The sequence below is a fragment of the Acinetobacter pragensis genome (genome assembly GCF_001605895.1).
In the GTDB taxonomy this organism is placed as follows: Bacteria; Pseudomonadota; Gammaproteobacteria; order Pseudomonadales; family Moraxellaceae; genus Acinetobacter; species Acinetobacter pragensis.
Window position 1 is genome coordinate 1 of record NZ_LUAW01000019.1, and the last position, 57,671, is coordinate 57,671.

At 46.5% G+C, this 57,671-nt stretch carries 45 protein-coding genes and 1 rRNA gene (1 of these 46 running past the window's edge); 24 read left to right on the forward strand and 22 right to left on the reverse strand.

Going from position 1 to position 57,671, the window contains the following annotated elements; genetic code table 11:
• Positions 1–21 precede the first annotated feature (21 nt).
• Positions 22–136 (forward strand): 5S ribosomal RNA (gene rrf / locus AZH43_RS08220).
• 591 nt (positions 137–727) lie between these two features.
• Entirely contained in the window at positions 728–2,095 is a 1,368-nt protein-coding gene (locus AZH43_RS08225; RefSeq protein WP_067668581.1) for an MFS transporter, read from the forward strand.
• Positions 2,096–2,406: 311 nt separating this feature from the next.
• On the opposite strand, the gene AZH43_RS08230 is transcribed toward AZH43_RS08225, so the two are convergent.
• Positions 2,407–3,099, reverse strand: coding sequence for a TIGR04219 family outer membrane beta-barrel protein (locus AZH43_RS08230; RefSeq protein ID WP_067668583.1), 693 nt, complete (start codon positions 3,097–3,099; stop codon positions 2,407–2,409).
• 696 nt (positions 3,100–3,795) lie between these two features.
• Between AZH43_RS08230 and AZH43_RS08235 the strand changes: the two genes are divergently transcribed.
• Positions 3,796–5,283 (forward strand): sodium-dependent transporter, encoded by a 1,488-nt coding sequence (locus tag AZH43_RS08235; RefSeq protein ID WP_067668585.1) that lies wholly within the window; start codon positions 3,796–3,798, stop codon positions 5,281–5,283.
• Position 5,284: 1 nt separating this feature from the next.
• The gene (locus tag AZH43_RS08240) at positions 5,285–5,428 is read left to right on the forward strand and encodes a methionine/alanine import family NSS transporter small subunit (protein WP_067668587.1); all 144 of its coding nucleotides are present in this window, start codon (positions 5,285–5,287) and stop codon (positions 5,426–5,428) included.
• 44 nt (positions 5,429–5,472) lie between these two features.
• Here the strand turns inward: AZH43_RS08240 and rsmB are convergent, their stop codons facing one another.
• Both rsmB and fmt read right to left on the reverse strand, forming a co-directional pair.
• Positions 5,473–6,780 (reverse strand): 16S rRNA (cytosine(967)-C(5))-methyltransferase RsmB, encoded by a 1,308-nt coding sequence (rsmB, locus tag AZH43_RS08245; RefSeq protein ID WP_067668590.1) that lies wholly within the window; start codon positions 6,778–6,780, stop codon positions 5,473–5,475.
• Positions 6,780–7,739 (reverse strand): methionyl-tRNA formyltransferase, encoded by a 960-nt coding sequence (gene fmt / locus AZH43_RS08250; RefSeq protein WP_067668591.1) that lies wholly within the window; start codon positions 7,737–7,739, stop codon positions 6,780–6,782. Before fmt ends, rsmB begins: the two co-directional genes overlap by 1 nt.
• Before the next feature lie 466 nt (positions 7,740–8,205).
• On the opposite strand from fmt, the gene AZH43_RS08260 reads away from it, so the two are divergent.
• The 7 genes from AZH43_RS08260 to AZH43_RS08290 all read left to right on the forward strand — a co-directional run bounded on the left by AZH43_RS08260 (position 8,206) and on the right by AZH43_RS08290 (position 21,337).
• Positions 8,206–14,187, forward strand: coding sequence for an ESPR-type extended signal peptide-containing protein (locus AZH43_RS08260; RefSeq protein WP_067668594.1), 5,982 nt, complete (start codon positions 8,206–8,208; stop codon positions 14,185–14,187).
• An 86-nt stretch (positions 14,188–14,273) separates the two neighbouring features.
• Positions 14,274–15,086, forward strand: a complete 813-nt coding sequence (gene tpgA, locus AZH43_RS08265) for a trimeric autotransporter adhesin/peptidogylcan-associated protein TpgA (protein ID WP_406564615.1) — start codon at positions 14,274–14,276, stop codon at positions 15,084–15,086.
• 78 nt (positions 15,087–15,164) lie between these two features.
• Entirely contained in the window at positions 15,165–15,590 is a 426-nt protein-coding gene (locus tag AZH43_RS08270; protein ID WP_067668599.1) for a hypothetical protein, read from the forward strand.
• A gap of 352 nt (positions 15,591–15,942) precedes the next feature.
• Positions 15,943–17,772 (forward strand): dihydroxy-acid dehydratase, encoded by a 1,830-nt coding sequence (gene ilvD, locus AZH43_RS08275; RefSeq protein ID WP_081406793.1) that lies wholly within the window; start codon positions 15,943–15,945, stop codon positions 17,770–17,772.
• A 219-nt stretch (positions 17,773–17,991) separates the two neighbouring features.
• Positions 17,992–19,677, forward strand: a complete 1,686-nt coding sequence (ilvD, locus tag AZH43_RS08280) for a dihydroxy-acid dehydratase (RefSeq protein ID WP_067668606.1) — start codon at positions 17,992–17,994, stop codon at positions 19,675–19,677.
• 69 nt (positions 19,678–19,746) lie between these two features.
• Complete coding sequence (locus AZH43_RS08285) at positions 19,747–21,063, forward strand: hypothetical protein (RefSeq protein WP_067668608.1); 1,317 nt, start codon at positions 19,747–19,749, stop codon at positions 21,061–21,063.
• Positions 21,050–21,337, forward strand: coding sequence for a chorismate mutase (locus tag AZH43_RS08290; protein ID WP_067668610.1), 288 nt, complete (start codon positions 21,050–21,052; stop codon positions 21,335–21,337). The genes AZH43_RS08285 and AZH43_RS08290 overlap by 14 nt, the downstream gene beginning before the upstream one ends.
• A gap of 67 nt (positions 21,338–21,404) precedes the next feature.
• Here AZH43_RS08290 and AZH43_RS08295 read toward each other — a convergent pair whose 3' ends face one another.
• Positions 21,405–22,298, reverse strand: a complete 894-nt coding sequence (locus AZH43_RS08295) for a DUF4198 domain-containing protein (protein WP_067668611.1) — start codon at positions 22,296–22,298, stop codon at positions 21,405–21,407.
• Between the two features lie 101 nt (positions 22,299–22,399).
• Here AZH43_RS08295 and AZH43_RS08300 point away from each other — a divergent pair, with 101 nt between their 5' ends.
• The 4 genes from AZH43_RS08300 (at position 22,400) to AZH43_RS08315 (ending at position 26,962) form a co-directional block, all read left to right on the forward strand.
• Positions 22,400–23,959: a DUF2271 domain-containing protein gene (locus AZH43_RS08300; RefSeq protein ID WP_067668612.1), complete on the forward strand. Its 1,560-nt coding sequence runs from the start codon at positions 22,400–22,402 to the stop codon at positions 23,957–23,959.
• A gap of 30 nt (positions 23,960–23,989) precedes the next feature.
• Positions 23,990–24,580, forward strand: coding sequence for a PepSY-associated TM helix domain-containing protein (locus tag AZH43_RS08305; protein ID WP_067668614.1), 591 nt, complete (start codon positions 23,990–23,992; stop codon positions 24,578–24,580).
• Between the two features lie 9 nt (positions 24,581–24,589).
• Positions 24,590–26,071, forward strand: a complete 1,482-nt coding sequence (locus AZH43_RS08310) for a sulfite reductase subunit alpha (protein WP_067668618.1) — start codon at positions 24,590–24,592, stop codon at positions 26,069–26,071.
• A 153-nt stretch (positions 26,072–26,224) separates the two neighbouring features.
• Positions 26,225–26,962: a sulfite exporter TauE/SafE family protein gene (locus tag AZH43_RS08315; protein WP_067668620.1), complete on the forward strand. Its 738-nt coding sequence runs from the start codon at positions 26,225–26,227 to the stop codon at positions 26,960–26,962.
• On the opposite strand, the gene AZH43_RS08320 is transcribed toward AZH43_RS08315, so the two are convergent.
• The 4 genes from AZH43_RS08320 to AZH43_RS08335 form a co-directional block, all read right to left on the reverse strand.
• Positions 26,959–27,864 carry a LysR family transcriptional regulator gene (locus tag AZH43_RS08320; protein ID WP_067668621.1) on the reverse strand — a complete coding sequence of 302 codons (906 nt, stop codon included), beginning with the start codon at positions 27,862–27,864 and terminating at the stop codon, positions 26,959–26,961. The genes AZH43_RS08315 and AZH43_RS08320 overlap by 4 nt on opposite strands.
• A 158-nt stretch (positions 27,865–28,022) precedes the next feature.
• Positions 28,023–29,327, reverse strand: a complete 1,305-nt coding sequence (locus AZH43_RS08325) for a solute carrier family 23 protein (protein WP_067668623.1) — start codon at positions 29,325–29,327, stop codon at positions 28,023–28,025.
• Positions 29,328–29,626: 299 nt separating this feature from the next.
• A complete protein-coding gene (gene ppc, locus AZH43_RS08330) occupies positions 29,627–32,311 on the reverse strand; it encodes a phosphoenolpyruvate carboxylase (protein ID WP_067668681.1) in 2,685 nt (894 codons plus the stop codon).
• Positions 32,312–32,450: 139 nt separating this feature from the next.
• Positions 32,451–33,074: a TetR/AcrR family transcriptional regulator gene (locus tag AZH43_RS08335; protein WP_067668629.1), complete on the reverse strand. Its 624-nt coding sequence runs from the start codon at positions 33,072–33,074 to the stop codon at positions 32,451–32,453.
• Positions 33,075–33,224: 150 nt separating this feature from the next.
• Here AZH43_RS08335 and AZH43_RS08340 point away from each other — a divergent pair, with 150 nt between their 5' ends.
• From AZH43_RS08340 to dnaJ, 4 genes are all read left to right on the forward strand, one after another.
• On the forward strand, positions 33,225–34,328 hold the full coding sequence (locus AZH43_RS08340; RefSeq protein WP_067668630.1) for an efflux RND transporter periplasmic adaptor subunit: 1,104 nt from the start codon (positions 33,225–33,227) through the stop codon (positions 34,326–34,328).
• A 2-nt stretch (positions 34,329–34,330) separates the two neighbouring features.
• A complete protein-coding gene (locus tag AZH43_RS08345) occupies positions 34,331–37,468 on the forward strand; it encodes an efflux RND transporter permease subunit (protein ID WP_067668631.1) in 3,138 nt (1,045 codons plus the stop codon).
• Between the two features lie 133 nt (positions 37,469–37,601).
• Positions 37,602–37,979 (forward strand): hypothetical protein, encoded by a 378-nt coding sequence (locus AZH43_RS08350; protein ID WP_067668633.1) that lies wholly within the window; start codon positions 37,602–37,604, stop codon positions 37,977–37,979.
• Between the two features lie 103 nt (positions 37,980–38,082).
• Positions 38,083–39,201 carry a molecular chaperone DnaJ gene (gene dnaJ / locus AZH43_RS08355; RefSeq protein ID WP_067668635.1) on the forward strand — a complete coding sequence of 373 codons (1,119 nt, stop codon included), beginning with the start codon at positions 38,083–38,085 and terminating at the stop codon, positions 39,199–39,201.
• Positions 39,202–39,270: 69 nt separating this feature from the next.
• Here dnaJ and AZH43_RS08360 read toward each other — a convergent pair whose 3' ends face one another.
• Complete coding sequence (locus tag AZH43_RS08360; RefSeq protein ID WP_067668637.1) at positions 39,271–40,911, reverse strand: PglL family O-oligosaccharyltransferase; 1,641 nt, start codon at positions 40,909–40,911, stop codon at positions 39,271–39,273.
• Between the two features lie 210 nt (positions 40,912–41,121).
• On the opposite strand from AZH43_RS08360, the gene dapB reads away from it, so the two are divergent.
• Positions 41,122–41,943, forward strand: a complete 822-nt coding sequence (dapB, locus tag AZH43_RS08365) for a 4-hydroxy-tetrahydrodipicolinate reductase (RefSeq protein WP_067668638.1) — start codon at positions 41,122–41,124, stop codon at positions 41,941–41,943.
• A 59-nt stretch (positions 41,944–42,002) separates the two neighbouring features.
• The gene (locus AZH43_RS08370) at positions 42,003–42,647 is read left to right on the forward strand and encodes an START domain-containing protein (protein WP_067668639.1); all 645 of its coding nucleotides are present in this window, start codon (positions 42,003–42,005) and stop codon (positions 42,645–42,647) included.
• 2 nt (positions 42,648–42,649) lie between these two features.
• On the opposite strand, the gene AZH43_RS08375 is transcribed toward AZH43_RS08370, so the two are convergent.
• Complete coding sequence (locus AZH43_RS08375; RefSeq protein ID WP_067668640.1) at positions 42,650–43,087, reverse strand: hypothetical protein; 438 nt, start codon at positions 43,085–43,087, stop codon at positions 42,650–42,652.
• A 99-nt stretch (positions 43,088–43,186) separates the two neighbouring features.
• Between AZH43_RS08375 and AZH43_RS08380 the strand changes: the two genes are divergently transcribed.
• Positions 43,187–44,629, forward strand: a complete 1,443-nt coding sequence (locus AZH43_RS08380) for an aminotransferase-like domain-containing protein (protein WP_067668641.1) — start codon at positions 43,187–43,189, stop codon at positions 44,627–44,629.
• Between the two features lie 88 nt (positions 44,630–44,717).
• Here AZH43_RS08380 and ahr read toward each other — a convergent pair whose 3' ends face one another.
• The 12 genes from ahr to AZH43_RS08440 form a co-directional block, all read right to left on the reverse strand.
• The gene (gene ahr / locus AZH43_RS08385) at positions 44,718–45,740 is read right to left on the reverse strand and encodes an NADPH-dependent aldehyde reductase Ahr (protein WP_067668646.1); all 1,023 of its coding nucleotides are present in this window, start codon (positions 45,738–45,740) and stop codon (positions 44,718–44,720) included.
• Between the two features lie 31 nt (positions 45,741–45,771).
• The gene (locus AZH43_RS08390) at positions 45,772–46,338 is read right to left on the reverse strand and encodes a DNA-3-methyladenine glycosylase I (protein ID WP_067668648.1); all 567 of its coding nucleotides are present in this window, start codon (positions 46,336–46,338) and stop codon (positions 45,772–45,774) included.
• 43 nt (positions 46,339–46,381) lie between these two features.
• Positions 46,382–46,627, reverse strand: coding sequence for a hypothetical protein (locus AZH43_RS08395; RefSeq protein WP_067668649.1), 246 nt, complete (start codon positions 46,625–46,627; stop codon positions 46,382–46,384).
• Between the two features lie 16 nt (positions 46,628–46,643).
• A complete protein-coding gene (locus AZH43_RS08400; RefSeq protein WP_067668653.1) occupies positions 46,644–47,204 on the reverse strand; it encodes a M23 family metallopeptidase in 561 nt (186 codons plus the stop codon).
• A gap of 36 nt (positions 47,205–47,240) precedes the next feature.
• Positions 47,241–48,269: an A/G-specific adenine glycosylase gene (gene mutY / locus AZH43_RS08405; RefSeq protein WP_067668655.1), complete on the reverse strand. Its 1,029-nt coding sequence runs from the start codon at positions 48,267–48,269 to the stop codon at positions 47,241–47,243.
• A 140-nt stretch (positions 48,270–48,409) separates the two neighbouring features.
• Positions 48,410–48,769 carry an HIT family protein gene (locus tag AZH43_RS08410; RefSeq protein WP_067668657.1) on the reverse strand — a complete coding sequence of 120 codons (360 nt, stop codon included), beginning with the start codon at positions 48,767–48,769 and terminating at the stop codon, positions 48,410–48,412.
• A 60-nt stretch (positions 48,770–48,829) separates the two neighbouring features.
• The gene (locus tag AZH43_RS08415) at positions 48,830–49,570 is read right to left on the reverse strand and encodes a dienelactone hydrolase family protein (protein ID WP_067668659.1); all 741 of its coding nucleotides are present in this window, start codon (positions 49,568–49,570) and stop codon (positions 48,830–48,832) included.
• Between the two features lie 203 nt (positions 49,571–49,773).
• Positions 49,774–50,466 (reverse strand): FKBP-type peptidyl-prolyl cis-trans isomerase, encoded by a 693-nt coding sequence (locus tag AZH43_RS08420; RefSeq protein WP_067668661.1) that lies wholly within the window; start codon positions 50,464–50,466, stop codon positions 49,774–49,776.
• A gap of 58 nt (positions 50,467–50,524) precedes the next feature.
• Positions 50,525–51,238, reverse strand: a complete 714-nt coding sequence (locus AZH43_RS08425; RefSeq protein WP_067668663.1) for an FKBP-type peptidyl-prolyl cis-trans isomerase — start codon at positions 51,236–51,238, stop codon at positions 50,525–50,527.
• 247 nt (positions 51,239–51,485) lie between these two features.
• Entirely contained in the window at positions 51,486–53,663 is a 2,178-nt protein-coding gene (locus tag AZH43_RS08430; RefSeq protein ID WP_067668665.1) for a polysaccharide biosynthesis tyrosine autokinase, read from the reverse strand.
• 19 nt (positions 53,664–53,682) lie between these two features.
• On the reverse strand, positions 53,683–54,111 hold the full coding sequence (locus tag AZH43_RS08435; protein ID WP_067668667.1) for a low molecular weight protein-tyrosine-phosphatase: 429 nt from the start codon (positions 54,109–54,111) through the stop codon (positions 53,683–53,685).
• Entirely contained in the window at positions 54,111–55,187 is a 1,077-nt protein-coding gene (locus tag AZH43_RS08440) for a polysaccharide biosynthesis/export family protein (RefSeq protein WP_406564616.1), read from the reverse strand. Before AZH43_RS08440 ends, AZH43_RS08435 begins: the two co-directional genes overlap by 1 nt.
• A 381-nt stretch (positions 55,188–55,568) precedes the next feature.
• Between AZH43_RS08440 and tviB the strand changes: the two genes are divergently transcribed.
• Both tviB and AZH43_RS08450 read left to right on the forward strand, forming a co-directional pair.
• Complete coding sequence (tviB, locus tag AZH43_RS08445; protein ID WP_067668683.1) at positions 55,569–56,864, forward strand: Vi polysaccharide biosynthesis UDP-N-acetylglucosamine C-6 dehydrogenase TviB; 1,296 nt, start codon at positions 55,569–55,571, stop codon at positions 56,862–56,864.
• Positions 56,865–56,888: 24 nt separating this feature from the next.
• Positions 56,889–57,671, forward strand: the 5' portion of a protein-coding gene (locus AZH43_RS08450) for a Gfo/Idh/MocA family protein (RefSeq protein WP_067668672.1). 162 nt of this gene lie beyond the right edge of the window; 783 of the gene's 945 nt are visible here — the first part of the coding sequence; its start codon is at positions 56,889–56,891; its stop codon lies off the right edge, out of view.

Sequence of the window (57,671 nt, forward strand, 5' to 3'; positions counted from 1 at the left end):
GAACAAGTCCATAACAGTTGTGCTGGCGACAATAGCAAGAGTGAACCACCTGATCCCTTCCCGAACTCAGAAGTGAAACCTCTTAGCGCTGATGGTAGTGTGGGGTTACCCATGTGAGAGTAAGTCATCGCCAGCTCATTATTCGAAACACCCCCTGATAACCCAGGGGGTGTTTTTTTATGTGCAGGAAAAGGGAAAATAAAAGAAGGAATACTCCCAATCACGAAGGAAATAGAAACAAATAAAGGCTTAATTCAATGCTTAGATGGAATTCAGCTGTCTGCGAGATTGGCAGATTCTATAAAAACATTAGATTAAATATAAGTGCAATAATTTCTCTGTAGATAGCGCTTCGAATCTTGAAGATTTAGTCGCATAAGAAGTGAGTCTAGAATTATTATTACAGTTAAAGATGCATATCATGGTGATTTTTAAGCAAATTCAGGGTTAAAACTGACAATTTTTATCACAAATCATCTATTGTCTGATTGTGAGTGTCTGATATGCAATTTATTGATATTTATAAAAAATAAAACTGTACGCACCATTCATTATTCAAAGTTTAAGCAGATATTTCTGTTTTCTATAGCTTTTTCTGACATTTTCTTACCAATTGCCACTTGGATATTTCAAAGGTATGGCTTGATACCTTTGAAATTTTGGACAAAAACCATTCAAACCAGCATTGTAAACCGAAAATCAATCTCACAATTGGAGGTGAGGTCTTATGTCGGCAAACACAATGAATGTGAATCATGTCGTAGATAATGCAAAATTCACAAAATCACATTTAAGCATCATGCTCTGGTGCCTTATTTTAATTCTATTTGACGGTTATGATTTGGCCATTAATGGCGTTGCATTGCCGCTTTTAATGAAAGATTGGGGGCTGACAACCGTTCAAGCGGGCATGCTGGCCAGTACCGCATTGGCTGGCATGATGTTCGGCGCGATGTTTTTTGGCACTTTGGCAGATAAAATCGGCCGTAAAAAAGTCATTATGATCTGCGTATTCATCTTTAGCGGATTTACCTTTGCAGGCGGTTTTGCGTCAAATCCGACGGAATTTGGCGCGCTGCGCTTTTTGGCAGGTTTAGGTATTGGCGGGGTGTTGCCAAACCTCGTGGCCTTGACGTCTGAATATGCGCCTAAAAAATTGCGCAGTACGCTGGTGACGACAATGTTCAGCGGCTACGCTATGGGCGGCATTATGGCGGCACTGTTCGGCTCTTGGTTTACACCAGATCACGGCTGGCAAATCATGTTTTTTATCGCAGGTGTTCCTTTGCTGTTATTGCCATTGGTTTGGAAATTTTTGCCGGAGTCCTTAACTTTTTTAGTCAAGGCCAACCGGCATGATGAAGCGCGTCGAATGCTGCAGAAAATTTCTCCAGAACAGAAATTAAATGCCAATACGCCGCTAGAATTGTCTGAAGCAGCGGTTCCAGGCGGCACAACAGTGAAAGCGCTGTATCAGCAAGGGCGCGGCTTAGGCACAGCGCTGTTTTGGCTCTGTTTCTTTATGTGCCTGCTCACCTTATATGCATTGGGCAGCTGGCTGCCGAAGTTGATGATGGCTGCAGGCTATTCTCTGGGCAGCAGTTTGATGTTCTTGCTGGCAATGAATATCGGTGCAGTTATTGGTACAGTGGGCGGCGGTATATTGGCAGATAAGTTCCATTTAAAACCGGTAATTATTACCCTGTGTTTAGCTGGTGCAGTTGCATTGTCTTTACTGGGGTTCAAATCACCGCAGCCAGTGATCTATTTATTGGTTGCTGTTGCCGGTGCATCTGCAATAGGGTCGCAAATTTTGCTGTACAGCTATGTGGCGCAATATTATCCGCTCTCTGTACGTTCGACAGGTATTGGCTGGGCATCTGCGGTAGGCCGTACCGGCGCAATTGTCGGGCCAATTTTGATTGGCATGCTGCTGGCGAAAGAATTGCCGCATCAAATTAATTTTATGGCCGTGGGTATTCCTGTCATTATTGCTGCTATTGCGGTCTTCTTTATCCGTAAGAGTGAAACTGAGGATGTTCAAGATGCTATTTCTACTGAAAAACCTTTGAAGGCGCAGCGCTCATACAGCTGAACATAGCGCTCTGGACAAAAGGCTCATTTTGGATGGGCCTTTTTCTTTTATAGAGATTTTCAGCAGAATTCAAGGTGAATGCTGGGCATAGAAAAAAGCCCCCGGCATCCTGCTGAGGGCTTTTTCATATCAGTTTCAGACTGAACTCCTGTTCGGTCTCAGCATCCTGCCGGATTTCATTTTATTGTTTTTATTTTGTTGTTATGAGACTTCCTGTCTCTGTATAGCTTAAATATAAAAGCTTTCCAGATGTTTGAAAAGTCCTGCTTGACGTCACATCGTGTAAGCTATGGCGTACAGGTTGACGTATTTTAAAAATGCGCTTCTACACCAATATACGGACCTTTGAATTTCAGTTTGGTTTCGGCATCTGAATCTTTTTCCAGCTGAATATCTAAGATGCGGTAACCTGCTTTAGCGCCGACATCAACGAGAATCGAATCAATGAAATTGTATTTTAATTCTGCTTGGGCATCGGTAACACGTTGATCATTCAGACCTGCAATGCTGACTTCCGCATTTGCACTGAGACCTGTAAACGGCAATTTTAGGCCTGCTTGTGCATATACCATAGGCAAGGTTTCGCTAATGTTTTGCATTGACGTGTAATTATGGTGCAGATCACCTTCCAAGCTTTTTACACCGGCGCCAATATCTGCATTGACAATATTGTCTAAGATTTCGTAATACAGAATAAAATCTGAATAATCTAAATCGACCTGATTACGCTGTGTGCCGGAAAAACTTTCGTCACTTTCGGCTTTTAAATTTACATGCTTGATTTTTGCATTGGGTAGAAAAGGAATAGGATGTTCGACGCTAACAGAAAATGATAGTCCATAGTCATCTGCCAGCTGAGCATTGGATGGATTGTATTGAGGATGGTCTAGATCTGTGCTGTACTGCCAGTAGTCAATGTTGCCTTTGACGCCAATTACATCTGCTTGAGCATTGCTGATTGCAGTCATGCCTAAAAAGGCACAAAGCAGGTAAGAGTTTTTCATATCGCGTTCCATCGATGAAGAATAATATAAGTGTTTCAATTCATGCAAAAGGGGATGCATCGCGGCGCATCATAGCTTGAAAGGTCCGTTGCGCAAAGACTTCAAGCTTAAGTTTTTGCAAGATGGGATAGCCGGTGAATTGATGCTGCAGCATAGCAAGAAATAGAAATGGTTTTGGCTGATAGCTGGCTTCAAACAGGATTCTGCAGAAGATTTTATACAGTACTCAAACCGTTAAATGTTGAATACTTTGCTTGAGGAGGGTGTATGCCGGCCTGAATAAAATCCTTCATTTTTTTAATGGGGCCATATCGGCTTTTTTTTGCAGTAGATGAAGCGATTTGATGCATAAAAATATATTCCAAAAAGTTTGATTATTCATAAAATATTTTGTATAAAAAATAAGCTGATAATTTGTGCGTTTGAATAGAAATATATTATGAATCGTGAATATTTGAAGCATAAATTACAGAAAATTGAATTAAAAGGCGGTATTGTTAAGCTCATATAAAGGGCAATATCTGTAAAAAACTTTAAGCAAGATTGAGCAGTATTTTCCTGTTTGTCATTGGCGGATGTTACTCACAAGGTGTAAGGCCAGCGTCAGGCGCACAGAATTATTTTTTGAATGGAACTTTTTTGCTTGCGAATAATCGATAAAAAAGCGGCATTGAAAGTTCCTAAGGTTGATATTTTATGACAGATACTCGTGAAAACTGGACGTCACGATCGGGCTTTATTATTGCAGCGGTTGGTTCTGCAGTAGGGCTTGGCAATATTTGGCGCTTCCCGTATGTGGCCTATGAAAATGGCGGCGGCGCATTTTTAATTCCATATTTAATTGCCTTGATTACAGCGGGTTTGCCGCTTTTATTCTTGGACTATGCCGTTGGGCATAAAGGCCGCAGTTCGCCGCCAAAAGCGTACCGCAAGCTATTCCGCGGCGGTGAAACCCTAGGCTGGTGGCAGGTTTGTGTCTGCATTATTATTGGCTTGTACTATGCCAGTGTGCTGACGTGGGCAGGCAGCTATGTCTATTTTTCGATTGGGCAAATGTGGGGCAGTGACCCGGAAGGCTTTTTCTTTAAGACCTATTTGCAAACCAGTGATGCTGCGGGTTTTGACCCTAAGTTTGTTTCCCATATCTTTTGGCCGCTGGCCGGCATTTGGGTGCTGACCTTAGCCATTCTGTATGGCGGCGTGAAAAAAGGGGTTGAGCTTTCAAATAAAATTTTCATGCCTTTGCTGTTTGTGCTGTTCACCCTTCTGGTGATTCAGGCTTTGCGCCTGCCTGGCGCTGCTGACGGTTTAAATGCTTTTTTCACCCCGAACTGGGCGGCCATGATGGACTATAAAGTCTGGCTAGCAGCTTATGGCCATACCTTCTTCTCACTCTCTGTCGGTTTCGGGATTATGGTGACCTATGCATCTTATTTGAAACCAAAAACCAATTTGACTGGCTCGGGGCTAATCGTCGGCTTTGCCAATGCTTCGACTGAAATTTTAGCCGGCATCGGTATTTTTGCAGCGCTGGGCTTCATGGCCAATGCGGCAAATTCAAATGTGCAGGATGTAGTCAGCGGCGGTATCGGCTTAGCCTTTATTGCATTCCCGAAAATCATTTCCAGCTTGGGTTCTGGCGCAGACCTGTTCGGCATTTTGTTCTTTACATCGCTTTTTGTGGCGGGTATTTCATCAATGGTCAGTATTTTGGAAGTTCCGATTGCGGCCATGATGGATAAGCTGAAGTGGGGCCGTAAAAAAGCTGTAACGATTGTTGGCGGCGGAAGCGCAGTGGTTTCAATTGCACTGTTCTCCAGCGTGAACTCGATTAAACTGGTTGACATCATTGACCATTTTATTAATAACATCGGCATTATTGGCGGCGCTCTACTGTCAATTATGTGTATTGCATGGTTCAAGCGTTCCGCGCTGCTGGATATTAAAAATCATGTGAATGCTATTTCAACCATCAAGTTAGGCAAAGGCTGGGACTTTACTCTAACCGTCATCACCTCATTGATTTTACTGGTGACGCTGGCCATGACCGTTTACCATTTGCTGATTAAGGGCTATGGCGATTACAGCGCCAGCCTGCAGTGGATTTTTGGATGGGGCTGTGTGATGTTCTGTGCCGTGGTTGCTGTGGTTTTGGCGCAGATAAAAGACCGCGAGGAGCGTTAAGATGAATACTTCCGCAATTGTGATGATGATTATTTCGATGCTGTTTTTATGGGGCGGATTGGCTTTGTCAATTTTGCATCTTATGAAAAATCCGGAAGAGCTGGATGACGTATTGGAAGATGTGAAAGATCAGCATACGCTTTGATTTAATGCTGATTTAAAAAAGCAGGCCTTAGGCCTGCTTTTTTTTTAAGCTGTTTTGGTAATGCGGCAATAATAGAAGCCATCGCCCTGACCTTGGCGCGGCAACAGCTGTCGGCCATGGAGCTGTTCAATTCCCCAATCCGCCTCAATTTTCACTTCTTGGGCATCGGAATGATTGGCAAAAAAATCAACCATCTGCTGTTCATTTTCAGCTTTCAAAATAGAGCAGGTAATGTAAAGCAGGGTGCCGCCAACTTTCAGCTGCGACCACATATTTTCTAAAATCTGCTTTTGCAGAATAACCGTTTTTGCAATATCGCCCGACTGGCGGAGCAAGCGAATATCTGGATGGCGGCGGATAACGCCGACTGCAGAACAGGGCGCATCCAAGACAATACAGTCAGCAGGTTCAGGCGCTGTCCATTTCACAGCATCTGCGGTGATAATGTCAATGTGCTTGCCGTCCAAGAGCAAGCGTTCCAAGTTGTCAGAAACACGCTTTAAGCGCTTTTCATCTTGGTCGAGCGCGATCAGTTTTTTCGGCTGATACATCTCTAAAATATGCGCTGTTTTGCCGCCGGGCGCCGCGCAGGCATCAATCACGAACTTGCCGTCTAAATTAGGCAATAGCGTGGCGCAAAGCTGGGCATGCTCATCCTGAACGGAAAAACCGCCGGCTTCAAAGCCGGGCAGGCTTGGAATATGCAGGCTTTCATCCATCACAATGCCGACATCCGAAATTTCACAGCGGTGCGCATCAATGCCTTCATCTTCCAGAATATCTAAATATTCATCACGGCTGACTTGGCGTGTATTGACCCGTAGCGTGAGCGGCGCAACCTGTTTCAGTTCATAGCTGAGTTCTGTGAACTGGTCTCCCCAGTCTTTCTTTAAGCGTTTGGCTAACCAGCTTGGCAGATTCGATGCATTTTCCAAGACATCATAAAACTGCTCAGATTCACGGGTTGCACGGCGTAAAATGGCATTGACCACGCCGCTTAAACTTTCCATGCCTAATTGCTTGCAGGCTTCTACGGTTTCAGAAATAGCCGCATGGGCAGCAACCCGGGTGCAGAGCAATTGGTATAAGCCCAGATACAAGCAGGTTTCAACAGTTTCATTATCCAGCGGTTTAGACAATAACGGCAGCGTAACTTGTTTCAGAGCATGCCATTGGCGCAAGCAGCCCAGCACCAGCTCATGATACAGCGCGCGGTCTTTATCTGACACGATATTGATATGCTGATTTAAAACCGATGCCAAGGATTGACCATTTTGGACAGCCAATAACGTTTTCACAACCTGAGCACGTAAATTTAAGTTTTTACCTGAGGCGTGGGGAGATTGCTTCATTATAGAGTTTGTCCAACAGTAAGTTTTTGAGTTTGATTAATTTGTACAGGGTTCAAAGGCTTGCCGCCCGGCCATTGCAGGCTGGTCAGGCAAATAGCGCGCTGATCGCCGCAGGCTACGTGCACGCCTTGCTTATTCAATGAAAGGATTGTGCCCGGAAGCTGGCCAGATGCATCTTCATCCGACAGCAGTGAACCCCAGACCCGCAGATTATTTTTTTCATCGAGTGGAATAAAAGCCACAGGCCACGGATTGAACGCGCGGATATTCCGGTCAATTTGCACGGCATTCTGCGACCAGTCAATTTGCGCTTCCGCTTTAGACAGCTTATGCGCATATACGGTCTGCGCCTCATCCTGCACTTCGCGGGTCTGCAAATAATGCAGCAGCTTTTCTTCAGATTCGAGTACAGCGACAATGGCTTCAGCACCTTGCGCTGCGAGCTTGTCATGCAGGCTTGCAGACGTGTCATGCGCTTCAATTGGGCAAAGGGTTTTATACATCATATCGCCGGTGTCCAATCCAGCCGCCATTTTCATAATGGTCACGCCAGTTGCTGCATCGCCTGTAGCAATGGCGCGCTGAATCGGCGCAGCACCGCGCCAGCGCGGCAATAATGAGCCATGAATATTGAGGCAGGCGTATTTTGGGGTATCTAAAACGGCTTGCGGTAAAATTAAACCATACGCGGCAACCACCATCACATCGGCATTTAATGCGGCAAGTTCAGCTTGCGCTGCGAGGCCTTCTTCTGTGGAAGACTTGAAGTGCAGCGGCTGATATACCGGAATGTTATGTTCAAGCGCTAATTGTTTTACAGCAGAAGCTGTCAGTTTTTGCCCGCGTCCAGCTTTGCGGTCAGGCTGAGTATAGGCCGCTACGATGTCATGCTGAGTGTTAAGCAGCGCGGCTAATGCCGTTGCGGCAAATTCTGGTGTACCGGCAAAGATGATTTTCAAATGAGGGACTCATGTCATATTCGTTCATGCCTTAATTATAGCAAAATCATTAATACGACATTAGATAATAAAAAATGTTTAATATTTCTTAAATAAGTATGTAGGTAAAGTGTAAAATCAGGAAAGGATATGTTTTTTTAATAATATCTTTTTTTTTGTTAAAATTGAAAAAAACGGAATTTTTCTTGTGTGATTTTTTGAATAAAAATATGGTAATTAAATTGAAAAATAAATTTAATTTATTGATTTTAAATAATGTTCTATTAATTTTTTTATATTTATTTTGTGTAAAATGAAGATTTAAAATAAATTCCATTAATTTTAAAAGTGAACTGCATCACAATTGTTTTGTTGCTTAATGTGTATTTAAATAGTTAAATGTATAAGATTGGATTTTTTTTCAATCATATTTGTATGTGAAATTTTCCCCCTCTCAAATTCAGTCATTCGTGCCAGGATACATGTTATGAATAAAATTTATAAAGTTATTTGGAATGCAACCTTAGGTCAATGGGTGGCCGTTTCTGAGTTAGCAAAAGGAAAAACAAAAACAAAAACGGTGAAAGTTGCGGTGGGAGCAGCTATAGCTATCGCGTCAGGCGTGGCGATGCCGACTTATGCTGATGTTACAGAAGGAAATAATATTACCATTACAACTAATGGGACTGATGTTGTAGTGGCCACAAAAGATGAAGTAAGTTTTAATAAGGTTACAGTAGGTACAAATACGACTTTAAGTGATGCGGGGTTAAGTACAGACGGTGCAGTAAACACAGATACTTTATCTACAATAGGCTCAGCAACGATCGGTAACGGTTTAACAGTTAGTGCTGGCAATACCTTATTAAAAGATACCACTGTAGGTGGAAATTTAAATGTTTCAGGCACAACTACGGCAACAGATATTACAGCAAGCGGTGCAGTCAAAGGCGCTACTTTAGAATCTACTGGAAATACTAAAGTCGGTGGAAATTTAAATGTTGCAGGCACAACTACGGTAACAGATATTACAGCAAGCGGTACAGTCAAAGGCGCTACTTTAGAATCTACTGGAAATACTAAAGTCGGTGGAAATTTAAATGTTGCAGGCACAACCACAGCAGATGGCTTAATTACAGCAAAAAATGGCTTAACAGTAAGTAGTGGTGAAACATCTTTAAAAAATACTACTGTAAATGGTACTTTAAATGTTTCAGGCACAACTACGGTAACAGGTATTACAGCAAGCGGTGCAGTCAAAGGCGCTACTTTAGAATCTACTGGAGATACTAAAGTCGGTGGAAATTTAAATGTTTCAGGCACAACTACGGTAACAGGTATTACAGCAAGCGGTGCAGTCAAAGGTGCTACTTTAGAATCTACTGGAGATACTAAAGTCGGTGGAAATTTAAATGTTTATGGGACAGCTAATCTTAACAATAATAAAATTACTGGTTTAGCTGCTGGTGATATTAGTAAAGCAAGTAGTACAGATGCTGTTAATGGCGGGCAGCTTTATACAGTTAACAACAATATTGCTACTGCCTTGGGTACAACACTGGATTCCAATGGTGCGTTAGTTGCCCCGACCTATACGGTCAATAACGGTCAAGGCAGCACGACTGAATTTACTAATGTAAAAGATGCACTTGCTTATATTACCGGTGTCGATGTGGGGTCTGGTAGCGGTGCAGGCGTAGGGATTAAATATTTCCATACCAACTCGACAAAAGATGACTCGCGGGCACAAGGCACGGACTCTATCGCTGTCGGGCCGGAAGCAATTGCAAGTGGTGCAAGCTCTATTGCCATGGGCGATAAAGCACAGGCTTACCAAAAAAATAATGTTGCTATTGGTACAGAGTCGGCTGCTATTGGTTTAAATAGTACGGCAATTGGTTCAACAACAGGCACAGCACGAGCACCTGAGTTTACAAAAGATGCGAATGGCAGAATTACTGCTATTGATGGTTTAGATGTAACAACAGATCCCCTTACTGATGGTAAAACCACTGACAATATTACTGCGATTAATGGTACTCCAGTCACCACGACACAAGTAAATGCCTTGCTTAATTTATTGAGCAGTGGTTCAAATCTGGCATTGGGTAAAAACAGTCTGGCTTTGGGTACGTCGAATTTGGCAACAGGTGAATCCAGTGTTGCACTTGGCGATTCGTCTAAAGCAGTTGCAAATAAAGCAATTGCAATTGGTGCAAATGGCACTGCTTCTGGTGAAGAAGCAGTTTCAATTGGTGCGGGCGCTAAGGCAGTAGCAACAGGTTCATTGGCATTAGGTGCAAGTTCAAGTGCTGGTCGTGATGGTGCAGTGGCATTGGGTCAAGGTGCTTCTGCAGATACAACCGGTGGGGTTTCGATTGGTCAAAATGCAGGTTTAAATACTACTCAAGGTAGTACCAATGATCGTACAGACTTGATCGCTATTGGCCGTGACAGCGGACAGAATGTCGTTGGAAATCGAAATATTGCCATGGGGGTAGGTGCGGGCTCAAATCTATCTGTAGGTGGAAATGATAGTTCCGATGACAATATTGCGATAGGTGTTAATGCTGGAAGTAATATTAATGGTGATGACAACATTTCTATTGGTCGAGATAGCAATAAAAATGTGGCTAATATTGCAGAATCAGTAGCAATTGGTTCAGAGGTAGATGCGACAACAGGTTCGACCGTACTGGGTAACTCAGCAAAAGCAACAGGTGGTGATTATGCGACGGTTGTGGGTTATCAAGCGAAAGTCACTGGAGATTCAGGTACCGCATTAGGACGTGATTCTGAAGCAAGTACCAATAATGTGGCATTGGGTGCCTCTAGTGTCGCTAAGGGTACGTCTACAGGCGCTGCATATTTGACAGGCGATCTTAAAACAGGTGGTTTTAATATTGTATCTGTTGGACAAGCTGGGCAGGAGCGCCGCATTACTAATGTGGCTGCAGGTGCAAATAGTACTGACGCTGTCAATGTCAGTCAATTAAAACAAGCACAGCAAAAAGTTGCCGATTTAATTGGAGGAAAAACTACCGTTAATGATGCAGGTGATTTTGGTGGATATGTTGTTGAATTAGAAGATACAGGTGGTACAAAACACCAATACAAAACTGTTGCTGAAGCAATTAATGCAGTGTCCTCTGGTCAAATTAGTGTACTACCCGGTAATGCTGTGCTCTATACACCAGATGGCCGTATTGCCAATGTAGCTGCGGGTACAGCTGGAACTGATGCAGTTAACTTAAATCAATTAAATGCAGCAATCGCTGCAAATGGTCAGCATCATGTTTCCATTAATACAAAAAACCCAGCAAATGAAAACAATACCGGTGCAGCTGCTGAAGATTCTTTAGCCATAGGTGCAGGTGTAACCACCAGCAATGCCGCAACCAATAGTGTTGCAATGGGTTTTAATACGTCGGCAAATGCTAAAGAAAGTGTTGCAATTGGTAATACCAGTACACAAGCAAATGGTGACAGTTCAATTGCAATTGGTAAGACGGCTTTAGCAAAAAGCACCAATAATATTGCTATGGGTACCAATGCTAGCAGTAATGGCATGGAAAGTATTGCAATAGGTGCGAATATTCAGATTGATAAAACTGCAGGTACTTCAGACTATGCGGTAGGTATTGGTAGTTATTCTGAAATTCAGAATGCAGATCAAGCCATTGCAATTGGTCGTAAAGCAGTTGTACAAGGGGATAATGGTACTGCCATTGGCCATGAAGCATTGGCAGCGCAAAAAAATGCAAGTGCTTTGGGTAATTCTGCTGAAGCTACTGCAGTCAGTGCAACTGCGATTGGTAATGAAGCAAAAGCAAGTGGAACAAGTGCGAACGCCATTGGTGATAATGCCAATGCTTCAGATGAAAGTGCTAACGCGATAGGTAACTACGCGACAGCAACGAAAAAAAGTGCCAATGCAATTGGTGATCACTCCAATGCAGCTGCTGAAAATGCCAATGCGATTGGTACACAGGCACAAGCAACAGGTATAAATGCCAATGCAATGGGTAACAATGCAACAGCAACGAAAAAAAGTGCGAATGCAATTGGTGATCATGCTAATGCAGCCGCTGAAAATGCCAATGCAATTGGCAATGGGGCTCAAGCATTAAGAGATAATACTTTAGCTATTGGTACAAGTGCGATTTCAAGCGGGTTACAGGCGATTGCTATTGGTAATAATGCAGGGGCGGCTGGCGAAAATGCCAATGCCTTTGGTAATGGCGCTAAAGCGAGTGCTGACAATTCAAATGCTATGGGTACTGGCACCAATGTTTCTGCAACTAATGGTTTGGCCTTAGGTACTGGTGCAACTGTAACGCATACAAGCGCAGTTGCCTTAGGCAGCGGTTCTATTTCTGGAGTTGCGAACCCAACAGAAAAAGCAACAATTAATGGTAAAGACTATTATTATGCCGGCATAAATCCGACATCAACTGTAAGCGTGGGAAGTGTGGGGAATGAGCGTCAAATTATTAATGTCGCTGCAGGCCGCGTGTCTGGTACAAGTACTGACGCCATTAATGGAAGCCAGCTTTTCCAAACCAATGAAGAATTAGCCAATTTGGCCAATAAAACAGCACAAGCTTTAGGTGGCGGGGCAGCTGCAAATCAAGCTGACGGTGGAATTTCTTTACCTAGTTACACTGTTACTACTAATCCTGCTGGAAGTGGAACAAAATCTACAGTTAGCAATGTAGGTGATGCTTTAGCGGCATTAGATAAAGCAGTGAATCAACCGCTAGGCTTTGCTGGCGATAGCGGTACAGCATCTCGTAAACTTGGTGAAACGCTGAATATCAAAGGTGGAGCTACAGGGACACTTACCACTGGTAATATTGGGGTTGTTGCAAATGGTACCAATCAGCTGGATATTCGCCTTGCTGAAAAAATAGATTTGGGCACTAATGGCAGTGTCAATGCAGGTGGCACCGTTATTAATAGTTCAGGTTTAAGCTTTGTAGACAGTACAGGTACTGCACTTGCGAATACGCCGAGCATTGGTAAAACCGGCATTAATGCGGGCAGTCAGAAAATTACCAATGTTAAAGCAGGGGATGTTAATTCAACGTCTACAGATGCAGTGAATGGCAGTCAGCTATATAACGCTCAGGATAATGTATCAAATGTAATTGGCGGCAATGCTACAGTGAATGGTCAAGGCGACATTGTGGTGAGTAACATTGGCGGTACGGGCCAAAACACCATTAATGATGCAATTAGTTCAATCAAAGATTCAGCAGATCAAGCGAATAAAGGTTGGAATTTAAGTACAAATGGCGGTGCCGCAACGAATGTGAAACCTACTGATACAGTTAATTTTGGTAATACAGATCGCAATGTCAGCATTAGTAATGATGGCAGCAATGTAACTGTTAATTTGAATAAAGACCAGAATTTAGGCAAAGATGGTAGTATGACCATTGGTGATACTAAGATTGATAACAATGGATTAACTATCGATGGTGGTCCAAGTGTTACTAATAACGGTATTGATGCAGGTAATAAGCAAATTACCAATGTTGCAGATGGTCAAATTGCGGCAGGATCTCAAGATGCTATCAATGGCGGTCAAATTCACGACATGATGGGGGCAGGTGCATATGATGCTAATGGTAATTTAAATAACATTGGTGGTACTGGTGAAACTAACATCAATGATGCAATTGCTGCTGTGAATAAAAATGCTGCTGCTGCAAAGTCAACTGTTGAAGCGGGTAATAATATTAAAGTTGAAACCACCCAGAATAATGATGGCAGCACCAACTATGTTGTATCAACGCAAGATGATATTAAGTTGAACAGTGTAACTGCTAATGAAATTAATGCAGGTACCGTGAATGCTGATAAAGTTGTTGCAGGCAATACCACTATTGATAACAATGGTGTAAGTATTAAAGATGGCCCATCCATGACGGCATCTGGTATTGATGCTGGCAATAAAGCCGTGAGCAATGTGAGTAATGGTGTTCAAAATAGTGATGCAGTTAATATGGGACAATTGGCACAATACTTAGGTGGCGGGGCTGGTTATAACAATATTACGCAAAGTTTTGATGCGCCAAATTATGAAGTGAATGGTGAAAAATATAATAACGTTGGTGACGCATTAGGTGCATTGAACCAAGCAGATCAGGCATTAGGTAACCGAATCACTAATTTAGGTGACCAATTGCAGCAAGCTTTCCAAACGACGAATAAACGTATTGATGATGTCGAGAAAAAAGCTAATGCAGGTATTGCGGCAGCTATGGCCTTAGAAAATGCACCGTATGTACCGGGTAAATATACCTACGCTGCTGGTGCTGCTTATCATGGCGGCGAAAATGCAATCGGGGTAACTTTAAGAAAAACTGCCGATAATGGCCGTTGGTCATTGACAGGTGGTGTTGCATCAGGTTCTACCGGTGATCCAAGTGTTCGTGTTGGTATCAGTGGTGTAATTGATTAATCAACATGCTGGGTGAGAAAGGGCAAGGCTCTTTCTCTCTCTTTTTCTTTTATTTTTAAATTAAGATTGAGATGACAATGAACACAATGTTAAAAGGCCTTTTGGGCTCGGCAATCGTGGGTCTAGCATGCACCACATCTGTATCGGCAGCTGAACAGTTAAACTTGCAAATGGCGGATGATTCGATTCATTTTCCAGATGTGAAAAAAAGCTACTTAGACCAAGTACACCGTTATGAATATGATCAGGTTAAACGCCTCGATGTTAGTTTAACTAAAGATCAAATTCGCTATATTTTAGGCCATCCGCAATTTAATGAAGGCCTGTTTTTTGTGCGCGAATGGAATTATGTATTGGATATTCGTGTACCTGAGACTCAAAATTACAAGCGTTGCCAATTACGTATAGACTTCGATAAAAACTACCTTGCACAAGCTTATTATTGGAAAGGGGAAGCCTGTCAAGGTTTGGTGCAATATGGTGTAAATAATGAGCCTATGGAGACAGATAAACATGCGTTAGTGGCTGGCGGTTTAAATGCGCAAGCGGCTCAAGCCAGTGTATTGTTTGCTTTTGATCGACATGATCCCGAAGCGATTGATCGAAGTTTTAGTCGGGTTGAAGATATTGCCACTGCTATAAAATCATCTGGTAGCCGTCATGTTACAGTGACAGGCTTCACTGATAAATTAGGTAATTTTAATTATAATCAAGCTCTTTCAGCTCAACGGGCAAATACAGTGGCTTATATGCTGACGCAGTATGGTATTGATGCAAATTATATTAAAGTCGATGCAAATGGCATGACACGTTTATATAAAGAGTGCGATGGGCAAACAAAATCGGCTGTTACTGTGCAGTGTTTAGCGCCTAACCGTCGTGTCAATGTAAATTGGTAATAGTTTAATTTTTAAAACAATATGCAGTACAGATAAGCTGGTTGCATATTTCAATTTTTTCCGAACGGAAGATCAGCAATGTTGAAAAAAATATCCTGTTTTATGCTTGCAAGTGCTTATGCCTTATCCGCTCAAGCATTTGATAAAACCCAAGTTGACTTGCAAAAAGATTTTTGGGGGACTTGGACAGTGTATAATGCAAAAACTCAATGTACAGAAAGCTATCAGTTTATTCAACCTTCAAAAGTGGAATATAGAGCGAAGCAAAAAAAAATGACGGGTGAGTTTTCTGTAACTCGTACCCAAGATCCAAAACAGATTGATGTTTTTGCAATGAGTGTGAACTCAGACAACAAAAAAGCAGGCTGCGGTAGTCAGGCGGTTGATTATAGTCAGAAACAAATTAACCTAGGTTTGAAATGGATTTCCGCGAAAACTGCTGAATTGTGTACAGACTTGGAAGGCAAACAATGTCTTGGATTATATCTAATTAAACAAAAATAAAGATTAAGGGCCTCCTTTATGGAGGCCCTTTTATAACTCAAGATTTTAAATTTCCTCAATTTAAATAAATTATATTTATATAAAATTTAAAAATTATTCATGAAAGTTTTGTATTGTCTGATCAGTGATGGCGGTATAGTAGATTTCATTAAGAGATTTTTATTGTCAGATCATCCAGACCTATCCGTAGATATTTCTGCCTGCATTAAAGAGCAGAAAAGACTGTCTTGTAAATCAATTGCTTGCAGTATGATAGGTTGATTCGGCCGATTTAACACTCATCATCAGTATGATTTAGCCAGAATGAATCTTCAGGATTCATTTCAAGCTCAAACTTTGTTGGAAAAATACAATGCCTGACTATCGTTCAAAAACATCGACACACGGAAGAAATATGGCTGGCGCACGCGGTTTATGGCGTGCGACTGGTATGAAAGATGAAGACTTCGGTAAACCGATTATTGCGGTGGTCAACTCATTCACCCAGTTTGTGCCGGGTCACGTCCATCTGAAAGACTTAGGCCAACTCGTGGCGCGTCAAATTGAGCAGGCGGGCGGTGTCGCAAAAGAATTCAACACCATTGCTGTCGATGACGGGATTGCCATGGGTCATGACGGCATGCTGTATTCACTGCCTTCACGTGACTTAATTGCTGACTCAGTGGAATACATGGTCAATGCGCACTGTGCAGATGCCATGGTGTGTATTTCAAACTGTGATAAAATCACACCGGGCATGCTGATGGCATCTATGCGTTTGAACATTCCTGTGGTGTTTGTTTCAGGCGGCCCAATGGAAGCGGGCAAAGTGAAAATCCGCGGCAATGAACATGCGATCGACCTTGTTGATGCCATGGTTGTGGCTGCTGATGACAGTTTCACAGATGAAGAAGTGGCTGCGTATGAGCGCTCTGCATGTCCAACCTGCGGTTCATGTTCAGGCATGTTCACTGCAAACTCCATGAACTGTTTAACAGAAGCATTGGGTCTGTCTTTGCCGGGCAATGGTTCTACACTGGCAACGCATGCCAACCGTAAAAAATTATTTGAGCGTGCGGGACAGCTTATCGTTGAAATTACCAAACGTCATTATGAGCAAAACGATTACAGTCTGCTGCCGCGTTCAATCGCGACCAAAGCGGCGTTTGAAAATGCCATGACCTTAGACATTTCAATGGGCGGTTCAACCAATACGGTGCTGCATTTGCTGGCTGCTGCGCACGAAGCCGAAGTTGATTTCACCATGACAGACATTGACCGTTTGTCGCGTAACGTGCCTGTGCTGTGTAAAGTTGCGCCTGCGAAGCAAGACGTGCATATGGAAGATGTGCACCGTGCCGGCGGCATCATGTCAATTTTAGGTGAACTAGACCGCGCAGGCCTATTGGATACCTCAGTACCTACTGTTCATGAAGCAACATTAAAAGATGCGCTGGATAAATGGGACATCATCCGTACCGAAGATGAAGACGTCTATAAATTCTTCAAATCTGCACCAGGCGGCGTACCGACACAAACAGCATTCTCGCAGGACCGTTATTACTCACGCTTAGACGGTGACCGTGATAATGGCGTAATCCGTAATGCGGCTAATGCCTTCTCTCAGGACGGCGGTTTGGCGGTGCTTTACGGCAACATCGCACTGGAAGGCTGTATTGTAAAAACTGCCGGCGTTGACGACTCAATTCTGAAATTCAACGGTACAGCACGTGTCTTTGAAAGCCAAGATGCCGCAGTAGAAAGCATTCTAGGTGGGGGCATTAAAGCGGGTGATGTGGTTGTGATCCGCTATGAAGGCCCGCGCGGCGGCCCGGGCATGCAAGAAATGCTGTATCCAACCAGCTACTTGAAATCGAAAGGCTTAGGTAAAGACTGCGCATTGTTGACAGATGGCCGTTTCTCTGGCGGTTCGTCAGGCCTTTCTATTGGCCACGTTTCACCAGAAGCAGCCGAAGGCGGTGCAATCGGTTTGGTTGAAGATGGCGACCGTATCGAGATTGATATTCCAAACCGCACCATTCATTTGGCGGTCGATGAAGCGACCATGGCTGCGCGCCGCGAAGTGCAGGAAGCCAAGGGCTGGCATCCTGCTGAAGAGCGCCCGCGTAAAGTATCGAAGGCACTAAAAGCCTATGCGATGCACACGACCAGCGCTTCAAAAGGCGCGGTGCGTGATATTTAAATTTTAAGATTTCAAATCTAAAAAAGCGCTCCGGATGGAGCGCTTTTTTTGTCTGAATCATTAAATAATGATCTAAATTTTTGTCCGCTTTGATAAAAAACAGCAGCGCAGATTAAACATCCATTTCACTTTTATGTGCAGCTTGCTTTCTATACAATCAATTAAAAGAATTCGCCAAAGGCTGAAGCTTACAATCAGTCATCGCCAAGGAACAAAATAATGAGTAAAGACAATATCCGTGAACATTCAGCACCTGTCTACGAAGGGATTGAAAATGCGCCGGCGCGTTCCATGATGCGCGCTACGGGTTTTAACGATGCAGATTTTACCCGTCCATTTATTGGCATTGCCTCGACTTGGGCTAATGTAACACCCTGCAATATGCATATCGACGGTTTGGCGCGCGAAGTCGAAAAAGGCGTTAATGCGGCGAATGGCAAAGGCATTATTTTCAATACCATTACGATTTCAGACGGCATCTCGAATGGCACGGAAGGCATGAAATACTCACTGGTTTCACGTGAAATTATTGCCGATTCCATTGAAGCAGTGGTGGGCTGTCAAGCCTATGACGGCGTAATTGCGATTGGCGGCTGTGACAAGAATATGCCCGGCTGCATTATGGGGCTGGCCCGTTTAAACCGCCCCGGCTTATTTATTTATGGCGGCACCATTAAACCGGGTGCAGGCCATACCGATATGATTTCAGTGTTTGAAGCCGTCGGGCAGCACGCCAAAGGCGAAATTAACGAGATCCAAGTCAAGCAAATTGAAGAAGTCGCGCTGCCGGGGCCGGGTTCATGCGGCGGAATGTATACCGCCAACTCGATGGCTTCTGCGATTGAAGCCTTAGGCATGAGCTTGCCGGGTTCGTCGGCTCAGGAAGCAGTTTCAGAAGAGAAAAAAATTGACTGCATGCGCGCCGGCGAAGCAGTGATGAATTTGCTCCGTCTGGACATTAAGCCGCGTGACATCATGACCAAGGCGGCTTTTGAAAACTCCATTAAAGTATTGATCGCGCTGGGCGGGTCAACCAATGGGGTGCTGCATTTATTGGCAATGGCGCATACCGCCGGGGTAGAGCTGTCTTTGGATGATTTTGTCCGAATCGGCAAAGATATTCCTGTCGTCGCGGATGTGCGTCCATCAGGGAAATACCTGATGTCTGAACTGATTGCGATCGGCGGCATTCAGCCGCTGATGAAGCGGATGCTGAACGCCGGCATGCTGGACGGTTCATGCTTAACTGTGACGGGCAAAACCCTGGCGGAAAATTTAGCCGATGTCGAAGACTATCCGGAAGGGCAGCAAATCATTCTGCCTTTTGACGCGCCAATCAAAAAAGACTCTCATTTGGTGGTATTGAAAGGCAATTTGTCGCCAACAGGCGCCGTGGCGAAAATCACCGGTAAAGAAGGGCTGTATTTTGAAGGGCCGGCGCGGGTATTTGAAGGTGAAATTGGCGCCATGCGCGGCATTCTGGACGGTGAAGTGCAGGAAGGCGAAGTGGTGGTGATTCGCGGTGAAGGGCCGAAAGGCGGGCCGGGCATGCCGGAAATGCTCAAGCCGACTTCAGCGATTATTGGCAAAGGTTTAGGAAAATCAGTGGCGCTGCTCACCGACGGCCGCTTCTCTGGCGGCAGCCATGGCTTTGTGATCGGCCATGTGACGCCTGAAGCCTATGAAGGCGGGCCGATCGGCTTGGTTAAAAATGGCGATAAAATTTCTATTAATGCCGAAACCCGTGAAATGACACTGCATATTTCCGATGACGAACTGGCGGCGCGTAAGGCGGCATGGATCAAACCTGAACCGAACTACCGCTACGGAGCTTTGGCGAAGTTTGCTAAATTGACGACAGGCGCTGAAAAAGGAGCAGTTACGGATCTCAATTTAGATGTATAATTGATCATTCCCTAACAAATTGTTATAAACCCTTGTAGCACACAAGGGTTTTTTTTCGAGGCTGATCTCATGTCACTGTTACGCCGTTGGTTTGATCCAATCCGATCGAGCTGGTTTTATCAAAAACCGACTCGTCAAGCGGTGTTACCCACGGAACAAGGTTTAAGTATTTATCTGCGCTTAGATGATGTTTACAGCTACTTAGCCGCCCAGCAGCTGCCTCAGCTGGAAGAAATCCTCAGTGATGAACTGAAGCCCTTAAAAGTTCATATTTCCAATCAAAGCGGCGAGCCGCCAAATCATATGTCTGCCGTAGAATGGCAGCAGTACTGTTTAAACGATGCCAAAATTCTATCCAAACAGCATCGCTTCAGTTTTCATGACACCCCCGAACAGCCGACAGCCGAAGCCTTGCATCAGGCTGAAACGATTCTTAAAAATACCCCTTTGCGCGGGCAGGATTTTTTATATTTGCTGGAAGACGTGTTCCATATGCTGTGGCAGAAACAGTATGGAAAATTGCGCACCTTGCACGCCATGGCCAGCCGCCATCATCAGCCGCAAAATTTTCCGGAGCGTATTTTCAGCGAAACGCCTGTGCTGGCCAGCTACTTCGAGTTCGGTGAACGGAAATACTCAGCAGTGGATGATCTGCTGCGCTTAACCCGCCGTTTAAAACAGCAGAAGCTGCTGACGGATAATCCTATTTTCCTGATCAATCATATCGAATGGCGTGAGCATCTCATCAGTGATGCAGAAGAGCTGAATGAAATTCAGGCGCTGGATCCAGAACTGGATTTGTATATTGCGCTGGAAGACCCGATTTCATGGCTGCTGCTGGCGTATATCAAGGAAGAGCTGGCGGATTTTTACAATATCCAGCTGAATGTTTACCCGCTCAGCTATCATGGCCGTGATTTTTTTGACTGGAGTCTGGCCAACCGCCTGTCCAAGCGGACAGAGGTGGCGTTTACCCCATTTTGCCGCCCGACAGAAGCGGCCACTCAGAAGATGGCGCAGCTGTATTACAGCATGCCGGAAGAGCAGCGCATAGAAGCGATGTATGAGATTTTGCAGGCGGTGTGGACCAAGGGCAGAGACTTATCCTTTAAGGCGCATTTTCAGCAGGTACAGCAGGACTTGGATATTGCCGACTTGACCGAGTCGGATGTGGAAGGGCTGCTGAAAGAAAATGATATGCATTGTGAAATGAAGTCACAGCCTGATTTTCCAGTGCTGGAGCTGCGCATTGACGGTCAAAGCTATGTATTTAACAGCCTATACCGTGTTTGGATGATTGAAAGTATTTTCAGTAATGTGTTAGAAGAGAAGTATAAAAGTGAAAACACCGCTGACAGTGAACAGAAGCCACATGAACAAAGATAAAGTTGAATCTTTAGAACAAGCCCGCGCGCAAATAGACACGATTGACGAAGCGCTGATTGAATTGATTGCGGCGCGCCAATTTTATGTGGATCAGGCTGTGCGCTTCAAACGCACAGTTCAAGATGTTCAGTCACCGGAACGGGTGGATGAGGTCATTAAAAAGGTGCGTTCAGCAGCTGAAGCAAAAGGGACAGACCCGGATTTGGTGGAGCAGATTTATCGCGAAATGATTCAGCATTTCATCCGCCGCGAGCTGAAAGAAATCCGGCCTTAATTCGGCGCTCAAAACAAAAAAAAGCTCCTCTGCAGGAGCTTTTTTTATGCGGCAACGGCTGTAAACGTTATTCAGCTACTTCTACAGTCAAGCCATAAGTCAATGATTCAGCTTGCGGTTTTTTAGTATTGTCCGGATTCGCTTCTGGATAAGCTGCGGTAATTAAATAAATCCCCGCTTTTTCAAATTTCACTGCAATTTCACCTTTCGCATTCGATTTGATTGCAGGAAGCTCTTTGGTTTTTTCAGCATCTAAACTGCCTGCGCCTTTGAAGACTTCCACATCTAAATTTGGAACAGCTTTGCCGTTGAATAGGAATTGCGCTTTTAATGCTTCACCGGCATAGAGTTCGCTTGGGTGCGTCAGCAGTTTAAGCTCGAAACCTTTATTTGACGGCGCTGGAATTGCGCTAGGCTTGCCTTTTGTAATGTAGGTTTCAGCAATAAAGATATTTTTAACTTCCAAGGCCTGCGCATTTGCAGGCACTTGATCTGCGGCAATCATGCGGGGCGGCTGCGCGCTGGTGGGAGCTTTCGCGGCATCAGCAGGTGTTGGCGCTTCAGGCGCTTTTTGCGCATTCGCTGGCATTGGCGCACGGACAGGGCGGACACGCAGCCAGCGGCCATCAATCAATGCGTATTTGCCGCTGTTGCCGACAGCATCTTTGGTCTGGATACGGTAAGTGCCGTCTTCTGCAGTTTCAATTTCCGCAACATTAAAGCGCTTTAACGAAGCGGCTGCTTCAATCGGCAGCTGCTGGCCATTGGGCTGCGTAATGAGGTAGCTGGTTTTGAAGTTATTGCTTGGAACGAAAAATTTTTCAACGGTCATGGCGCTTTGAAAGCTGACATTTGCGCCGCTCACATCAAAGGCATCAGGCAAAATAAAAGGGCTGACTGTATGTGCATGGCTCAAAACCGGCAAAGAAGAGAGCAAAGCTATTTTTAACCAATGATTCATTGAACCATACTCCAAATTTAGATCGAAATTATCGGTTGTAATCTACTTGATAACTACTATCATTATCAATAAAATTCTACAAAATATTCTGGAGAATCAGTGTGTCATTTACTGCAAAAAAACTTGAGCCTGCACGGACAGCATTCCGTCTAACGCCGTTGGTTGTGGCGCTGGCGCTGATTTCTCCATTAAGCCTGCAGGCTGCTGAACCTCAGGCTAAGCATGCGCAGCTGGAACAGGAAACCGTGCAAGCGCACCGTTTCCACCGTGATTATGTGCTGGGTACATCTTTGGATGTTGTGGTGACCGGCGTGTCTAAAGCTGATGCGAAATCAGCATTGGACGCGATTCAGGCCGAAATCGCCCAGCTGGAGCAAAAGCTGTCGATTTGGCGTGATGACAGTGAAATTTCTGCCCTCAATAAAAACAAAGCAGGCGCTGTTTCTCCTGAGCTTTTTGACGTGATTGCCGCCTGTGAAGCGTGGCGAGATACAACCTGCGGCGCGTTTGATGCGCGTCTGGGCCAATTGATCGGCTTATGGGAAAAGTCGCAAGGCATTGTCGATTTGGATACCGCTACGCATGCGCAGGTGCTGAATCTGTTAAAGCCTGACAGTGTGGCAATGGATGAGTCTGCACAGCAGATCAAGATGGATGCTGCAGTGTCTTTCGCGCCGGATGCCTATGCCAAAGGCTACATCATTGACCGCGCTATGATGGCCGCCCGGAACAAAGTTCCGGCAGCTGAAGGCCTGCTGATTGATATTGGCGGCGATATCCGTGTCTGGGGCAGCGCGCCGCAAAAAGACGGCTGGAGCATCGGCGTGCAGGATGCCTTCAATCATCATGATCTTGCGGTGCCGACAGAGGTGCTGAAATTAAAGGACCAAGCCGTGGCGTTCAGCGGTCAAGGCTATCGCACATTGGCAGGCCAATCGCATTTGCTGGATCCGAAAACAGGCATGCCTTTGCAGCAGGTTGAGCAATGCGTGGTCGTGGGAACCTGCGCGGCGGATGCAGATGCTTTAGCAACCGCTTTAGCCGCTATGCCGCCGGCAGAAGGCTTGGCGCTCATTGAAGCTTTGGCCGGCTATGAAGCGAAATTGACCATGAGCAACGGCGCGGCTTATCAAAGCGCGGGCTGGAACGGCTTATTGCAAGCTTCAGCGGCGCAGCCTGAAATGCGGGCGGTCGCCAGCGCTTCATCTGCCAAATGGCCGTCCGGCTATCAAGCGGCTATTGACGTCATGATTCCGAAAATCAATGTGGAAAAATACCGCGCGCCGTATGTCTCGGTCTGGGTGACGGATGCCGATAAAAAATTAGTCAGAACCCTTGCAGTTTGGGGGAAAGATGAAAAATGGATTAACTCGAACTATGTCTGGTGGCGCCGCTACGGCCGTCAAATGGAAAAATTGGATGCAGTCGCTAAGCCGTCACGCCAGCCGGGCCAGTACAAAATTGTCTGGGACGGTAAAGACGACAGCGGTAAAGCTGTCGCGGCCGGCCAATATATTGTGCATATTGAAACGGCCCGCGAACATGGTGATCACTCTTATCAAATGATGAATCTTGATGTGAAAGCGAAAGCTTCGAGCCAAAGCCTGCCGGCGCAAACTGAAATTGGCAGCGTTAAAATGAATTTCCAAAAAATCCATTGATCCCTTTCATGGTTCATTAAGGTCTAAACTGTGTACCAACGCCGTGATTTTTACCGCCATGCACGCTATGTGCATGGCTGGCTATCCGCATTCGCATTTATTGTGCTTGTCTTTTTCTCCTTGACCGGGCTGTTCCTCAATCATCCTGAATGGTTTGATCCGGCCAAAGATGAAAAAACTGTCAAAATCCAGCTTCCTGAAAATCTGCTTCAGGCAGCGCAGAAGCAGGAAAACCCTTCCAATGCGCTGCTTGACTATATCCGCCAAAAAGAAACTGTGGTCGGGCGTTACCAAAGCAGTGAAGTTATAGATGGTGAAGTCATGATCCGCTTGGAAAGCCCTGCAGGTTCGACCGACATTTGGGCTTTACTGGATACGGGTGAAGTGGAGATTACGCAAAAACCGGCATCTGCTGTGTCGCTGATCAATGATCTGCATCGCGGCAAGAATTCAGGCACCGCATGGCGCTGGCTGATTGACATCAGTGCCGTGTTGATTTTGGCGCTGTCACTGGCAGGCTATATTTTATTCTTAAGCATCAAGTCCCGCTTAGTAACGCATCTATTGCTGACGGCAGCCAGCCTGGCCGTATTGATTGCGCTGATTTGGTCGGCTGTATAGGCATTTATCATGACATCTGCAGCAGCCTTGCTCCTGAGCATTTTTGCGGTTTTGCTTTTCATTCATTTGTTGGTTTTAGTGTGGCTATTTTTTGCGAAGCGGGCCTCAAGCCGCCGCAGTCGGCAGGATATAAACCCGCAAGCCTATCTGATTATTTATGCCAGCCAGTCAGGGCAGGCCGAGCAGTATGCGCAGCAAACCGCGCTGCGCTTGCAGCAGGCCGGCGCGTGCGCTGAAAGCTTAAATATTCAGGAACTGAAACCGGCCCATCTTCAGCAGGCGTCTAAAGTGCTTTGGATGGTCAGCACCTATGGTGAAGGCGATGCGCCCGATACAGCGCAGCTTTTTCAGCAGCAGATGCTGCATCAATCTTTTGATTTTGCTCACATGTCGTATGCCATTCTGGCATTTGGCGACCGGCGCTATGTCAATTTTTGCCATTTTGGACAGGCGCTGAATGCATGGCTGCTGAAGCAGAATGCGCAGCCGTGGTTTGATTTGGTCTGTGTTGATCAGTCCTCAGCAGCAGATTTGAACATTTGGACACATCATCTTGAGCAAGTGACGGGCCTGCAGCTGGATATGGCACATGAGGATAAGCGCTGGACAGATTTCCGCTTGATAGATAGGCAGCTGCTGAACCCCGGCAGCTGCGGCGGTCCCATGTACCGCGTCATCCTGTCTGTGCAAAATCAGCAGTGGCATTCCGGGGATATTCTTGAAGTGCAAAGCGCAAACGCCGGCACAGAGATTCAGCGCTTTTTAGAGCAGCATCCAGCTGATTCGGATCAGGCGCAGGCCAGCCATGCCCTCAAGCTGAAGAATCTGCGTCAGCCGCCTTTACGCCAGCAGAATGAACGCTTTATGCAGTGGATTTCGCGCTTTGAGCCGCTGCCGTTAAGGGATTATTCAATCGCTTCGATTCCTGAGCAAAATCAGCTGGAATTGGTGGTGCGTCAGCACGTCGCCGCACAGGATTTAGGTGTCGGTTCAGGCTGGCTGACTGCGCGGGCGTCTTTAGGTGGAAGCATTACGGCGCATATCCGGAAAAATCCGGCATTTCATTTAGAAAAAATTGATAAGCCAGTGATTTTTATTGGAAATGGTTCCGGTATTGCGGGGCTGATGGGACATCTGCAGCAGCGCCAAGCATGGGGCTTCCAGCAAAACTGGCTGATTTTTGGCGAACGCCAGCAGCAGTTCGATTTTCTTTTTGAGCAGCAGCTTTCAGACTGGAAAGACAGCGGTGTTCTGCATACGCTGGATACGGTTTTTTCACGCGATCATTTGCCTAAAAAGTATGTGCAGCATCTTCTGGCAGAAAAAGCGCAACAGCTGTGCGAATGGGTGAATCAGGGCGCTTATATTTATCTGTGCGGCAGCCTGCATGGCATGGCGCAAGGCGTGGATGATGCGCTGACTGAGATTTTGGGCGAAGCTGCATTTGAGCAGTTGCGCTTGCAGCAGCGCTACCGCCGTGATGTGTATTGAACGATAGAAAATGCAGTTGAAAGCGCCAGCAGCTGGCGCTTTTTTTATACCGCAAGAGCCTCAATATTTGATTGAGGCTTGATTCGAAAAACAGTGATATTTCAGCCCAGCAGAATTTTTTACCATAGCGCTAAAGAATATTTGAGTGAACACATGATCTGGTTTGTTATCGCGGTATTTGCAGTTGCCGGCATGATTAAGGGCACCATTGGTTTAGGCTTGCCTGCAGTTGCAATGGGGCTGCTGACCATGGTGATCAGTCCATTTCAAGCAGCCACGCTGCTGATCGTGCCTTCCATGGTGACCAACTTTTGGCAGCTGTTTGCAGAAGGCCGCGTACTGCAGCTGATCCGCCGTTTTTGGCCGCTGCTGCTGGGGATTATCGCAGGGTCGATCTGGAGCATTTTCCCAACTTTGGGCCATGGCCAGTTTAAAAGTGAGGCGCTGCTGGGAAGCATGCTGGCGCTGTATGGCTTATATGGCCTATGCGCCAAAAGCCTGCCGAATTTTGCGGCCCATGAAAAATGGCTGTCTCCTATTATCGGTTATCTGGGCGGCGCGCTGACGGTGGCGACAGGCGTGGTGGTGATTCCTGTAGTGCCTTATTTGCAGGGGCTGCAGCTGAAGCGGGATGATTTGGTGCAGGCGCTGGGCTTGGCGTTTACCACATCAACCATCTGCCTTGCCGTTTTTCTGCAACAAAATCCTGTGGATAATCTGCCTTTGGATTATCAGATGTCCTTGATTGCTTTATTTCCGGCCTTGATCGGGATGTGGGCGGGCAAGAAAATCCGTTACCGCATACCGGAACAAAAGTTCCGTAAAGTATTTTTTGCCGGATTAATTGCTCTGGGCAGCTACATGGCGCTGCATCAGTTTGGCTGGATTTAATTGCGCTGCAAGGTGTGATGCTGCGCAATCAGAAATTGGCTGAAATGCTGATAGGCCAAAGCTAATCCATCAAAGCTTCGGGCCGTCAGCAGCAGTTTGCGGTTGGCCCAATCGCCAGTTAAATCGACAAAATGAAAGGCATACAGTGCCTGCAGGCGAAGGGCTGCCCGCTTAGGCATAATCGCAATTCCTACCCCATTGGCGACCACCTGCGCAATGGCGGCAAAGTTGGGCAAGCGCAAGCGGTATTGAATGCTGCAGCCCAAAAGTCTGGCTTGCGTTTCAATGGACTGCTGCAGGGAATGATATTGCATCAGCCCGACAAAGGGATAAGCCAGCGTCTGGGCCAGCTGTATCGGAGCATGGCCTGCCAGCGCATGTGTTTGCGGGCAAATCAGGACCAAAGGATCATCGGCAAATTCCAGTGTCTGCAGGCGGCTGGATTTAAAAAAGCCCGAAATCAGTCCCAGCTGCGCTGTGCCTTGTTCAATGGCCGCGATAATTTCATTGGATTCGGCTTCTTTCAGTTCAATTTGAACATTGGGATTCTGCATTAAATATTGCGGCAGCAACTGGGGCAGGTATTCACTTTGCGCAGATGAATTGCACCATAGCACCATATTGGAATTGAGGCCTGCAGCAAAGGGCGCCATGGCTTGTTCCAGCTGGCGGCCCTGTTTAAGCATCTGCTGTGCATGCTCGGTTAGCGTTTGCCCGGCTAAAGTGAGTTTGACCCCCGAAGCATGACGGGTAAACAGACTGACCGCATAGCGCTGCTCCAGTTTTTTAATGCGTTCACTGCAGGCTTGCAGTGAAATTGCAGAGCGTTCAGCGCCTTTGGTCAGACTGCCGGTTTCCACAATATTCAACACCAGCTGCAGGTCAAACAGATCTAAGCGCATACATGCGTGCTCTTATCAGAAGGCTTTATTTTACCCAAAATCTTCAGACTTAAAATATGCCGCTCAATTATAGAAAAAATTAAAGGCATCAATTGCATAAAAGATAAAGCCAAAAAAAAGCAGCCCGAGGGCTGCTGTCAATTTTTCAAGGCATCAGATTATTCTGATTTATCCCCTAAGCTGAAGAACCAGTTTAAGATTAAAGCCGCGAAAGTAGCGGTGCCAATGCCGCCCAGATTGAAATTGCCGAATTGCAGCGCAAAGTCGCCTGTGCCTAGAATAATGGTCACGGCAGCCACCATCAGGTTTTTATTTTTAGAGAAATCGACTTTATTTTCAATCCAGATTTTTGCCCCGGCAATGGTGATTAAGCCGAACACAATAATGGATGCGCCGGTTAAAATCGCGCTAGGAATGGTATGGATAATGGCACCGAATTTTGGCGATAGGCCTAAGAAAACGGCAAACACGCCCGCTACCACAAAGATGATGGTTGAATAGACGCGGGTGACCGCCATGACGCCAATGTTTTCGCCATAAGTCGTCATGCCTGGGCCGCCGACAGCACCTGAAAGGGTGGTCGCTACACCGTCTGCCACAAAGGCTTTGCCAATATGCGGATCGAGGTTTTCACCGGTCATTGCGCTGACTGCTTTAATATGGCCCAAGTTTTCCGCCACTAAAATCAGGGCGATCGGGGCAATAATCAGCATGGCATTGACGTTGAATTCAGGCGCATGGAAATGCGGAACGCCAAACCAAGCGGCTTGCTGAATCGGCGTGAAATTAATTGGCGTGCCGTAACCCATCACGTTGGAAACAATGTAATAAATCAAATATGCCAGCAGCAGGCCGACCAGCAGCAGCAGGCGCTGCAACAAGCCTTTAGTGAACACGGCAATGGAGCCCATGCACATCACAGTCACCAGTGACATCCACATATTGAAGCTGTTGCCCATCACGCCTTTTACCGTTACAGGCGCAAGATTTAAGCCAATAATCATCACGACAGCGCCAGTCACAACCGGCGGCATCAGTTTTTCAATCCAGCGGGTACCGGTCGCCATGACAATGAAGCCGAAAATCGCATATAAAATACCGCAGGCCATAATGCCGCCGGCAGCCAAGGCAATATTGGCATTCGGAGCGCCAGTGCCAGAGGCTGCGTAACCTGTCGCGGCAATAACCACGCCAATAAAAGCGAAGCTTGAACCCAGATAGCTTGGAACACGGCCGCCTGTCATAATAAAAAACAGGATGGTGCAGAGGCCTGACATTAAAATGGCCAAATTCGGATCAAAGCCCATCAAAAATGGCGCAAGAACCGTGGCTCCAAACATCGCAAAAGCATGCTGTATCCCCAATACAGCACTTTGCGCGGGCGGCAGATATTCATTGGTGCCTACAGGGCGTGCATCAATACTGCCTTCATACGGGCGCCATTTGGGAAACCAATTGGACATAAAATGAGCACTCAAAATCTAAATTGTGCACATCATACGCTTCTTTTTTGGAAGATTTAATCGCTGCAATAAAAAAAGATTAAAACTAATGCTATGACTTTTCATTATTTTTTTACCGTACGGTAAATGTTTTTTGTTTTATAAGTCACATTAAATCAGTGGTTAATCAGATTAAGCCCAGGCCAGGCCTCTCATAAATTTTTTTGATTTAACTTATGATTAAAGGTGTGGATTCTAAAATAACCGCTCAATAAAAAGGCATATCCTGAAGATATGCCTTTTAGAAAGGTTTTAAGCGGTCAGCCCGTGTTGCGCAGTCCGGCAGCGATACCGGCAATACTGACCATCAGGGCATGGTCAACAGGAGTGTTTTCGGCTTGACGCTCTGTTAAATAGGCGCGGCGGCGCTTCATCAGTTCTGCCTGCAGCAAGTGCAGCGGCAGCAAATACGGCTTGCGCACTTTCATCGACTGGTCCAGCACATCATTGCTGCTGAGCAGCTTGGATTCGCCTTTTAAAGCCAGCAAAGTCTGCACCGCATCTTTTAAACGCTGGCGCAGCTCTTCACCCAAGGCTTTTAAGTCTTCATCCTGCGTTAAGTGCGACTCATAATACAGCGCCACATGGCCGTCTGATTTAGACAGCACCATTTCCAGCATATCGATTAAGGTTTGGAAATATGGCCATTCGTGCAGCATTTCTTCTAAGACTGCTTTTTGCCCCTGATCCAGCACCTGATTGATGGCTGCGCCAGTGCCCAGCCATGCGGGAAGCATCAAGCGGATTTGTGTCCAAGCGAAAACCCAAGGGATGGCGCGCAAAGACTCAATGCCGCCGCTGACTTTGCGTTTGGCAGGGCGTGAGCCGAGCGGCAGCATTTGCAGCTCCAGTTCAGGCGTTACGGTACGCAAGTATTTTACAAAATATGGATTTTCACGCACAGTCTGACGGTAAACCTGAACAGACAGGTCGGTCATTTTATGCATCAGCGCGCGCCATTCCTGCTTAGGTTCAGGCGGCGGCAGCAGGGTCGCTTCTAAAGTGGCAGCGGTATAAATTTCTAAATTCTGCAGCGCAATGCCTTCCAGTCCGAATTTAAAGCGGATCATTTCCCCTTGTTCGGTGACGCGGATCGCGCCTGAAATTGAGCCCGGCGGCTGAGAGAACAGCGCCTGCTGAGTCGGTGCGCCGCCGCGGCTGATTGAACCGCCGCGGCCGTGGAATAAGGTCAATTGCACGCCGTGTTTTTTCGCAATTTCGGTCAGCTCTTCCTGCGCGCGGTACTGCGCCCAGTTGGCCGACATAAAGCCTGCGTCTTTGGCAGAGTCGGAGTAGCCAATCATCACTTCATGCTTGCCCTGAATATGCTGCTTGTACCAGTGCATGCCAAACAGGGTGTTCATGGTGTCGGATGCGCCATCCAAATCTTTCAGGGTTTCAAACAGCGGCACCACGCGCAGCGCCTGCTGAATGCCGGCTTCTTTTTGCAGCAGAAGCACTGCCAGCACATCGCTTGGATATTCCGCCATGGAAATGATATATGCGCCTAAGCTTTCAGGAGGCTGAGCCGCCAAAGTACGCATGGTGGCAAAGACCTCCTGCACATCCGGATGCTCAATCAGGCTTTGCTTCGGCTCATTTAAATGTTTCGGCAGCAGCGGGCGCTTGCTTTGCAGCTCCTGCAGCAGGAAGTTCTGGCGCGCCTGCTCGGTCCATGTTTCAAAATTGCCTAGGCCGAGATATTCCGTAATGGCAGAAATCGCTTGGCGGTGGCGGCCGGATTCCTGACGGATGTCCAGTTTTAACAGTTCAATGCCGAAGCAGTTGACGCGGTGAATAAAGTCCAGCAATTTGCCATTGGCAATTTCAGGCAGGTTGCTGGCAATGAGTGAGCGGTAGCACAGCAATAATGGCTGCAGCAGTTCATCTTTGCTTTTAATCACTTGGCTGTCGTCAGCCTCTGCGCCGCGCAGTTTTTCTGACAGCCAATGGCGTGTAGCCTTCAATCGCTGGCGGGTTTCACGCAAATATTCACGGTAAGGTTCAGGATGATCCTGCCCCAAGGCCTCGCGCAGTTCTGCGCTGCACTGCTCTATTGACAATTCCCAGCGCAGGTCTTCAATATCGCGCACATATAGGTCTGCGGCTTTCCAGCGCGACAGCCACAGCACTTCTTGCGTCACGCTGTGCGTGACATTCGGGTTGCCGTCGCGGTCACCGCCCATCCAAGAGGCAAAGCGCACAGGCGCAATGGTCAGCGGCAGCTGTTTGCCGCAATGTTCTGCCACCATGCCGTCCAATTCACGCATGAATTTCGGTACGGCATTCCAAAGTGTCTGTTCAATGGTGGTGAAGCCCCATTTGGCTTCATCGACCGGCGTTGGGCGGTGCTGGCGGATTTCATCGGTCTGCCATGCAGAGCAGATCAGCTGTTTTAAGTCATCCAGTACCGCTTGGCGCTCACGCGGCGTCAGCTTCTGCTGATCGAATTTAAACAGGCAGTCATTAATGCCGTCATATTTTTGAATGAGCGTGCGGCGGCTGACTTCCGTCGGATGCGCGGTCAGCACCAGTTCAATTTTTAATTCACAAATCTGCTGGTACAGCGTTTCAGCAGAAATGTCGCGGTCTTTGAATTTTTGAAATAAGTGGTCCAGCGGGTTAGGCGATGGCGCCTGTTCATCAAATTCGCTTTGACGCCGGCTGCGCACCACATGGTACTGTTCGGCAATGTTGGCAAAGTTTAAAAAATGGGTAAACGCGCGGGTCAGCGGCAGAATTTCATCATCTTCCAGGCTTAAGAACAATTGTTCCAGCTGCTTTTCAGCTTCGGCTTGCCCGTCCCGTGCGCCTTTAGCGAGGGCGCGAATCTGTTCAACCTGATTAAACAAATCTTGTCCGGCATGCTGCTTGAGGGTTTCGCCCAGCAGGTTGCCCAGCAATCGTACATCGTCACGTAATGGAGCATCAATTTGTTGAATCATTTTTTCGCATTCTCCGGTTGTTCTGACTTGAATATACCCTGATTCAATGACAATCCAAGCAGGCACAGACAAAAGTCGGATTCAGTTTGCTTAGAAAATAGCAAGACCTAGGCCAAATTCATCCGCATGGGAAAATTTATTAAGGGATAGCGCCTGTTCCATAGCGCAGCAGAAACAGCGCCATGCTGTCCTGAATAATCTGCTGCCGCTCTGCGTGATCGGGAACGGTGCGGATGCCCATTAAGACTTCATGATGGCGCAGGCCCAGCAGCAGTGAAAAAATCAGCATGGTTTGCGTGCGCGGGACATCCGGACGGACAAATTTGAGCGCAATCGCCTGTTCAAAGAAATTTTCCCATAGCCCGCAGAGTTTCTGATGCGACGCATTGTAGAACTGTTGCGCCAGCGGATTATGCTGCGAAGCCAGTTCCAGCAGCAGATATTCCATTTTCAATGCTTCGGGCAAATTGACAATATTTAAAGACAGTTCACAGGCATGCTGCAGCGCCTGCAGAAAATTGCTGTCTGCTGACAAATGAACCGGCTGCGCGCTGATCAGCTTGTCGCAGGTTTCCGCAATCGCGGCTGTAAACAGGCTGTCTTTATCTTGGAAATGGTTATACACCGTCAGTTTGGTGGTATCGGCTTTTTGCGCAATTTTATTCATGCTGCAGCCATGATAGCCGCACTCTAAAAATAAGATTTTGGCCGCATCCAGGATGCGCTTGCGTTTTTCAAAGTCTTTTGGACGTCCAGCATTCATGTGCAAAAAAATTCCAAAAATGTCATTCAGGTCATTGATTTTATCTTAAATTAACAATTAATGTACCGCATGGTTTATTAATTAAAAAACAATCAATTTTTAATAGACCTATTTTGCCTCAAAAACTACTTTGATATAAGAGCGAGCTTCATGAGCACGATAAAAACCGCTGTTGCCAGCATGATTATTGTCTGCGGTGTGACCTTAGGGGGATGCAGCAAAAATCAGTCGTCTACTGAACAGGAAGTCCCATTGGTCATGGTGGCCCAGCCGGCTGCCGCGCATGCCGAGCAGAAAAGCTATGCCGGAGATGTGCAGGCGCGGCAGCAGACGGCTTTGGCATTCCGTGTAGGCGGTCAAATTACGGAGCGTTATGCGGATGTCGGTGATCAGGTGAAAGTCGGTCAGGTGCTGGCCCGCTTGGATGTAAAAGATGCAGAACTGCAGAAAAATGCCAATCGTGCGCAGCTGGAAAGCGCGCAGTCTGCAGTCAAAACAGCTGAAGGGGAATTGAAGCGTTTTCAGCAGCTGCTGCCGATCAATGCTGTGAGCCGTTCGCAATATGATGCTGTCGAAAATCAGTATAAAGCGGCTTTAGCCAATTTAAAGCAGGCGCAATCCGCCTATGACGTCAGCAGCAATCAGACTCAGTACAACCAGCTGACAGCCAATAAAAGCGGGGTGATTACGGAGCGCAATATTGAAGTGGGGCAAGTGGTTTCTGCTGGCCAGCCCGCTTATCAGCTGGCCATTAATGGCGAGCGTGAAGTGGTCATTGGCGTGCCCGAGCAGGCCATCGCTGAAATTAAAGCCGGCCAGCCGGCCAAAGTCACATTATGGTCTAAGCCGAATGAGCCGCTGAATGCCTATGTGCGTGAAATCTCTCCGGCGGCAGATCAGTCGCGGACCTACAGTGTGAAAGTTGCGCTGCGCGAAGGCAATGCCCAGATTCAGCTGGGGCAAAGCGCGCGGGTATTTTTCAGCCATGCCGAAAATGGCCAGCTGAATGTGCCGCTGTCCAGTGTATCTGCGCAAGGCCAGCAAGCCTATGTCCTGACCGTGCAGCCGGATAATACTGTACGCAAGGTGCCTGTGGCGCTTGGCGCTTATGGCCGGGACAGCGTGCCGGTGCTCAGCGGACTGAAGCCGTCTGATTATGTGGTGATCGGCGGGGTGCATCTATTGCGCGAAAAGCAGAAAATTCATCCGATTGACCGTGAAAACCGTCCTGTGCGTATTCAGGCAGGAGGCTAAGCATGAATTTCAACCTTTCGGAATGGGCGCTGAAAAATAAAGGCTTAGTCCTGTATTTCATGCTGCTGCTGGGCATTGTCGGCATTGTGTCGTATTCCAAACTGTCGCAAAGCGAAGATCCGCCTTTTACCTTTAAAGTGATGGTGATTCAGACCTATTGGCAGGGAGCAACAGCGAAAGAAGTCTCCATGCAGGTGACAGACCGCATTGAAAAAGAGCTGATGACGACAGGGCAGTATGAACGCATCATGGCGTATTCGCGGCCGGGGGAATCCATGGTGACTTTTGTTGCCAAAGATTCTCTGCGTTCAAAGGATATTCCTGATGTCTGGTATACAGTGCGCAAGAAAGTTAATGATATTAAGCATCAGTTGCCTGCGGGGGTGCAGGGGCCGTTTTTCAATGATGAGTTTGGCGATACCTTCGGCAATATTTATGTGCTGACGGGGAAAGATTTTGATTATGCCACGCTGAAAGACTATGCCGACCGCCTGCAGCTTCAGCTGCAGCGGGTGAAAGATGTCAGCAAGGTCGATTTAATTGGCCTGCAGGATCAGAAAATTTGGATTGAAATGTCGAATACCAAAGCCGCGCAGCTGGGTATTCCGGTCAGTGCGATTCAGCAGGCGCTGCAGCAGCAGAACACAGTGGCCAGCGCAGGTTTTTTTGAGACGGCTTCAGACCGGATTCAGGTCCGCGCCAGCGGCAATCTGCAAACAGTAGAAGAACTGAAAAAAATGCCGCTGCTGGTGAATGGCAAGACCATTCAGCTGGGCGATGTGGCTGAAATTTACCGCGGCTTCAGTGAACCTGCGCAGCCGCGCATGCGTTTTATGGCGGAAAACGGCATCGGAATTGCGGTATCCATGCGTAAGGGCGGTGATATTTTAGCGCTGGGTAAAAATCTGGAAACTGAATTTGCATCATTGCAGAAAGCGCTGCCGCTGGGCATGAAGCTGCAAAAAGTGTCGGATCAGCCGGTGGCGGTCAAACGCAGTGTCAATGAGTTCATGAAGGTGCTGACAGAAGCGGTGATTATCGTGCTGCTGGTGAGCTTTTTCTCCTTGGGTTTCCGTACTGGGCTGGTGGTGGCGTTTTCCATTCCTTTGGTGCTGGCCATGACTTTTGCCGGCATGAACTTATTTGATGTCGGCCTGCACAAGATTTCCCTAGGCGCTTTGATTTTAGCGCTGGGCCTGCTGGTGGACGATGCCATTATTGCCGTGGAAATGATGGCGATTAAAATGGAGCAGGGCTATTCGCGGCTGCAGGCTGCGGGCCATGCATGGCGCACGACGGCCTTTCCTATGCTGACCGGTACGCTGATTACCGCCGCCGGCTTTTTGCCGATTGCGATGGCCGCGTCAAGTACAGGGGAATACACCCGTTCCATTTTCCAAGTCGTGACGATTGCACTGATTGTGTCATGGTTTGCCGCTGTGCTGTTTGTCCCGTATTTGGGCGATAAGCTGCTGCCGGATTTCAATAAAGATCTAATTCAAAAAGCGCCGTGGTATCAGCGCTTATGGGCGCGTCTGCGCAAGCAGCCGGAACCTGCACCGCTGGTGCATCATGCGGGGGAACAGCACGATCCTTATCAGACGCCGTTTTATCAGCGTTTCAAACGCTGGGTCGATGCTTGCGTCACTTACCGTAAAACAGTCATTGCCGCGACAGTTGGCATTTTTGTGCTGTCTGTACTGATGTTTAAGCTGGTGCCGCAGCAGTTTTTCCCGCCATCCAACCGCGCCGAAATTGTGGTGGATATCAAGCTGGAAGAGGGCGCATCGTTAAAAGCAACAGAAGCGGCAGTGCGCAAAGTGGAAAACTTCCTGTCCAAACAGCAGGGCATTGATAATTTCGTGGCCTATGTCGGTACGGGTTCGCCGCGCTTCTATTTGCCGCTGGACCAGCAATTGCCGCAAGCCAGTTTTGCCCAGTTTGTGGTCTTGGCTTCATCTTTAGATGACCGGGATGAAATCCGCAAAACCTTGAGCGAGAAAATCCGCTTGCTGCTGCCGGAAGCGCGTACCCGTGTGGCTTTGCTGGAAAATGGGCCGCCCGTCGGCTATCCGCTGCAGTTCCGTGTGTCTGGCGAAGATTTGGGGCAGGTGCGTGAATGGGCGCAAAAAGTAGCGGCGCAAGTCAGCGAAAATCCAAATACTACCAATGTGCATTTGGATTGGGGTGAGCCAAGCAAAGTGATCCGATTGGAAATTGATCAGGACCGCGCCCGCCAAATGGGAGTCAATACTTTAGATTTATCAAACTTTCTGAACAGTTCGATCAGCGGTGCGGCTATTAACCAATTCCGTGAAAAGCGTGACTTGATTGAAATCCGCATGCGCGGTGATGAGGCCGAGCGTGTAGATGTCGGCTCGCTCAGCAGTTTGGCTGTGCCCACTGCATCAGGCGAATCGGTGCCTTTGGCGCAAATTGCAAAAATTCAGTATGGCTTTGAAGAAGGGCTGATTTGGCACCGCAACCGCTTGCCGACCATTACGGTGCGTGCGGATATCCGCAGCAAGCAGCAGCCGGCAACTGTGGTCAATGAATTATCTCAACCATTGGCTGAATTGCGCAGCCAGCTGCCGAGCGGCTATTTGCTGGAAGTCGGAGGCACTGTCGAAGAATCTGCCCGCGGTCAGACGTCGGTCAATGCAGGTATGCCGGTCTTCCTTGCAGTGGTGCTGACTTTGCTGATGATTCAGCTGAAAAGCATGTCGCGCACGTTTATCGTATTCTTGACGGCACCGTTGGGGATTATTGGCGTGGTGCTGTTCCTGCTGCTGTTCAACAAGCCTTTTGGCTTTGTGGCCATGCTGGGAACAATCGCGCTATCGGGCATGATTATGCGCAATTCGCTCATTCTGATTGATCAGATTGAGCAGGACATTCAAGATGGGCATGATCCATGGAATGCCATTATTGATGCCACAGTGCGCCGCTGCCGGCCAATTGTGCTGACCGCCTTGGCGGCTGTGCTGGCGATGATTCCGCTGTCACGCAGTATTTTCTTCGGCCCCATGGCCGTGGCAATTATGGGCGGATTGATTGTTGCGACCCTGTTGACCTTATTTTTCCTGCCCGCATTGTACGCGCAGTGGTTCAAGGTGAAAAAAATTCAGCAGAATTCGTAAAAGTTTCATAAAATTGGGTGCGAAATATTGTTTTTTTCAATATAGTAGCGCTTAATCTTTATTGATAATTTTAATAAGTAATTCGCTGCGCACATTCAGGGATTTGGGGGCAGCGTATGAGGTTAATTCGAACATGACGACAGACAATTTATCCAAGTATCGCCGCTATGTCGCGATTTCTTATGTCTTCATGTTTCTTGCGCTGTTTACAGTGGTCAGCGGCATTTTGGCGTATTGGTTTGCCCGTAAAGTTACCCAGTTGGATTCCGCAGAAGTCTGGATGCAGTCGCAAGCCTTATGGGTCATGCGCGCCGTGACCATTTACCTGATTATGGCGTGTTTCGCTGCCTTGTGGTTCATTCCCCTGTTTTTCTATTATTGGGACACTTATTTATGGGTGACCGGCTGTACTGTGGCAGGTGTGGTTTTTTCTTGTATCGCCATTTTATATTTACTGAATGCCTGGATTAAGGGCATCACTAAATTTTTCAAAAATAAAGCAGTTTTTTAAGTCAGCAGATTTTTTCCAGCTTCCCCCTTGTAAAAAACGGTATGGCCCCAATTTCATACCGCAGTTAAGTATTAATTAAATTCCGTGAGGAGCATCGCCAGACATGGCTAAACGTGATTATTATGAGGTTTTAGGTGTCGCTAAAACCGCTAGTGATGATGAAATTAAAAAAGCCTACCGTAAGTTGGCGATGAAGTTCCATCCAGACCGCAATCCAGACAATCCAGAAGCCGAAGAGAAATTCAAAGAAGCCTCTGAAGCTTATGAAGTGCTGTCTGACGGTGAAAAGCGCAGCATGTATGACCGCATGGGCCATCAGGCCTTTGAAGGCGGCATGGGCGGTGCCGGCGGCGGTTTCGGCGGCTTCAGCGCAGAAGATATTTTCAGCCAGTTCGGTGACATCTTCGGCGGCGCATTCGGCGGCGGCGGCCGCGGCGGACAGCAGCGCGCGCGCCGAGGTTCAGATTTACGCTATGTCATGGAACTGACGCTTGAAGAAGCGGTTAAAGGCGTGAAGAAAACCATTACCTTTACCGCCCCAGCGCCGTGTGATGCCTGCGACGGCAAAGGCTCGAAAAGCCCTAATGATGTTGAAACCTGTAAAACCTGTCATGGCGCTGGCCAAGTGCGCATGCAGCAAGGCTTCTTCTCGGTGCAGCAAACCTGCAGCACCTGCCGCGGCCAAGGCAAGATCATCAAGAACCCATGCAATAAATGCCATGGTTCAGGTGTGTCTGACCGTCAGCAGACGCTTGAAGTCACTATTCCAGCGGGTGTGGACAACGGCGACCGCGTACGCTTAAGCGGCAAAGGCGAAGCGATCCGTGACGGCCAGTCAGGCGACCTGTATGTGGAAGTGGTGGTGCGCGAGCACGAAATCTTCCAGCGTGATGGCGCAGACCTGTATATGGATGTGCCGATCAGCATTGCAGATGCGGCATTGGGTAAAGAAATTCAGATACCGACTTTAGACGGCCGCGTCAGCCTGAAAATTCCTGAAGGTACGCAAACTGGAAAATTATTCCGTTTGCGCGGCAAAGGGGTGAAGCCTGTACGCACCAGCATGCAGGGTGACTTGCTATGCCGTATTGTAGTGGAAACGCCTGTCCATTTGACTGCCCGTCAGCGTGAGTTGCTGCAGGAATTGCAGGAAACTATGGATGGCGAGGACAGCAAATCGTCACCAAAGAAAAAATCATTCTTTGACCGCTTATTTGACTGATCCGATTCAGCCCATGTATGAAAAAAGCCTGCGAGATGCAGGCTTTTTTGTGCTTGAATTTTGAAGCCTTTATTTTTGAGGCATATCTTTGATTAAATCGCTGTAGCTTAAATCTTTCTTCTGAATGATTTTGATCCGTTGCAGTTGATGCCGGGCTTCTGCTTCATAGCCGTTATAGGCCAGTATTTTGGCGTACTTGGTTAAGTTGTAGTTGGTCGGATAGCTTCGGATCAGCTTTTCAATATCATCCAATTGCGCTTTGCTCATGTCCTGATAAGGATTCATGCGGATAAAGTTAATCCGGTGATCAAATTCGCTGAGCAGGTAAATGCGGTCATTGCGGGTGATTTTCTCGGGTGTTTTTTCAAAACGCGCGGATTGATCCAGTTTAGGCACCAGCACATCATAATCCCGGTAAATTGCAGCCAGCAATATAACGCCAAGGATAAAAACAGTACGCATCAACACAGGCGTCAGGGTAACCGCAGCCGTATCCGGTTTTTGCGCCAGCACTGTGCCCAGAATAAAACCGACAGGCAGCAGGAAGTAGGCATAATTCTGCGGAAATTCCAGCATGGCGTGAATAACGAAAACGCCAATCATCAACAGCCCGATCACCGAAGCTGCTGACTGCGCGCGTTGATGCAGCTGAACGCCCAAATAGCCGAAATACAGCAAAAATGGCACTCCAATCAGCACACCGTTCCAAATCAGAAAATCTAAAATAAAATTATGCGAACTGCGAACCCAGACAGGGCCTTGAAACGTTTCCGAAATCGCCACAAACGCAGTGCTGGTTTGATACCAGCCATAGCCAAACCACGGCTGGGCTGCCAAGGCATGCGCCATTTGCTGCCAAATGGCCAGCCGCGACATATCGCCGCCTGCGCGCTGCACCACATCACGGCTTTCAATCATCTGCAGGTCCGATGCCTGAGCCAGCCATTGGCTGATTTCAGGCAGACAGAAGATCAATCCGATAAAGCAGGCCAGCCAAACGAGGTTATAGCGCCACGGCAGGCGAATGACATGGCGGTACTGCTGATAAGACAGATACAGCAGTATCGCAACACAGGCGACCCAAGAGGTGCGTGACTGGCTCAGCGCGACCCCGATCAGCATCGGCAGTGCGGCCAGCACCAGCCATTTTGTTGATAGGGCTTTCTTTTCATATAGATACAGGCAGGCCAGCAGCGCCATAAGCAAAAAAGTGCCCATGTTGTTGGGCTGGGCAAAATTGGCAAAGGGCCGGGTGCTGCCGCTGATGTTCATCATGATGAAGCTCAGTGAAGCGTCAAAATTCAGCCATTGGCAAATCGCCACAACGCCTGTGCATACCCCGCCGGCGAGAAAGGTATAGCTTAAATACTGGAAGGTTTTTTCCCTGCTGTCCGGCTGCATGCTCAGGCTGTAGCCGATGGCAATGGCCATCCAAAAAGAAAAGACGTACAAAAAGCTCAGCAATGCGGTACTGAAATAATAGACATGTCCGAAGGCCAATTGAATCAGCGGAATCAGCGACATGGCCAATATTGGTAAGGTGATTTTCGGCAGCTGGATTTTTTGTTTTAAAAATACCGCCGCTAAGGCGAATAGCGCAAAAAAAGCATATAGCTCGCCCAGATAGGTTGCCCAAGGCCGGTAATGGATCGGGTGCAGCCAAGCAATAAATATAAAAATGGCAGCGAGCGCAAACAGGAAGTTCTTCATGCCGGATCATCGTGGAAAAAACGCGTTAATGATACATCGAAATGCGCTGGAGATAAAAAACTACTGCATGCGCTGCATTGGCAGAGAAGGGAATTCTGCGCGCTTCAGGCCGCCTGCAGAATTTTCGGGATTTTTTATCTGCCGAACTTAGCCAAGCTCAGGAGTTTTGCTATAGTAAGAGCAATTTCGAAACAGCATTAGGAAAATGTTATGTCAGCAAATCCGCGCATAGGGGTATTGGGTGCAGGCGGCCGTATGGGGCGCATCTTAATTCAAGCGGTTCAGCAGGCGGGCTATCAATTGGCGGCAGCGGTTGAGCGTCCTGAAAGCAGTTTGGTCGGTGCGGATGCGGGTGAGCTTGCAGGCATTGGCGCAATTGGCGTAAAAGTCGCTGGCAGCTTGGACGCTGTTTTAAAAGACTGTGATGTGGTGATTGACTTTACTGCGCCGGCGGCGACGGCTCACCATCTTGCGCTGTGCCGCAAAGCGGGCGTGGCGATTGTGATCGGCACAACCGGCATGAATGATGAGCAAAAAGCCTATTTAGATGAAACTGCGCAGGAAACGCCAGTAGTTTATGCCGCTAACTATTCAGTAGGGGTGAATGTATCCATTAAATTGTTAGAGCTGGCGTCTAAAGTATTTGGCGATACGGTCGATATCGAAATTATCGAAGCGCATCACCGCCATAAAGTCGATGCGCCATCGGGCACAGCATTAATGATGGGTGAAGCGATTGCAGAAACATTGGGCCGTGATTTGAAACAGGATGCGGTATATTGCCGTGAAGGCCATACAGGCCCGCGCGAACGCCAAAGCATTGGTTTCCAGACCATCCGCGGCGGAGATATTGTCGGTGAGCATACCGCTATGTTTATTGGTGAAGGCGAGCGTGTTGAAATTACCCATAAAGCTACGAACCGCATGAACTTTGCATCTGGCGCAGTCCGTGCCGCGGCTTGGGTTGTCGGACGTGATGCGCGTAAATACGACATGAAAGACGTGCTTGGATTTAACGACATTCAAGTATAAAACTGGGTAAAAAAACCGCTATAAAAACAATATAAAACTAAAATAAGATGCGCAATGGAATGAAAAAAGTCATATGTATGGCCTGTGCTGCAGCGTTAAGCGTTTCAGTGCAGGCTTTGCCTGCGGGCAGCCCTAAACTCAGTATCAATAAAAACAATATTAAAGTCTGGACCTATCAGGACAGTCAAAACCCCGTGATGATGTATAAAGCGGAAACCATCTTGAATGTTCCGATTGAGCAGGCTGTGGCTTTGATTTTAAATGTGGATCATGCCGTGGATTGGGTGCCGTTTTTGGGCAAGATGAAATTGCTGTCGCGTGATGATAAAAAAGGGGAATTTCAGCTGTATATGGTGCTGGACTTCCCTTTTCCGCTGAAAGACCGGGATTTAATTGTGCAGGGGAAAATGGCCAAAGATGCTCAAGGTATCATTACGATTCAGAATAAGGCGCTGAAAAAGGGCTATCCGCTGAACAGCAGCTATGTGCGTTTAACCAGCTATGAAGGCGACTGGGCATTTCAAAAGCTGGGGCCGCAGAAAGTGAAAGTGTCAACTTATGGCTATGCCAACCCGGAAGGCTCTATTCCGCTGTCAGTGACCAATATGTTTGTGCAGCAGCAGCCGTATCAGATGCTGCAGAAAATGAAAACAGAACTTGAGAAATCCAAAGCGCTGGCGGTATTGCCCGAAATTTTAAAATAGGGTTAATTCGCAGCATTGGATTCAGTTATGGTATAGGCAGTGAGCTGCTTTATTTGTGCAGGTTCGGGCAGTTCAATGCTCAGCACAGTCTCTGCAGTTTCAGTATTTTTTGGGGTTGGCGCAGCCAGCTTAATCTGAAACTGTCGGGCAGATATTTGCTCGCAAGAAAAGCGCAGTTTTTGCTGCCGCGGCAGCAGGTTCATAGTGTTTGAGCCTTGGGCCTGATAAATATACAAGCGCTGCCTGGCTGTGCTGTAGAGTGTCGGCTGTATTTTCCATAATTGGTAATGCGTCAATTTTTGCGCTGTTAAAAAACCGTCAATTAAAGCGCTGCAAATAAAATTCTGCTGCTGCGCTGCGGCATTGGGCCGCTGCGGCTGGCAGGCCATAAGGCAAAGGCTTAAACCGAAAAGCGCTGTAATTCTTTTAATTTTTGTCATGAATGGCTCCTGTATCTGATTGAAAAACTGTACAGCAAGCTTAAATATGTTAGTGTTTTGGGTACAGATACAGTAGATATAAAAAAAATAGGTACAGATATGTCATTTCAATATCAGCTGCTGGCGCAGCAGCTGATGCAGAAAATACAGGCAGGGGAAATTGTAGCAGGCCAGCGCCTGCCTTCGCTGCGTCAATTTGCACAGCAGCGGAAGATCAGCCTGAATACTGCAAAAAGCTGCTATGAATTGCTGGAAGCGCAGGGGCTGATTTATGTGAAAGTTAAATCCGGCTATTTTGTCCAGCTGCAGCCGTCATCTTCCGGTTTTGCGATTGAGGCGCCGGAGCATCCGGATTTTCAATCGAAAATGCGGGATGTTTCCAATTTAGGGCTGCAAATAGAAATTCATCAAGCGGCAATCAACAGCAGGCTCATTCATCTCGGTTCAATCCAGCTGTCTCCCAATCTCGTTCCTGCAAAAGCTTTGAGCCGCTCCATTCAGCGCGCCTTAAAATACAGCAAGCCGGAAGATTTTCTCTACAGTGACCGGCAGGGGCATATTCGGTTGCGTGAAGCGTTGTCTGCGCATTGGGCGGAAGACGGTTTTCATATTGCGCCCGAGCAGATTTATATCAGCAATGGCTGCATGCCTGCGCTGTCGGTGATGATTCAAAGCCTGACCTGTGAAGGAGACGGTGTGATTGTGCCGACCCCGAACTATAACGGGCAGCTTCAGCTGCTGGCTTTATTGAAGCGTAAAATCATTGAAATTCCGGCCAATACGGAAGGCTTTGATTTAGAACGGCTGGAACAGGCCATGCAGCATTCAGGCGCTAAAGTTTGCCTGCTGACTGCCAATTTTCAAAACCCGCTGGGCTTTTGCCTCAGCAATGCGGAAAAAGAAAAAATTGCCCAATTGGCGGCTAAATACCAGTGCCATGTCATTGAAGATGATATTTATGCCGAATGCAGCTTCAGCGCGCAACGGCCGCTGCCGATTCAATACTGGGATCAGCAGGGCTATGTGGTGTATTGCGGTTCAGTCTCAAAATCATTGTCATCCGCTTACCGTGTCGGCTGGTTCTGCCTGCCGCCGCGCTTAAAGCACTTGCACGCCCAAATGATTATTCAGAATGTTTCGGTGAATACGCCTCTGCAGCTGGGACTGGCGGATCTGATTTACAGCAGGGCATACCGCCAGCATCTCGGCCAGCTTCGACCAAAATTGATGAAACAGGTGGAACAGTACCGCCAGTTTATTGCGCAGGCTTTTCATGGGATTGATTTTCGGCTGAATCATCCGCAGGGCAGTTATGCCTTATGGCTGCAATTTCCGCAACAGGTAGATGGTCTGGCAATGTACTATTATGCGCTTCAAGAGGGCATCAACATTGTGCCGGGGCTGCTATTCGGGGAAGATCAGCGCTATAACAGCTGCATTCGCTTAAATGCAGGGCATGAGCTGTCGGAAGAAATTCAGCAGGCGATTCAGCTGCTGGCGGACTGGGTCAAGTCGCAGCTGGACAGCCAATCTGCCGCCTGAAGAACTTTATGGAAGGATTGCCGTATTTCTTGCTGCTGAAAAAAAGCCTGCTGGAGCAGCAGGCTTTTTGAGTGTTTATTTTCGCGGCTTAAAAATCTGCTTTCAGCACAACGCGGTAGCGCACATCGCCTGAATGCAGGCGCTCGATGGCGTCATTGATCTTTGACATCGGGTAAAGTTCAATTTGCGGTGCAATATTTTTACGGGCGGCAAATTTTAAAAGCTGGCGCAGCGCAGCAGGAGAGCCTGTCGGCGAACCAGTAACTGATTTTGCGCCGCTGATCAGCATGCCGGCAGGAATCTGCATCGGCTCTAATGCCATACCCAGCATGTGAATTGTGCCATTCGGCGCCAGCGCGGCTAAATAAGCCTGCCAATTTAAAGTCACATTCACGGTACTGAGGATCAGGTCAAATTTGCCGCGCTGCGCTTTGAGCGCATCGGTATCTCGGCTGTTCACCACATGGTCAGCGCCCATCGCCTTTAATTCATCGGCTTTATTCAGGTTCGAGGTAAACGCGGTAATTTCACAGCCCCAGGCTTTCAGCAGCTTAATCGCCATATGGCCTAAACCGCCAATGCCAATCACGCCAACATGGTGGGTCGCTTGTATTTGATGCTTTAATATAGGGTCAAATACAGTAATGCCGCCGCACAGCAACGGCCCTGCAGATTCTGGATCTAAGTTTTCCGGCAGCGGGATGGCCCATTGCCATCCCGCGCGGACTTTATCGGCAAAGCCGCCGGCATGATTGACGATGGTGGCTTTCTTTTCACCCGTGCATTGGACTTGCTGGCCTGAAATGCAAGGATCGCAATGCTGGCAGCTTTCCGCTGTCCAGCCGATGCCGACACGCTGGCCTAATTTTAAGCCCTTGGCTTCTGAGCCCAGCTGGCTAATGGTGCCGATAATTTCGTGGCCTGCAACGACAGGATAAACAGAAGATTTCCAGTCATTTTGAATCACGGAAATATCTGAATGGCACAGGCCGCAGAATTCAACTTTGACTTCAATCTGATGCGGCTGCAGTTCGCCTGCGTCAAATTGATATGGCTGCAGGGTTTCGCCTGCCTGCATTGCTGCATAAGCACGAATGGTGTTGTCACTCATTTTTAGAATTCCTTTTAACCGAGATGAAGTGTTAAGCTTCAGCCTGTTTAAAGCTGCAGTGATTTTCATGATCATTCACCATGCCGACAGCTTGCATAAACGCATAGCAGGTGGTCGGGCCGACAAATTTGAAGCCTTTCTTCTTTAAGGCTTTGGACATTTGCTGGCTTGCATCTGTCTGTGCGGGCGCTGTTTTATAATCCGGCACATCGTTATTCAGGATCTGCTGCTGGGTAAATGACCAAAGAAACTCAACTGGATCAATTTTTTCCTGTTTCAGCTGTTCCCAGGCGATGGCATTGTCACGGATGGCTTTGAGTTTGCCGATATGGCGGATCAGCCCGGCATCCTGAAGCTTGCCGTCTAAAGCAGCGTCGCTCATGTCTGCAATTTCAGCAATTGCATGCATGAAGAAATGCCTGCGGTAGGCATCACGTTTTTTCAGTACAGTAATCCATGACAGCCCCGCTTGCTGGCCTTCCAAGCACAGCATTTCAAATAAATGCTGTTCATCACGCGCTGCACGGCCCCATTCAGTATCATGATAGGCCATATAAATCGGGTCATTGGAGCACCAGCCGCAACGTTGAGTCGTCATTTTGCCGCTCCTAGAAGATTGGCTGAAAAGGGCGGGATGAAACTTAAATGCTGAATTCAGCCCATTGATCGTTTTTGTTGTCCCAGTAAGATAATGCCGCTTGGCCTAAATCTGAAAATTGAATCCAGACATCTTTGCCGGATTTATCTGCATAGCCCGTACTGATCAGCAGGGCCTCTTCGGTAATTTCCATAATCCAGCCTTGATAGCTTTGTCCGGCTAAGACAATTCTTTGCTGATTGCCTGACTCAGCAAATTCGACTAGACGGTTGATCAGTGCTTCTGACATGAATATTTCCTAACAATTAGCGTAAATAGGGGAAAGGGTTAACTGCGCCGCGCCCTTTGCCGTTCAGATAGATGCCGTAATGCAAATGAGGCGATGTAGAGCGCGCGTTGCCGGTATTGCCGACATAGCCAATGACGTCGCCCTTCTTGACGGTGTCGCCGATATGAAGCCCGCGCTTATGGCCGTCTAAATGCGCATAGTAATGCCACGATCCAGCCGGCCCCATCACCCAAATCACTTTACCACCCAAATTGTTATTGCGTAAGTCAGCAATCAAGCCGTCTGTAGCGCTGTAAACTTTTGTTCCACGTGGAGCCATGATATCGATGCCTTCGTGGGCACGGCCTTGGCTGCGTGAAGCGCCCCAAGTATCCTTCAGTTCCTTGCGTTTTATATGCTCTACAGGCACAGGCAAGCTGTTGGATAGGCGCATGTTTTTTAATTTTTGGACCTGATCTGCAGGCAACCCGCCGGATGAAGGGCGTTTAGGCGCTGTGGTACAGGCGGCCAGTAAAATAATTTGGAAGCCAAGGAAGGCAAGAGCAATCAGGCGCAGCACAAATTTTCCCTCAATCATTATTGTTGAATGCCATTCAGGCTTGCTCTGACTATGTCATAGATTCACCGCCGAGATCAATTTTTTCATGGCTGTCGGAAGTCCAAGCGCCGCCGCCTGTTCAGGGCTGAACCATTGACCGCCTAATTCAATGGCTAAATGTTCTTTTTGGTCTTCTGCCACCTCAAAAACAGACGCGTCCAGCAGCCAGGTAAAATGGGTAAAACTGTGTGAAATATTGGCCGAAGCAGTTTTATTCTTCAAATTAAGCGACTGTACGCATTGCTGAAACTCATGTGGCTGTTCAAAAATAGGCAGGCTCCATAAGCCTCCCCATAAGCCTGAGGCGGGGCGCTGCTGCCAAAGCCACTCATGGCCAGCGCAGAGCAGCAGCACTTGCCCCTCTCGGACAGGTACGGCTTTTTTAGGTTTTTTAAATGGCAATTCGGTTTCAATGCCTTGCTGATGCGCCTTGCAGTGCTGCTGCATCGGGCAGTACAGGCAAAGCGGCTTTTTAGGTGTGCAGACTGTGGCGCCCAAGTCCATAATGGCTTGGGTATAGTCATGGTTGCGTTGTTCGGGGCAGAGCTGTTCCGCCAGCGCCCACATTTCCCGCTCATGCAGCGGTTTGGAGAGATCATCTTCAATAGCAAAAAAACGGGACAGAACGCGTTTTACATTGCCGTCCATAATCACGCCGTACTGGCGCAGCCCTAAGGACATCAATGCCCCAGCGGTTGAACGGCCAATGCCGGGAAGTTCAATCCACTGTTCCAAAGTTTCTGGGAACTGCCCGCGGCGGCTGACGATGCCTGCGGCTTTATGCAGGTTGCGTGCCCGCGCGTAATAGCCGAGACCTGCCCAATACGGCGCAACATCATCCCACTGCGCTTGTCCTAAATCTTGCACCGCGGGAAAGCGTTCAATAAATCGGTCAAAATACTGCAGTACGGTTTTGACTTGGGTTTGCTGCAGCATAATTTCTGAGACCCAGACTTTGTAAGGGTCATCTGCAATCTGCCAAGGCAAATCGTGGCGGCCATGCACATCAAACCAAGCCAGCAGGGCATCTGAAAATACGAACATAGAATTGGGCAGTCAACAGAAAAAACCGCCTTAGTATACACGGGATTTTTTATTGCAATTTCCGCAGATGCAGAATAATCAAACTTGCCGGCCAAAGCATAAAAAAGGACCCGAAGATCCTTTTTTTCAGCCAAATTTACTTAGCCTGTAAAGCCCCAGCGCTCGTCCAGCGCTAAAGTTTGGTTTTCATAGCGCGGGATAATATGAATGTGCAGATGCGCAGTCGATTCACCGAAAACAGTGCCGTCATTGAATCCAATATGGAATCCAGTCGGGTGATGGCGCAGCGTCAATTCATTGCGTGCCTGTTCCAGCAGCGACAGCATGCTTTTGCGCTCTTTGTCGGTGATGTCAAAAAAAGAGCTGACATGGCGTAAAGGAATAATGACGCTATGCCCTTTGGACAAGCTGTGAGGTTCCGGCAAGATGACGCCAAATTCATTCTGTGCAATCACATCAAACTCATCATAATTGCAATACGGGCAGTTGCTGTCAGTCATTGTTCAATCCTCCAAATCATTATTCAATTGATATGCGCGCAGTAATTTTTTACTCATTCTTTATTGGGTTAACTTGCGGTTCAGCAGCTCATACATGGCTTCAAGGCTGTTCTTCTCAGCCGCGGCGTTATAGCCTAAATCAACGCCGTTGGCTTTCGCGCGTTCATCCGCCAGCGGGTTGCTGAAGCCGTGCTTTGCATCTTCATACACAATCACTTCGTGTTCAACGCCGGCTGCATGCATTTCCTGACGGAATGCAGCCACATCATCCAGACTGACCATGCTGTCAAGTTCGCCATGCATCACGAGGATTTCTGCCTTGACCACGCCTTTCTGCGCCGGCGCTTTAGGGGTCAAGGTGGCATGGAAGGTTGCGACAGCCTGCAGATCGGCACCTGAACGCGCTAAATCCAGCACCACTTTTCCGCCATAGCAAAAGCCGACAGCAGCCAGCTGGTCTGCCTTGACTTCAGGCTGCTGCGCCAATACGCGCAATCCTGCCGATGCGCGGGTGACAATAGTTTCAGGGTCTTCAAAAGTCTGCATCATCCATGCAGAGGCATCGCTGACAGCGGTGGTGACTTTTTTATCCCCATACATATCAATGGCGAAGGCTGCATAGCCATGTTCCGCCAACTCGCGTGCGCGCTGTTCTGTATATTCATTGCGGCCCCACCATTCGGGCGCGACAATCACCCCAGGCACGGCAGCATCCGTTTCAGGCGCAGCAAAATAGCCAATCAGTTTGGCGCCATCAGCCGCGGTGTATTCGATTTCACGTGTTTTAATTTTCAATGCCATGTATCAATCCCTGTTCGATGATAAAGTCCATGATTAAAGCATAATAATCTGATTTTATTAATGATGTTTAAAAAATGAGTTCATGCCTAACTGCAGCGGGCTAAAAGCAAAAAAAGATAAAAATATAATTAAGGCGCAAATGAATGATGCGCATAAAAGCATACAGCGCATTAAAGCGCTGCAGCTGAAAAAATTGTAATGATTTATTTGGCCGCGATTTCAATCAGCTCAACATCAAAAATTAGCGTGCTGTTCGGCTCAATCACATCGCCTGAGCCAATTTGCCCGTATGCTAAATTCGCAGGAATAAAAAAGCGGTATTTTGCGCCTTCTTTCATCAGCTGCAGGCCTTCGGTCCAGCCCTGAATGACTTGGCTGACTTGGAAGCTGGCCGGCTGATTGCGCGCAATAGAGCTGTCAAAAACCGTACCGTCAATCAAACGGCCTTCATAGTCTACTTTGACGGTAGAATTCGCCTTTGGCGATTTACCTTGGCCTGCTTTCAACACCTGATACTGCAGCCCGGATGGCGTCACTTTCACGCCCGATTTTTTTGCATTGTCAGCTAAGAAAGCCGCCCCGATTTTTGCATTCTGTTCGGCTTTCTGCTTGAGTTCAATCAGCTGTTTGGCTTCAGACTGCTTTTTGTATTGAGTGAGTACGCGGGTCATTTCTTCATCGCTGAGAGATGCATCCTTGCCTTGAGAAGCTGTTTTCAAGCCTTCAATAAATGCATTCACATCCATATCTTTCATGGCATCTGCGTTGCTGCGGCCCATGAGGTAGCCAAAACTGTAGCCAACTTGTTCTGATACGCTGCTTTTGTTGTTAATTTCTTTGGCAAATGTAGTGCTAGCGCATAAGGCAAGGCAGAGCAGGGTCATTTGAATTTTCATAGGCATCTCAAAAAAATAAAGAAAAGGAGAGCTTATTGGGCTCTCCTTAAAATTTTTGTTATTTCACTTTAATCAGTTCAACATCAAATATTAAAGTACTGTTTGGCGGAATCGTTCCTGGAACACCTTGTTCGCCATAGCCAAGATTGGACGGAATATAAAGCGTCGCTTTACCGCCTTCTTTCATCAGCTGCAAACCTTCTGTCCAGCCTGGAATCACTTGATTCAGCGGGAATTCAATAGGTTCGCCGCGTTCAATCGAGCTGTCAAATACTTTGCCGTCAACCAGCTGGCCTTTGTAGTGAACGGTCACTACAGAATTGGCTGCAGGCTGTTTGCCTGTTCCTTCTTGCGTAATTTTATATTGCAAGCCGGACGCGGTTGTTTTAACGCCTGGTTTTTTCGCATTTTCAGCTAAGAAAGAATCGCTGCTGGTTTTCGCTTGTTTGGTCTGATCCAGCTGTTTTTGTTGCATTTCCTGCTGGAACTGCACATAGGCTTGCTGCAGTTCTTCTTCTGTATAGGCAGGTTTAGCGCGTGCATGGCCAGCGCGGACACCTGTAACAAAACTGTCGATGTTGAGTTCAGGCGGCGTTTGATGCGCCACTTCGTAACCCAAAGCATAGCTGATTTTCTCTACAGCTGATGCATTTGCAGCAGGCTCTGTTGAAGTCGCTGCCTGTACAGCAGGCTTTTGAGTTGCATAATAAACTGGAACAAGCGCAGCACCGCCTAGTAGAACAGCGACAGCAATGGGTAGGGCCTTACTCATAAATTTTCCCACAATTATTTTATATGTAAAAAGTTGCTAAAATTTTAGCAGACTTTTCTAAGTGACAGGTTTCTAATGTCTCATCAGTTTAGAAAATTATCATAGTCATTTTTAGATTGCTATTCTATCAAATACTGAATATATAAAACATTTTTTATACAATAAAGCGCAAAAGGCATGGGTTGAATTTATCCTTTAAAAATAAAAAAAGCCAGTGTGAACACTGGCTTTTTTCAGGGGGTAGCAATTAATCCTCTTCTTCGGCTGCCTTATAGCCATAAGAGTAGTTATAGCCGCTGCCAGCCGTGTGCTGGATGTCATTTAGGATGATCCCATTGACTTTCACGCCGACCTGTTCAAAACGGTTGACGGTAAGTTCCAGCTCTTTCATTTGGGTTTTTGCATAACGGGCGATGACTAAATTCACGCCTGTATATTGTGAAATAATAATGCCGTCGGTTACCGCCAGCACTGGCGGTGTATCAATGATGACATGGTCAAACATTGGTGACAGCTGTTCCAGCAGAGCCGCGAATTTTGCGGAACTCAGCAGCTCTGAAGGATTCGTGGGATTTTTACCGCGGGTGATTACGCTTAAACCTGCAATTTCTGTCGGTTTAATAATACTGTCCAGCTCTTGGAAGCCATTCAGATAATCAGCCAGACCGGGCTGGTTATCTGTGCTGAAGTATTTATGCAGATAGCCGCGGCGCATATCGGCGTCTACAATCAGAACGCGTTTATCGCTTTGCGCCAGAATGGCGGCCAAGTTGGTTGAAATAAAAGATTTGCCGACTTCTGGCGCAGGGCCTGAAATCATAATAAAATTATTTTTGGCTGCGCTTAAGGCAAAATGAATTGCAGTACGCATGCTGCGCAAGCTTTCAATGGCAATATCATCGCCATTTTTAACCGCCAATACAGGAATATGTTTTTTCTTCTTCAGCAGCTTGATACGGCTTTCTTGAACCGGTGAACGCGGTACAGTGGCATAAACCGGTAAATCGAGCTCATTTTCAATTTGAGACGAGTCTTTAATGCCTGAACGCATCATATTGCGCAGTAATGCCAATAGTGCACCTAAGAAGCCGCCAAAGAAAATAGACAGAATTAAAATCAGCAACTTTTTCGGCGCGATCGGTTCAATCGGTTCAACAGCAGTATCGACTACACGAACATTGCCAATTTCACCAGCTTTAGCAATACGCAATTGCTGGTAGGAGTTCAGCAGAGAAGTATAAAGCTGTGTTTTAACTTCCACTTCACGGTAGAGCTGTAAGTAACGGCGCTGTAAATCGGGCAGCTGCTTGAGAGTATTTTCTAATTCACCAATTTTTTTGTTTAATGCTGTCAGTTGGGCATTCATCTGCTGCATGACCGGATGTTCACTGGTGTATTTGGCGCCGGCTTCTGCAACTTTTTGTTCCAGTTCTGCTTTTTGAGTTTCTAGCGTAATGCTTTGAGTTAAATAAAGCTCTGACTCTTTGGTGACATCAACCGTATTGTATTGCAGGCGGAATTTGTTAAATTCACGCTCTGCGACATCCAGCTGTTGTTTTAGATCAGGTAGTTGCTCATCCAGAAATTTTAAAGTCTGTGCGCTTTCAGCCGTACGGCGTTCAATATTTTGCTGGCTGTATGCCGTCAAAATTGAGTTTAAAACTTGGGTAATGTGCTCTTTATCCTGTCCTTGATAATTCAGTCCCAGAACACCTGTCATTTTGCCTTTTTCAGCAACTGAAAAATTAGCCAGTATGCTGTCGACAGCTGCCGGTAATGATTGTTTTGTAACTAAATAGATATCATTGAGCTGGTCGTGACTGAAAATAGAGACTTGCCATAGACCTTTGAGGGTTTGCAGCTGGTTGTTGGTGTTGGTAGTTCCACTGAATATAATTTCTTCAGTTTTTGGGTTTATTAAATTAAATTTATTGCTGTTAAAATGCAGTTCTAACGGTATGTCACGATAGTCTGCAGGGATGGCAAATTTTCGCACATCAAAAGATTTTTCATCATCTTTGAACAGAACCGATTTTGATCGATACTCGGTACGGTAGTCATGCGGTGCAAATAAGCGGTCAGTAAAAGAATTCTGAGTGCCGGAGATTTTTAAATCCAGATTTAGGTTTTGAATGACTGTACCCAAGACCAAACGGGATTTTAATATTTCAATTTCGGCCTGTGCTGGCTGTTTTTGATCGACCATGCTGGATAAACTGCCCAAAAGCGCAGCCGATGTGCCTTTACTTTCTTCTACTTGCACTAGTGCATTAACGGCATAAGTATCGGGTGTTGCCCGTAGATATAGCAGGGCAAACACTAAACTTAGAATGACGCAAAGCGCAATCAGTTTCCATTGTGCAATTAGAGAAAAAAACAGCTCTTTTAAGTCAATGGTATCTTCAGTATTAGTATTTTGGCTCATAATCGTATTTCAAATTCAGTTAAATGTGTTTTTTCCAGTCTGCCGCATACTGCTGAATCAGCTGACAGGTCTCATCAAATACAGATTGAGCATGCTGGTAGGGGTCAGCTACATTTTGGCCCTGCCAGTGTCCCAAGCGGAAAGTTTTGCCTTTCGCAAAGGGCCAAGTCTGCTCAATGTGCTTTTGCTGATTTTGGCTCATGACCAAAATCAAATCCGCCTGTTTAATTAATGTTCCATTCAGCTTGCGCGCAATATGCCCGGACATATCAATGCCTAAGCGCTGCATGCACAGTTGCGCTTTTTCATCGGCAGAATGCCCAATGAGGCCGGATATGCCTGCGGAGTGAACAGTTAACTCAGGATATTCCTGTCTTAAAAAGTATTCTGCCATGGGGCTTCTGCAAATATTGCCTATGCAGACCACTAAAATATTCTTAATCTGCATTATTGTCCCAAGCGGTCCATATTATAAATCATATTAGAGAACGGAATAACTTGGTTGATAATCCGCTGCCAGCGCGCCAAACCAGAAGCATCAACATAAATAATGTCATTGCTGCGCAGTTTGAACTGATTGGCCAAGCCAAAATCACCAATGCTGGTGAGGTTCAAATGGTAAATTTCAGTCATTGGGTTGCTTGGACTGCTGCGGACCACATAAATTTTACCGCGGCTGGCCGATAATGGATTCAAGCCTAGGCTTTCACCCAAAGCATCGCTCAAAGTCATGCCTTGATCACGCATGGGCAAGGACTGGTTTTTACCGGATTCACCCATCACATATATTTTTTGATTTTCGCGTGAATTGACATAAAGCGTGTCATTTGGCTGAATCAGCAAATTATGTAAAGAATAGCCTGCTTTTTCCAGCTCAATGCTGTTCAGATTATAAGTTTGGCCCTGACGTACCAAAGTGATGGAAGTGTTATCGCCATATTGGGTGTTGACACCGCCAGCCATGCCTAAAGCAGTATAAACGCTGACAGGCTGGTCACTTAAAGAAAACTGCCCGCCTTTCATGACGTTACCTTGTACCGAAAAACGCTGGCCTTGATAGGAGAGGACGCGGGCGACAACATCAGGTGTTTTTAAATAGCGTGCCAGCTGGCTGCGCAGCTCTTGATTAACTTGATTTAATGTTTTGCCGGCGGCTTTATAGCGGCCAATCACTGGAAATTGAATATAGCCTTGTTGGTCAATTTGATATCCGTTGGACTTAATCGCCTCTTCGTTACTTATAGTATTGGTCGGCGGAGTAATTTCTGGATAAGCCCATAGATAAATGGAAAGGATATCACCTGAACTTAAGCGGTAATTTTTATGGCCAGCATGAAATAAGCTGGCATAGCTTTGCTGATTGATTTGCGCAGGCTGCACAGCAGCTAGTGTTTCTTGAGTGAGCTTAACTACATTGACTTGAGTTCCCAAATCAGTTTGATAAACACCTTCATCGGGCAAATCATAAGTTTGTAAGCCTGAAGTAATGGCACAGCCAGTCATTCCTAAACTTAAGGCCAACATAATACTATAACGGTAGTAACTCACTCTGAATCCTATTTTATAGAAATAATTTAATGCTTAATTAGGTCGAATTATGCCTAAAAATTAATATAATAGCGACAGTATTTTATACTAAGAAGCGTCATCAGCCTAGCATTTGCTGCACGAATGTGTTGCTGCAATGTAATGAGTATTTTGTGGAATGAAACAAACTTTTTCTGGTTAAAATAAATCTATGTTATTTAAATGCCAATATTTTGATTGAAAAATAAGCATTGATTGTGTGCTGATAAGTTTTAGATTACGAAAAATAATAATTCCCGAAAAATAAAAGGGTGTTTTCTGCTATAGTATGAGCCGTTTTTCACATGATTAAATCATAAATTATAAGGCTCTGGAATGTTGCAACTCTCGGAACTAAAAATTGCAGTAATTGGGTTAGGCTATGTGGGTTTACCTCTAGCTGTTGAATTTGGTAAAAAAAGCCCAGTTGTTGGTTTTGATATCCATCAAAAAAGAATCGATGAATTAAGAAGTGGTCAAGATCACACGTTAGAAGTTTCACCTGAAGAATTAAAAAAAGCAGAATATTTACAATTTTCAGCTGATTTGGATACTTTGAAAAGTTGTAACTTCTTTATTGTAACTGTTCCAACCCCGATTGATGGTGTAAACCGACCAGATCTTACACCTTTGCGTAAAGCAAGTGAAACGATAGGTAAAGTAATATCTAAGAGTGATATTGTTGTTTACGAGTCGACGGTTTATCCTGGTGCGACCGAAGAAGTTTGTATTCCTGTAATTGAACGTGTTTCTGGATTGACGTTTAATCAGGATTTTTATGCTGGATATAGCCCTGAACGAATTAATCCAGGTGATAAAGTTAACACCTTGACAAAAATTAAAAAAATTACGAGTGGCAGTACACCTGAGGTAGCAACATTAGTTGATCAGGTATATTCAAGCATTATTATGGCAGGAACACATAAGGCAAGCAGTATCAAAGTTGCTGAAGCTGCAAAAGTGATTGAAAACACTCAGCGTGACTTAAATATTGCTTTAGTCAATGAGTTGTCAGTTATATTTGATCGATTAGATATAGATACGATTGATGTGCTAGAAGCGGCTGGCAGTAAATGGAACTTCCTACCTTTCCGTCCAGGATTGGTGGGTGGACACTGTATTGGTGTTGATCCTTACTATTTAACCCATAAAGCTGAAGAAGTTGGCTATAACCCACAAGTGATTCTTGCAGGTCGTCGTATTAATGACAATATGGCTCAATATGTTGCGCAATCAACCATTAAAAATATGGTGAAAAATGGCATTGATGTAACGACTGCTACAGTGGGTATTTTAGGTGTGACATTTAAAGAAAACTGCCCCGATATTCGTAATAGCAAAATTGCGGATGTAATTGCTGAATTTGATCACTGGGGTGTGAATGTTGTTGTTTGTGATCCATGGGCTGATGCTGCTGAAGTTAAACATGAATACGGTATTGAATTAGGTCAAGTCGATGCTGAACACAAGGTAGACAGTTTGGTTGTTGCTGTTGGCCACAATGAATTCCGCGATATGTCAGCTTTAGAATTGCGTAATTTGGTGAAATCCGAAAAGCCTGTCATTGCAGATGTGAAAAGTTTATTCGATCGTGATCAATTAACTGCTCAAGGTTTTACCGTTTTCCGTCTCTAATTTAAAATTTAAGAAGTTATATAAATGAAAAAATTTGCCCTTATTGGTGCTGCTGGTTATATCGCTCCACGTCATTTAAAAGCAATTAAAGAAACAGGTAATACCTTAGCAGTTGCAATGGATATCAATGATTCTGTTGGAATTATGGATAGTCATTTCCCTGAAGCTGAATTTTTTACAGAGTTTGAAGAGTTTGAAGCGTATGTAGAAGACCAAAAATTAAAAGGTCAGAAATTAGATTACGTTGCAATTTGCTCACCAAACTATTTACATGCGCCTCATATGAAATATGCCTTAAAAAATGGTATTGAGGTGATTTGTGAAAAGCCGTTGGTTTTAAATTCAAAAGACTTGAATATGTTGGCTGAATATGAAAAACAATATGGTGCAAAAGTAAACTCAATTCTTCAATTGCGCTTACACCCATCAATTATTGCTTTACGCGATAAAGTGCAAGCAGCGCCTGCAGATAAAGTATTTGATGTCGATTTAACTTATCTGACTTCACGTGGTAAATGGTATTTAAAATCGTGGAAAGGTGTAGATAAAAAGTCAGGCGGTGTAGCAACCAATATTGGTGTACATTTCTACGATATGCTGCATTTTATTTTTGGTGATATCGTTAAAAACGAAGTGCATTTTCGTGACGAGAAAACTGCATCAGGCTATTTAGAATATGAACGTGCCCGTGTTCGCTGGTTCTTGTCTATCGATGCAAATAACTTGCCGTCAAACGCTGTAAAAGGTGAAAAGCTGACTTACCGCAGTATTACGATTGAAAATGAAGAATTAGAGTTTTCAGGCGGT

Excerpts from the sequence above, each read along its gene's own strand:
- AZH43_RS08225 (WP_067668581.1), top strand. The coding sequence starts at position 728 with ATGTCGGCAAACACAATGAATGTGAATCATGTCGTAGATAATGCAAAA.
- AZH43_RS08230 (WP_067668583.1), bottom strand. The coding sequence starts at position 3,099 with ATGAAAAACTCTTACCTGCTTTGTGCCTTTTTAGGCATGACTGCAATC.
- AZH43_RS08235 (WP_067668585.1), top strand. The coding sequence starts at position 3,796 with ATGACAGATACTCGTGAAAACTGGACGTCACGATCGGGCTTTATTATT.
- AZH43_RS08240 (WP_067668587.1), top strand. The coding sequence starts at position 5,285 with ATGAATACTTCCGCAATTGTGATGATGATTATTTCGATGCTGTTTTTA.
- rsmB (WP_067668590.1), bottom strand. The coding sequence starts at position 6,780 with ATGAAGCAATCTCCCCACGCCTCAGGTAAAAACTTAAATTTACGTGCT.
- AZH43_RS08260 (WP_067668594.1), top strand. The coding sequence starts at position 8,206 with ATGAATAAAATTTATAAAGTTATTTGGAATGCAACCTTAGGTCAATGG.
- tpgA (WP_406564615.1), top strand. The coding sequence starts at position 14,274 with ATGTTAAAAGGCCTTTTGGGCTCGGCAATCGTGGGTCTAGCATGCACC.
- AZH43_RS08270 (WP_067668599.1), top strand. The coding sequence starts at position 15,165 with ATGTTGAAAAAAATATCCTGTTTTATGCTTGCAAGTGCTTATGCCTTA.
- ilvD (WP_081406793.1), top strand. The coding sequence starts at position 15,943 with ATGCCTGACTATCGTTCAAAAACATCGACACACGGAAGAAATATGGCT.
- ilvD (WP_067668606.1), top strand. The coding sequence starts at position 17,992 with ATGAGTAAAGACAATATCCGTGAACATTCAGCACCTGTCTACGAAGGG.
- AZH43_RS08285 (WP_067668608.1), top strand. The coding sequence starts at position 19,747 with ATGTCACTGTTACGCCGTTGGTTTGATCCAATCCGATCGAGCTGGTTT.
- AZH43_RS08290 (WP_067668610.1), top strand. The coding sequence starts at position 21,050 with ATGAACAAAGATAAAGTTGAATCTTTAGAACAAGCCCGCGCGCAAATA.
- AZH43_RS08295 (WP_067668611.1), bottom strand. The coding sequence starts at position 22,298 with ATGAATCATTGGTTAAAAATAGCTTTGCTCTCTTCTTTGCCGGTTTTG.
- AZH43_RS08310 (WP_067668618.1), top strand. The coding sequence starts at position 24,590 with ATGACATCTGCAGCAGCCTTGCTCCTGAGCATTTTTGCGGTTTTGCTT.
- AZH43_RS08315 (WP_067668620.1), top strand. The coding sequence starts at position 26,225 with ATGATCTGGTTTGTTATCGCGGTATTTGCAGTTGCCGGCATGATTAAG.
- AZH43_RS08320 (WP_067668621.1), bottom strand. The coding sequence starts at position 27,864 with ATGCGCTTAGATCTGTTTGACCTGCAGCTGGTGTTGAATATTGTGGAA.
- AZH43_RS08325 (WP_067668623.1), bottom strand. The coding sequence starts at position 29,327 with ATGTCCAATTGGTTTCCCAAATGGCGCCCGTATGAAGGCAGTATTGAT.
- ppc (WP_067668681.1), bottom strand. The coding sequence starts at position 32,311 with ATGATTCAACAAATTGATGCTCCATTACGTGACGATGTACGATTGCTG.
- AZH43_RS08335 (WP_067668629.1), bottom strand. The coding sequence starts at position 33,074 with ATGAATGCTGGACGTCCAAAAGACTTTGAAAAACGCAAGCGCATCCTG.
- AZH43_RS08340 (WP_067668630.1), top strand. The coding sequence starts at position 33,225 with ATGAGCACGATAAAAACCGCTGTTGCCAGCATGATTATTGTCTGCGGT.
- AZH43_RS08345 (WP_067668631.1), top strand. The coding sequence starts at position 34,331 with ATGAATTTCAACCTTTCGGAATGGGCGCTGAAAAATAAAGGCTTAGTC.
- AZH43_RS08350 (WP_067668633.1), top strand. The coding sequence starts at position 37,602 with ATGACGACAGACAATTTATCCAAGTATCGCCGCTATGTCGCGATTTCT.
- dnaJ (WP_067668635.1), top strand. The coding sequence starts at position 38,083 with ATGGCTAAACGTGATTATTATGAGGTTTTAGGTGTCGCTAAAACCGCT.
- AZH43_RS08360 (WP_067668637.1), bottom strand. The coding sequence starts at position 40,911 with ATGAAGAACTTCCTGTTTGCGCTCGCTGCCATTTTTATATTTATTGCT.
- dapB (WP_067668638.1), top strand. The coding sequence starts at position 41,122 with ATGTCAGCAAATCCGCGCATAGGGGTATTGGGTGCAGGCGGCCGTATG.
- AZH43_RS08370 (WP_067668639.1), top strand. The coding sequence starts at position 42,003 with ATGAAAAAAGTCATATGTATGGCCTGTGCTGCAGCGTTAAGCGTTTCA.
- AZH43_RS08375 (WP_067668640.1), bottom strand. The coding sequence starts at position 43,087 with ATGACAAAAATTAAAAGAATTACAGCGCTTTTCGGTTTAAGCCTTTGC.
- AZH43_RS08380 (WP_067668641.1), top strand. The coding sequence starts at position 43,187 with ATGTCATTTCAATATCAGCTGCTGGCGCAGCAGCTGATGCAGAAAATA.
- ahr (WP_067668646.1), bottom strand. The coding sequence starts at position 45,740 with ATGAGTGACAACACCATTCGTGCTTATGCAGCAATGCAGGCAGGCGAA.
- AZH43_RS08390 (WP_067668648.1), bottom strand. The coding sequence starts at position 46,338 with ATGACGACTCAACGTTGCGGCTGGTGCTCCAATGACCCGATTTATATG.
- AZH43_RS08395 (WP_067668649.1), bottom strand. The coding sequence starts at position 46,627 with ATGTCAGAAGCACTGATCAACCGTCTAGTCGAATTTGCTGAGTCAGGC.
- AZH43_RS08400 (WP_067668653.1), bottom strand. The coding sequence starts at position 47,204 with ATGATTGAGGGAAAATTTGTGCTGCGCCTGATTGCTCTTGCCTTCCTT.
- mutY (WP_067668655.1), bottom strand. The coding sequence starts at position 48,269 with ATGTTCGTATTTTCAGATGCCCTGCTGGCTTGGTTTGATGTGCATGGC.
- AZH43_RS08410 (WP_067668657.1), bottom strand. The coding sequence starts at position 48,769 with ATGACTGACAGCAACTGCCCGTATTGCAATTATGATGAGTTTGATGTG.
- AZH43_RS08415 (WP_067668659.1), bottom strand. The coding sequence starts at position 49,570 with ATGGCATTGAAAATTAAAACACGTGAAATCGAATACACCGCGGCTGAT.
- AZH43_RS08420 (WP_067668661.1), bottom strand. The coding sequence starts at position 50,466 with ATGAAAATTCAAATGACCCTGCTCTGCCTTGCCTTATGCGCTAGCACT.
- AZH43_RS08425 (WP_067668663.1), bottom strand. The coding sequence starts at position 51,238 with ATGAGTAAGGCCCTACCCATTGCTGTCGCTGTTCTACTAGGCGGTGCT.
- AZH43_RS08430 (WP_067668665.1), bottom strand. The coding sequence starts at position 53,663 with ATGAGCCAAAATACTAATACTGAAGATACCATTGACTTAAAAGAGCTG.
- AZH43_RS08435 (WP_067668667.1), bottom strand. The coding sequence starts at position 54,111 with ATGCAGATTAAGAATATTTTAGTGGTCTGCATAGGCAATATTTGCAGA.
- AZH43_RS08440 (WP_406564616.1), bottom strand. The coding sequence starts at position 55,187 with ATGTTGGCCTTAAGTTTAGGAATGACTGGCTGTGCCATTACTTCAGGC.